55 protein-coding genes (1 of these 55 running past the window's edge) are annotated in these 57671 nt (G+C 37.9%); 26 read left to right on the plus strand and 29 right to left on the minus strand.

The window, feature by feature from the left end:
- Window positions 1-11 precede the first annotated feature (11 nt).
- The 5 genes from O0V13_RS03425 to O0V13_RS03445 all read right to left on the minus strand — a co-directional run bounded on the left by O0V13_RS03425 (window position 12) and on the right by O0V13_RS03445 (window position 3797).
- The gene (locus tag O0V13_RS03425; RefSeq protein ID WP_268033593.1) at window positions 12-476 is read right to left on the minus strand and encodes a heme-binding domain-containing protein; all 465 of its coding nucleotides are present in this window, start codon (window positions 474-476) and stop codon (window positions 12-14) included.
- Window positions 477-872, minus strand: coding sequence for a heme-binding domain-containing protein (locus tag O0V13_RS03430; protein ID WP_268033594.1), 396 nt, complete (start codon window positions 870-872; stop codon window positions 477-479). It abuts the gene before it with no gap.
- 123 nt (window positions 873-995) lie between these two features.
- Window positions 996-1280 carry a hypothetical protein gene (locus tag O0V13_RS03435; RefSeq protein ID WP_268033595.1) on the minus strand — a complete coding sequence of 95 codons (285 nt, stop codon included), beginning with the start codon at window positions 1278-1280 and terminating at the stop codon, window positions 996-998.
- A 194-nt stretch (window positions 1281-1474) separates the two neighbouring features.
- Window positions 1475-2614, minus strand: coding sequence for an AEC family transporter (locus O0V13_RS03440; RefSeq protein WP_268033596.1), 1140 nt, complete (start codon window positions 2612-2614; stop codon window positions 1475-1477).
- 13 nt (window positions 2615-2627) lie between these two features.
- Window positions 2628-3797 (minus strand): pyridoxal phosphate-dependent aminotransferase, encoded by a 1170-nt coding sequence (locus O0V13_RS03445; protein WP_268033597.1) that lies wholly within the window; start codon window positions 3795-3797, stop codon window positions 2628-2630.
- 438 nt (window positions 3798-4235) lie between these two features.
- On the opposite strand from O0V13_RS03445, the gene O0V13_RS03450 reads away from it, so the two are divergent.
- The 3 genes from O0V13_RS03450 to O0V13_RS03460 all read left to right on the plus strand — a co-directional run bounded on the left by O0V13_RS03450 (window position 4236) and on the right by O0V13_RS03460 (window position 7605).
- Complete coding sequence (locus O0V13_RS03450; protein ID WP_268033598.1) at window positions 4236-4787, plus strand: LemA family protein; 552 nt, start codon at window positions 4236-4238, stop codon at window positions 4785-4787.
- Window positions 4787-6520, plus strand: a complete 1734-nt coding sequence (locus tag O0V13_RS03455; RefSeq protein ID WP_268033599.1) for a DUF2207 domain-containing protein — start codon at window positions 4787-4789, stop codon at window positions 6518-6520. Before O0V13_RS03450 ends, O0V13_RS03455 begins: the two co-directional genes overlap by 1 nt.
- An 80-nt stretch (window positions 6521-6600) precedes the next feature.
- Window positions 6601-7605, plus strand: a complete 1005-nt coding sequence (locus O0V13_RS03460) for an amidohydrolase family protein (protein ID WP_268033600.1) — start codon at window positions 6601-6603, stop codon at window positions 7603-7605.
- Between the two features lie 67 nt (window positions 7606-7672).
- Here O0V13_RS03460 and O0V13_RS03465 read toward each other — a convergent pair whose 3' ends face one another.
- Complete coding sequence (locus O0V13_RS03465) at window positions 7673-8050, minus strand: hypothetical protein (RefSeq protein ID WP_268033601.1); 378 nt, start codon at window positions 8048-8050, stop codon at window positions 7673-7675.
- A 335-nt stretch (window positions 8051-8385) separates the two neighbouring features.
- Between O0V13_RS03465 and O0V13_RS03470 the strand changes: the two genes are divergently transcribed.
- From O0V13_RS03470 to O0V13_RS03495, 6 genes are all read left to right on the plus strand, one after another.
- Window positions 8386-9645, plus strand: coding sequence for an LVIVD repeat-containing protein (locus tag O0V13_RS03470; RefSeq protein ID WP_268033602.1), 1260 nt, complete (start codon window positions 8386-8388; stop codon window positions 9643-9645).
- Window positions 9646-9654: 9 nt separating this feature from the next.
- Window positions 9655-10287: a hypothetical protein gene (locus O0V13_RS03475; protein ID WP_268033603.1), complete on the plus strand. Its 633-nt coding sequence runs from the start codon at window positions 9655-9657 to the stop codon at window positions 10285-10287.
- A gap of 110 nt (window positions 10288-10397) precedes the next feature.
- On the plus strand, window positions 10398-11300 hold the full coding sequence (locus O0V13_RS03480; protein ID WP_268033604.1) for a bile acid:sodium symporter family protein: 903 nt from the start codon (window positions 10398-10400) through the stop codon (window positions 11298-11300).
- A complete protein-coding gene (locus tag O0V13_RS03485; RefSeq protein WP_268033605.1) occupies window positions 11297-12298 on the plus strand; it encodes a 1-acyl-sn-glycerol-3-phosphate acyltransferase in 1002 nt (333 codons plus the stop codon). Before O0V13_RS03480 ends, O0V13_RS03485 begins: the two co-directional genes overlap by 4 nt.
- 73 nt (window positions 12299-12371) lie before the next feature.
- Window positions 12372-13466 (plus strand): 4-hydroxyphenylpyruvate dioxygenase, encoded by a 1095-nt coding sequence (gene hppD, locus O0V13_RS03490; protein WP_268033606.1) that lies wholly within the window; start codon window positions 12372-12374, stop codon window positions 13464-13466.
- A gap of 62 nt (window positions 13467-13528) precedes the next feature.
- A complete protein-coding gene (locus tag O0V13_RS03495; RefSeq protein ID WP_268033607.1) occupies window positions 13529-14119 on the plus strand; it encodes a DUF502 domain-containing protein in 591 nt (196 codons plus the stop codon).
- Between the two features lie 6 nt (window positions 14120-14125).
- Here O0V13_RS03495 and O0V13_RS03500 read toward each other — a convergent pair whose 3' ends face one another.
- Window positions 14126-15940 carry a glycoside hydrolase family 2 protein gene (locus O0V13_RS03500; protein WP_268033608.1) on the minus strand — a complete coding sequence of 605 codons (1815 nt, stop codon included), beginning with the start codon at window positions 15938-15940 and terminating at the stop codon, window positions 14126-14128.
- 10 nt (window positions 15941-15950) lie between these two features.
- On the minus strand, window positions 15951-16745 hold the full coding sequence (locus O0V13_RS03505; RefSeq protein WP_268033609.1) for a hypothetical protein: 795 nt from the start codon (window positions 16743-16745) through the stop codon (window positions 15951-15953).
- 174 nt (window positions 16746-16919) lie between these two features.
- Here O0V13_RS03505 and O0V13_RS03510 point away from each other — a divergent pair, with 174 nt between their 5' ends.
- Window positions 16920-18650: a phospho-sugar mutase gene (locus tag O0V13_RS03510; protein ID WP_268033610.1), complete on the plus strand. Its 1731-nt coding sequence runs from the start codon at window positions 16920-16922 to the stop codon at window positions 18648-18650.
- Window positions 18651-18707: 57 nt separating this feature from the next.
- Here the strand turns inward: O0V13_RS03510 and O0V13_RS03515 are convergent, their stop codons facing one another.
- The gene (locus O0V13_RS03515) at window positions 18708-19652 is read right to left on the minus strand and encodes a succinylglutamate desuccinylase/aspartoacylase family protein (protein WP_268033611.1); all 945 of its coding nucleotides are present in this window, start codon (window positions 19650-19652) and stop codon (window positions 18708-18710) included.
- Between the two features lie 68 nt (window positions 19653-19720).
- On the opposite strand from O0V13_RS03515, the gene murB reads away from it, so the two are divergent.
- Window positions 19721-20734: a UDP-N-acetylmuramate dehydrogenase gene (gene murB, locus O0V13_RS03520; RefSeq protein ID WP_268033612.1), complete on the plus strand. Its 1014-nt coding sequence runs from the start codon at window positions 19721-19723 to the stop codon at window positions 20732-20734.
- Here murB and O0V13_RS03525 read toward each other — a convergent pair.
- Window positions 20731-21213: a deoxycytidylate deaminase gene (locus O0V13_RS03525; RefSeq protein ID WP_268033613.1), complete on the minus strand. Its 483-nt coding sequence runs from the start codon at window positions 21211-21213 to the stop codon at window positions 20731-20733. The genes murB and O0V13_RS03525 overlap by 4 nt on opposite strands.
- A gap of 148 nt (window positions 21214-21361) precedes the next feature.
- Here O0V13_RS03525 and O0V13_RS03530 point away from each other — a divergent pair, with 148 nt between their 5' ends.
- The 3 genes from O0V13_RS03530 to O0V13_RS03540 all read left to right on the plus strand — a co-directional run bounded on the left by O0V13_RS03530 (window position 21362) and on the right by O0V13_RS03540 (window position 23072).
- Entirely contained in the window at window positions 21362-21928 is a 567-nt protein-coding gene (locus O0V13_RS03530; protein WP_268033614.1) for a DUF4136 domain-containing protein, read from the plus strand.
- Window positions 21929-22239: 311 nt separating this feature from the next.
- On the plus strand, window positions 22240-22596 hold the full coding sequence (locus tag O0V13_RS03535) for a response regulator (RefSeq protein ID WP_268033615.1): 357 nt from the start codon (window positions 22240-22242) through the stop codon (window positions 22594-22596).
- Between the two features lie 284 nt (window positions 22597-22880).
- Window positions 22881-23072 (plus strand): hypothetical protein, encoded by a 192-nt coding sequence (locus tag O0V13_RS03540; protein WP_268033616.1) that lies wholly within the window; start codon window positions 22881-22883, stop codon window positions 23070-23072.
- Between the two features lie 281 nt (window positions 23073-23353).
- Here the strand turns inward: O0V13_RS03540 and O0V13_RS03545 are convergent, their stop codons facing one another.
- The 3 genes from O0V13_RS03545 to O0V13_RS03555 all read right to left on the minus strand — a co-directional run bounded on the left by O0V13_RS03545 (window position 23354) and on the right by O0V13_RS03555 (window position 27565).
- Window positions 23354-24451 carry a glycerate kinase family protein gene (locus tag O0V13_RS03545; RefSeq protein ID WP_268033617.1) on the minus strand — a complete coding sequence of 366 codons (1098 nt, stop codon included), beginning with the start codon at window positions 24449-24451 and terminating at the stop codon, window positions 23354-23356.
- A complete protein-coding gene (locus O0V13_RS03550) occupies window positions 24448-25800 on the minus strand; it encodes an alanine/glycine:cation symporter family protein (protein WP_268033618.1) in 1353 nt (450 codons plus the stop codon). The genes O0V13_RS03545 and O0V13_RS03550 overlap by 4 nt, the downstream gene beginning before the upstream one ends.
- 154 nt (window positions 25801-25954) lie before the next feature.
- Window positions 25955-27565 (minus strand): beta-N-acetylhexosaminidase, encoded by a 1611-nt coding sequence (locus tag O0V13_RS03555; RefSeq protein WP_268033619.1) that lies wholly within the window; start codon window positions 27563-27565, stop codon window positions 25955-25957.
- Between the two features lie 186 nt (window positions 27566-27751).
- On the opposite strand from O0V13_RS03555, the gene O0V13_RS03560 reads away from it, so the two are divergent.
- Complete coding sequence (locus tag O0V13_RS03560; RefSeq protein ID WP_268033620.1) at window positions 27752-29206, plus strand: Gfo/Idh/MocA family protein; 1455 nt, start codon at window positions 27752-27754, stop codon at window positions 29204-29206.
- Window positions 29207-29264: 58 nt separating this feature from the next.
- On the opposite strand, the gene O0V13_RS03565 is transcribed toward O0V13_RS03560, so the two are convergent.
- The 5 genes from O0V13_RS03565 to O0V13_RS03585 form a co-directional block, all read right to left on the minus strand.
- Window positions 29265-30890 carry an OmpA family protein gene (locus O0V13_RS03565; RefSeq protein WP_268033621.1) on the minus strand — a complete coding sequence of 542 codons (1626 nt, stop codon included), beginning with the start codon at window positions 30888-30890 and terminating at the stop codon, window positions 29265-29267.
- Between the two features lie 2 nt (window positions 30891-30892).
- The gene (locus O0V13_RS03570; protein ID WP_268033622.1) at window positions 30893-31864 is read right to left on the minus strand and encodes a deoxyhypusine synthase family protein; all 972 of its coding nucleotides are present in this window, start codon (window positions 31862-31864) and stop codon (window positions 30893-30895) included.
- A gap of 93 nt (window positions 31865-31957) precedes the next feature.
- Window positions 31958-32557, minus strand: a complete 600-nt coding sequence (locus O0V13_RS03575) for an OmpH family outer membrane protein (protein WP_268033623.1) — start codon at window positions 32555-32557, stop codon at window positions 31958-31960.
- Between the two features lie 96 nt (window positions 32558-32653).
- Window positions 32654-33556: a histone deacetylase family protein gene (locus tag O0V13_RS03580; protein ID WP_268033624.1), complete on the minus strand. Its 903-nt coding sequence runs from the start codon at window positions 33554-33556 to the stop codon at window positions 32654-32656.
- 56 nt (window positions 33557-33612) lie between these two features.
- Window positions 33613-34170, minus strand: coding sequence for a hypothetical protein (locus O0V13_RS03585; RefSeq protein WP_268033625.1), 558 nt, complete (start codon window positions 34168-34170; stop codon window positions 33613-33615).
- A gap of 88 nt (window positions 34171-34258) precedes the next feature.
- Here O0V13_RS03585 and O0V13_RS03590 point away from each other — a divergent pair, with 88 nt between their 5' ends.
- Complete coding sequence (locus tag O0V13_RS03590; protein ID WP_268033626.1) at window positions 34259-34699, plus strand: AlbA family DNA-binding domain-containing protein; 441 nt, start codon at window positions 34259-34261, stop codon at window positions 34697-34699.
- Here the strand turns inward: O0V13_RS03590 and O0V13_RS03595 are convergent.
- Complete coding sequence (locus tag O0V13_RS03595) at window positions 34691-35053, minus strand: phage holin family protein (protein ID WP_268033627.1); 363 nt, start codon at window positions 35051-35053, stop codon at window positions 34691-34693. The genes O0V13_RS03590 and O0V13_RS03595 overlap by 9 nt on opposite strands.
- Window positions 35054-35191: 138 nt before the next feature.
- Between O0V13_RS03595 and O0V13_RS03600 the strand changes: the two genes are divergently transcribed.
- Complete coding sequence (locus O0V13_RS03600; protein ID WP_268033628.1) at window positions 35192-35941, plus strand: acyl-CoA desaturase; 750 nt, start codon at window positions 35192-35194, stop codon at window positions 35939-35941.
- A gap of 154 nt (window positions 35942-36095) precedes the next feature.
- A complete protein-coding gene (locus O0V13_RS03605; RefSeq protein WP_073570348.1) occupies window positions 36096-36425 on the plus strand; it encodes a BlaI/MecI/CopY family transcriptional regulator in 330 nt (109 codons plus the stop codon).
- A 53-nt stretch (window positions 36426-36478) separates the two neighbouring features.
- Here O0V13_RS03605 and O0V13_RS03610 read toward each other — a convergent pair whose 3' ends face one another.
- Window positions 36479-39628: a S41 family peptidase gene (locus O0V13_RS03610; protein WP_268033888.1), complete on the minus strand. Its 3150-nt coding sequence runs from the start codon at window positions 39626-39628 to the stop codon at window positions 36479-36481.
- 251 nt (window positions 39629-39879) lie between these two features.
- On the opposite strand from O0V13_RS03610, the gene tyrS reads away from it, so the two are divergent.
- The 3 genes from tyrS to O0V13_RS03625 all read left to right on the plus strand — a co-directional run bounded on the left by tyrS (window position 39880) and on the right by O0V13_RS03625 (window position 43364).
- The gene (gene tyrS, locus O0V13_RS03615) at window positions 39880-41172 is read left to right on the plus strand and encodes a tyrosine--tRNA ligase (RefSeq protein ID WP_268033629.1); all 1293 of its coding nucleotides are present in this window, start codon (window positions 39880-39882) and stop codon (window positions 41170-41172) included.
- Between the two features lie 147 nt (window positions 41173-41319).
- On the plus strand, window positions 41320-42015 hold the full coding sequence (locus O0V13_RS03620; RefSeq protein WP_268033630.1) for a TetR/AcrR family transcriptional regulator: 696 nt from the start codon (window positions 41320-41322) through the stop codon (window positions 42013-42015).
- On the plus strand, window positions 42015-43364 hold the full coding sequence (locus tag O0V13_RS03625; protein WP_268033631.1) for an amidohydrolase family protein: 1350 nt from the start codon (window positions 42015-42017) through the stop codon (window positions 43362-43364). The genes O0V13_RS03620 and O0V13_RS03625 overlap by 1 nt, the downstream gene beginning before the upstream one ends.
- Before the next feature lie 100 nt (window positions 43365-43464).
- Here O0V13_RS03625 and O0V13_RS03630 read toward each other — a convergent pair whose 3' ends face one another.
- A complete protein-coding gene (locus O0V13_RS03630) occupies window positions 43465-45003 on the minus strand; it encodes a peptide MFS transporter (protein ID WP_268033632.1) in 1539 nt (512 codons plus the stop codon).
- 279 nt (window positions 45004-45282) lie between these two features.
- On the opposite strand from O0V13_RS03630, the gene pckA reads away from it, so the two are divergent.
- The 3 genes from pckA (at window position 45283) to O0V13_RS03645 (ending at window position 48229) form a co-directional block, all read left to right on the plus strand.
- Window positions 45283-46884: a phosphoenolpyruvate carboxykinase (ATP) gene (gene pckA, locus O0V13_RS03635; protein WP_268033633.1), complete on the plus strand. Its 1602-nt coding sequence runs from the start codon at window positions 45283-45285 to the stop codon at window positions 46882-46884.
- Window positions 46885-47105: 221 nt separating this feature from the next.
- On the plus strand, window positions 47106-47543 hold the full coding sequence (locus O0V13_RS03640; protein WP_073570836.1) for a peptidylprolyl isomerase: 438 nt from the start codon (window positions 47106-47108) through the stop codon (window positions 47541-47543).
- Window positions 47544-47629: 86 nt separating this feature from the next.
- On the plus strand, window positions 47630-48229 hold the full coding sequence (locus O0V13_RS03645) for a hypothetical protein (protein WP_268033634.1): 600 nt from the start codon (window positions 47630-47632) through the stop codon (window positions 48227-48229).
- Between the two features lies 1 nt (window position 48230).
- Here O0V13_RS03645 and O0V13_RS03650 read toward each other — a convergent pair whose 3' ends face one another.
- From O0V13_RS03650 to O0V13_RS03670, 5 genes are all read right to left on the minus strand, one after another.
- A complete protein-coding gene (locus O0V13_RS03650; RefSeq protein WP_268033635.1) occupies window positions 48231-48977 on the minus strand; it encodes a TrmH family RNA methyltransferase in 747 nt (248 codons plus the stop codon).
- A complete protein-coding gene (locus O0V13_RS03655) occupies window positions 48949-51567 on the minus strand; it encodes a DNA gyrase/topoisomerase IV subunit A (protein ID WP_268033636.1) in 2619 nt (872 codons plus the stop codon). The genes O0V13_RS03650 and O0V13_RS03655 overlap by 29 nt, the downstream gene beginning before the upstream one ends.
- A 311-nt stretch (window positions 51568-51878) precedes the next feature.
- The gene (locus O0V13_RS03660) at window positions 51879-52508 is read right to left on the minus strand and encodes a SatD family protein (RefSeq protein WP_268033637.1); all 630 of its coding nucleotides are present in this window, start codon (window positions 52506-52508) and stop codon (window positions 51879-51881) included.
- Between the two features lie 104 nt (window positions 52509-52612).
- Window positions 52613-54505 (minus strand): DNA topoisomerase IV subunit B, encoded by a 1893-nt coding sequence (locus O0V13_RS03665; protein ID WP_268033638.1) that lies wholly within the window; start codon window positions 54503-54505, stop codon window positions 52613-52615.
- A gap of 10 nt (window positions 54506-54515) precedes the next feature.
- Window positions 54516-55010 (minus strand): DNA topoisomerase IV, encoded by a 495-nt coding sequence (locus tag O0V13_RS03670; protein ID WP_268033639.1) that lies wholly within the window; start codon window positions 55008-55010, stop codon window positions 54516-54518.
- 236 nt (window positions 55011-55246) lie between these two features.
- Here O0V13_RS03670 and O0V13_RS03675 point away from each other — a divergent pair, with 236 nt between their 5' ends.
- Complete coding sequence (locus O0V13_RS03675; RefSeq protein ID WP_268033640.1) at window positions 55247-55630, plus strand: hypothetical protein; 384 nt, start codon at window positions 55247-55249, stop codon at window positions 55628-55630.
- Here the strand turns inward: O0V13_RS03675 and O0V13_RS03680 are convergent.
- Both O0V13_RS03680 and O0V13_RS03685 read right to left on the minus strand, forming a co-directional pair.
- The gene (locus tag O0V13_RS03680) at window positions 55611-56543 is read right to left on the minus strand and encodes an ROK family protein (protein WP_268033641.1); all 933 of its coding nucleotides are present in this window, start codon (window positions 56541-56543) and stop codon (window positions 55611-55613) included. The two genes, O0V13_RS03675 and O0V13_RS03680, sit on opposite strands and share 20 nt — an antisense overlap.
- Window positions 56544-56588: 45 nt before the next feature.
- The gene (locus O0V13_RS03685) at window positions 56589-57077 is read right to left on the minus strand and encodes a YkgJ family cysteine cluster protein (protein WP_268033642.1); all 489 of its coding nucleotides are present in this window, start codon (window positions 57075-57077) and stop codon (window positions 56589-56591) included.
- Window positions 57078-57160: 83 nt separating this feature from the next.
- On the opposite strand from O0V13_RS03685, the gene O0V13_RS03690 reads away from it, so the two are divergent.
- Window positions 57161-57520 carry an arsenate reductase family protein gene (locus O0V13_RS03690; protein ID WP_268033643.1) on the plus strand — a complete coding sequence of 120 codons (360 nt, stop codon included), beginning with the start codon at window positions 57161-57163 and terminating at the stop codon, window positions 57518-57520.
- Here the strand turns inward: O0V13_RS03690 and O0V13_RS03695 are convergent.
- Window positions 57517-57671 carry the final stretch of a CvfB family protein gene (locus O0V13_RS03695; RefSeq protein ID WP_268033644.1) on the minus strand. The gene runs 673 nt beyond the window's last position, so 155 of the gene's 828 nt are visible here — the last part of the coding sequence; its start codon lies beyond the right edge, outside the window; its stop codon occupies window positions 57517-57519. The two genes, O0V13_RS03690 and O0V13_RS03695, sit on opposite strands and share 4 nt — an antisense overlap.

Consider the following 57671-nt stretch of genomic DNA (forward strand, 5'->3'; position numbering starts at 1 on the left):
TGAAATTAGATTTATTCCTCCTCAACAACTATATCCATAGCGGCTTCTGCCCATTCCATTATTTTTTGTCTCTCTTCCGCTGACAATTTTGCCTCCGAATGCAAGTTTAGGTAAATAGGAAGTGGCATGTGTTCTTCCTCGACTTCAGAATAAATATCATCCAAAATGGCCAACTTATCCATCATATCAATATCGGTCCAGTTTGAAAAATTAACTTCTTCCCTGCCTTCACGAGTATCTTTTGCAACAAGCCAAGAAGCCGGAGCAACAAAGGAATACCAAGGATATTTAGTTTCATTGCTATGACAATCATAGCAGGCAGTTTTAAGTAAAGCCGCCATCTCCCCGTCAACCAACCCAGAACCCAACAGGTCTTTCGGGTTATTTTCAGTTACCTCAGGAAGTTGATTAGGTACAAATTGGATCACAAGGAAAACTATTCCTATCCCCAATAATCCATATTGCCATATTTTCATTTACTCTCCGCCTTTCTTTTTACCGGCACTCCAATCCAAAAGAATTGCCAATTCTTCTTCTGACAATTTTCCTTCTGGTTTATTTTCTAAGAATTTTTTTGGAGGCATTTCACCTTCTTCCAAAACTTCATTTATTTTTGACATAGCTGCTAATTGTTTTGCCTTCTTTTCAGCTTCAAAAGCATCCCAATCCAATTTCTTTTTACCTTTTTCATTTTTGGATTCGGCATTGTGACATCCGTAGCATTTTTGCTCCACGACTGCCTTTACTTTAGCAGGCATTTTTGGAGCATCCAGGTCTAATATAGGGTGAGTTTCTACTTCTGGTTTTTGAATCGCTTGAAAAAATAATACACCGACTAACGCGGCAACTGGGAGTAAAGAGAGTTTTTTCATAGTCAATAGGGTCAATAAAAGATTGTTTTGGTTTTACTACGTCAAATAGAACCAATTAGATTAAATCTTCAAGAAAAATTTAATAAAAAATGATAATCGGTGTTTTTAAGCAATAAAATATGGTTACCCTTTTTCCTGAGCAGCCTTTAAAGCATCAATTTTATTGTCTTGATAGAATTTATCACGGTATTCTTGAAATTCTTCTTCTAAGTTAGAAACCAAGTTTAAATTAGAATCCACTGCCACGAAAATATCCACCAATTTCGCCTCAAGCATCTCTATTCCTAAATTGATATTATCTGCCTCAATTTTAGAAATCTTCTTCATCACAGAAGTCTGACTATTCCTCAAATCCTCCAATTCACGAAGGATTTTATCCATCATTTCCACCTTTTCTATCTTATCCATACTATGATTATTTTGGTTTAAATAATTGATTTTCAATTAGAATATACGATAAAAATTTAGGACAGTTAAAAGGGTCAACTTTAAAGCAACTTTATGCATAACCCAAAACGCGATTTGAATTGAGCCGATTTATTTAAAAAATAAGGCTTCCCAAATTGAGAAGCCTTCGATTTTTTCTTAGAAATAACTATCAATTACCCCCTTTCTTGAGAAGGAGAATCCTTGAAATCATGACTCTTTAGAAAGCTAAAATCCATTTCCTGGTCTTTGATCCATGAGAAAATTCTTGGAATAAGAGGTAGCAATAATAAAATGCTCCCGAGGATGAAAACTGGACTAGGTTTGGAAAACGTCTCTCCTGCACTGAAAATTCCCAAAATCAATAGTGTACTGAATGGTAAGGATACAGCTAGAATATTAATACCCAATCCTAAATCAAATGTGTGGGTGTTAGTCTCCCTGTGAGACTCCAATTGATGAACTGCCGACATATGTGCAAATGGCCAGAAGGATGCACTAGAAAGTGGGAAAACTATAGCCACCAAAATAGCCGCAGTAGAGGGTAAATCAACCAAACTGATTACTAATCCAGAAATCAATAAGGATAAACCTGCCCTAAATAATAAGAGGGAGAAAATGGATTGAATTTGTTTCCATTTTAATATCACTGACATTCCAATGAATAACAAAACCAAAGGAGTCATGATGTTTTTCAGCATGGTGATGGATTCTCCCAAAAAGTTTGGAAGACTAGCCATGTTTAGACCGAAAGCCAATAAAATTAAAGCAGCTATGATAACCATATTAATAGGTTCTTTAATCATAGCTAGGAGCAATTGCTTGATTTTGTCGCCATTGGACTGTTCTCCCATTTTCTGCACCTTATAATACCAAGTCATTGCTAACAAATAGGCAATCAACAAAACGTAGACTTTGTTCCCTACATCCGCCAAAGCTCCCCAGGCAAGTGCATCGTCTCCCAAATACTCAATCAAGAATGGGAAACATGATAACCCAGGGGCCAAAGAAGGGAATAGCATCATCCATGTCCTATGCTGAGGACTGTGACGATCTATTCCCATAAAGGGTAGAGTAAAATAGCTGGCAGCCAACATAAAGCCATTCCAACAAAGTATAGCAAGAGGAAGTAACAAAAGGTCACTGTCCAATTCAACTCCCATCAATGCCACAAAGATCATGGCAGGTAGAGCCAAATCGAGAATTACTACTTTCATTCCCTTTCTATGTTCATCCTTATTGAGTTTACTGCGCAGCAGATAACCTAAAAGGATCATCAATAATAAAGAAAGGGTCTTTTGAATGGCAATCGGCATAAAATCAGGGTAATCAGGCTTTGGTTACTTTTTTGAATGTATCGACGAAGTAGGCGAGTTCCTCATGAGTCCCCATGCTGACTCTACACCAAGATTGATCATACATTTGGTAGGTTCGGATCCCTACTCCTTCTTCATACATAGATTTCATAAATTCTCTACCGTCCATAGCGATGGGGAAAATCATGAAACTGGTGTAGGAAGGAATCGGGTTGTAACCCAACTTTTTGATCTCATCTTCCACATACTCGCGGCATTCAGTGTTTTGAGATTTGCATTGAGATAGGAAAGTTTTCTCCTGCATACTTGCGATAGCACCTTTCAAGGAGGTCACACACAATCCCATGGTGCTTCTCACTTTATTAGTGATAGTTTCAATTCTCTCTGGAGTAGCTACGATATAACCAATTCTCAATCCAGCCATTCCATGGATTTTACTGAAAGTCCGAGCAACTATCACATCTTTTCCTTCACTGACTAAGCCAACCATGGTTTGAGACTCAGGCTTATCTAGGAACTCCAAATAAGCTTCATCGACAAACACCGGGACTTTGGCTGAAACTTCAGAGCAGAATTTCTTCAATTCTCCAGCATCAGTGATAGATCCTGTTGGGTTATTTGGATTGCATACATAAACCAAATTGGTATTGGAATCCACTGCAGCAGCCATGGCTTTCAAGTCATGAGCATAATCCTTTGTCAAAGGAACTGCCTTCCAGTTGCCTCCCATAGCCTGGGCTGTGTTCATAATGGACATATAAGCCGGATCACCTGCTACGATGTTTCCTCCTTGTTGGAACTGAACAATTGCAGTCTTTTCCAGCAAATCTGTGGACCCAGGTCCTAGCATGATGTTTTCAGGTTTTACTCCCTCTTTTTCTGCAATCATGTCAATCAAAATGGCAGCATCACCATGCCCATAACGATTTCCCAGGCTTACAGAATCGGCGATCGCCTTGATAACCTTCGGAGAAGGACCATAAGGGTTTTCATTTGCATTAAGTCTGGCCATCATGCGACTTTCGTCCAAAGGAACATGAGGGACCAATTCCTTAATTACACTTCCTGGAGCATGGGAAACTAAAGAAGCTCCTTTAAATGCTAAAGCAGGTGCACTTGCCAAACCTCCTACGGCCAACATGCTTGCTCTTAGCCAATCTCTACGGTTCATGGATTTGTTCATGAGTAAATGGGTTGAGTTTATTCTGAAATGGGGTAATGATTCAATCGTTTTCCAGCAAAAACACGTCAATTATTCGTTACTGGAAGGTATTTTGGGCGAGTCTCTGGGTTTACATCCAGAAAAGTTAATTTTGAAAAATATATCAGGGTAACTTTAAACCCTGTTTTTCATTTTTAAACAGAAATGTAGTAATAATGAATATATTTGAAAACCACTTTTTATCTTTTTAGCAAAAATATTTTATGAATGGATGTTTTTAATACCCTTGTTTCGAGTTAAGTAAAAATTGATAATTTGAAAAATTCAATAAGAAATACCTGCATATGAGGTAATTATTAAATGAAAAACACTTTTCTATCCTTGCCTATTTTAGAAATAGAGTATTCGTAACATGGAATTCCTGAAAAAGCAGTATTTTAAAGCATAAATTTTAAAACTATGATCGGATACATTATTGGATTAATCGTAATCCTTTTAGCTTTTTATGGAGTCGGAATTTATAATCGACTTGTCAAACTGAAGAATTTGGTAGAAGAAGCTTGGAGTGGAATAGATGTGCAATTAAAAAAGCGCTATAATCTAATTCCCAACCTTGTGGAAACAGTCAAAGGCTATGCAACTCATGAAAAAGAGACTTTCGAAAACGTAACGAAGGCAAGAGCTGCTGCACAATCAGCGTCTACAGTAGAAGAACAGCAGAATGCAGAAAATCAACTCAATAAAGCATTGGTTAATTTGTATGCAGTGGCTGAACAATATCCTGAATTAAAAAGTAACGTCAATTTCCTCAAACTTCAGGACGAACTCTCTTCTATCGAGCAAGACATCGAAAAATCAAGACGATATTATAATGGCACTGTACGGGACAAAAACACCTTGGTAGAATCATTTCCAAGTAACCTATTTGCTAATATGTTTGGATTCTCTAAAAGTCCATTCTTTGAATTGGATAATGAAGCAGAACGAACAGTTCCTCAAGTCAAGTTCTAATGAAATATCTTTTAGCTTTTTTTATATTTTTTTCATCTTTCACTTTAGGTTTTTCTCAAAGCGAATGGCTTGAAAGTTTCCATTCAGAAATTGATATAAAACCCAATGGAAACCTACTAGTCAAAGAACAAATAGAATATCATACAGAAATCACTGGCAAAAGAGGGATAGTCAGAAGATTACCTCTTATCCGAAAAGATAGAAATCTAACTTCTTTCGAAAATGACTTTGACATTCTAGAAGTCAATAGAGATGGGAGTAGTTCTGAATATCATACAGAAAGATCAAATGGATACCTGTTGATTTATGTAGGCGAATCCGATGTATTTTTAGATCAAGGAAATACCTATTCGTATGAATTGGTCTATGAAATACCCTATCAAATCGGATTTTTTGAGGGGTATGATGAATTGTATTGGAATGTTAATGGAACCGATTGGGATTTCCCTATTCAAAAGATCAGTGCACAAATTGATTTACCTATGGGGGCATCAATAATACAAAATGCATGTTACACTGGCCCCTATGGAAGTACTGAAAGTAATTGTAGCTCAACAGTCAATGAAAAAGGAATTTACTTTGAGAGCCTAGATGCAAGAGCAGGCGATAACCTAAGTATAGCGGTTGGTTTTACACCAAATATCGTTTCCAAACCTCCCCCACCAGGCTGGCTTCAAAGGTATGGCGGTCAATTACTGGCAGGAATCATTGGAGGGGTCTTACTATTTTACTACCTATTTACATGGATCAAATGGGGAATTGATCCACCAAAACCCACTGTCATCCCTTTATTTTCTCCACCAGAAAACCTTTCTCCTGCATCTGTAGCTATGATTAGCAAAGGGTATTATTGGCAGGATATTGCAACAGCAGCAATTGTCAATTTAGCTACCAAAGGCTTTATCAGCATTAAAGATGAAACCAGTAGTTCTTTTTTCGGAGTATTTAAGCATAATGAATACATCTTGGTTAAGGAAAAAAATGAATTGGATTCATTGCCAAAAGAAGAAAGGAAGCTAATGGAAAAGCTATTCAAAAGTAGTGAATCCATTACGATCGATGGAAAATATGATTCTGACATCGCAAGCGCCATGTCACAGTTTCAAACAAACATCAATTCTCAATGGAAGTCATTGATTTGGAAAGGCTTCAATGGAATTCTATGGATTTTCCCCATCCTTTTGATCTTTTTATACTTTGTGCTAGCTCTAAGTTTCCAAGATTACTTTGTCTTTGAAGGTAAAACAGCTTTGTTGGTGTTATTTATGATAGGTAATATCATCGCCTTTTTAATTTATCAATGGCTTATTCGCAGACCTGCAGAGCGAAAATTAAAACTCAGAGCGGAAATCCAGGGTTTTAAAATGTATCTCGGTGCTGCAGAAGAAAGACAATTGCAGCATTTCAATCCACCGGGAATGACTCCGGAAATTTTCGAGAAATACCTACCCTATGCCATTGCTTTGGATGTAGAAGGAATTTGGGGAGATAAGTTTGACAACTTCCTGAAAAGGTCCACTTTGGCACCATCTGAATATCATCCTCATTGGTACAACCGTCCGATCACATCTATGGGAAGTTTTGGACATAGCCTCAATTCTAGCCTATCAAATACACTGAGTAGTACTTCTACCAAACCTCAAAGTAGTAGCGGAGGTAGCTGGAGTAGCGGTAGTGGTGGCGGAGGATTTTCTGGCGGCGGCGGTGGCGGCGGCGGAGGTGGAAGTTGGTAATCCACTAAAAGAAATTTTTATTTTGTCAAAGTGACACATTTGATTAGATTTAGGAATCAAACCCAATAATCTATTCAAATATGAAGCAATTAATCAAAAAGGCTAGTCTGTTAACAACAGTTCTTTTAGCAGGCATATCGACCTTAAGCTTTGCTCAAGAAAAGAAAGTCCACCCTCCTATCATAGACGTTCATGTACATGCTATGAAAGTCAATCCGGGATTTGCCAGAGATATGTGTCCTTGGTTCTTAAGCAGTATGCCTGGAAGTGGACCCAAGCAAGATCCACCGTCTTTTATTAATACAGATTGTGCAACTCCCCTTAAAGCGGCAACTTCTGATGAAGATTTTCAAAATCAGTTAATGGAAACCGCCGAGAGGCTCAATATCACATTTGTAGCAAGTGGAGATGCTGAGATTCTTCATAAATGGAAAGCTGCGGCACCCGAAAGAGTGATGCCATCTATAGGCGTAGCACCAGGCATGTCCGTAGAAGCGTTCCGAGATTCGCTATCAAATGATTTTTATGTCGTAATGGGAGAAATCGCTCCTCAATATCAGGGAATGTCCCCTAGCGACATGTCATTGGATGAGTATTTTGGAGTAGCAGAAGAACTTGGAATTCCTGTGGGCATCCACATGGGAACCGGTGGAAATGGAATGGCTAATATTTCAAGTCCCAAATATCGAGCTTCCATGGGAAATCCTTTTCTATTAGAAGACATGCTTGCAAGACATCCCCAGCTTAAAATTTGGGTCATGCATGCCGGATATCCTATGATTGATGAAATGATCGCCTTGATGGGGGCCAATGCCTATGTCTATGTGGATTTGGCAGGATTCATTTGGTCTTATCCATTGGCGGAAATTCATATGTATTTGGAAAGATTGGTACAGGCTGGCTTTGGAAAGAGAATTCTTTATGGAACAGACTTGATGATGTGGCCAAAACTATTGGAAACATCCATAGGCGTGATCGAAAATGCGAACTATCTATCTGAAGATCAGAAAAGAGATATATTCTTCAATAATGCAGTTAGGTTTTTTAATCTGGACCCTAATGATTTTGAAGGAATCGAAAAATAATAAACTACCCTAGCTACTAATCAGAAATCCTTTGGAAGTGTTTTCCAAAGGATTTTTTTATTTCTATCTATTTATCTTCAAACTGGCAGGTACTGGACTCAGGTAGGTAAATCAATTGAAGATTTTCTAAATCACTAATTGAAAAATTAGGATCTTCAATTTCCTCTCCTTGGCAATTAAAAAAAACGGGAACCCAATAGCATGAAGGACAGCAATTTCCCACATACAAGTAGGTATTCCCTTCAAAAGTTCCACTTCTGATATAGCTATACTGCCTACCAAAATCTGAATTTTCAATCCCTTCGATAGTCGATTTTATCCAGGCATTTTCTTCTGTCGGATTAGAGGATCCACAGATCAAAATAGGATCCACATCTTCTTTGCAGGAAGCTAAAATGACACCAATTAGAAATAGAAAAAAAGTATTTTTTAGTAAATTTTTCATTTATAAATAGAATTAAAGTTTCAACTCAAGCATTCAATCAATTTCAAAAAATCAACAATGATTTCATCGACAATTTCATAAAAGCAAGCCATTCCGTTTTTCACTTTACGGTCAAACCATATGGATTGCTACAGACCAAATCTTCAAGGCAGAAAAATATAATTCCGAGAGAAATAAATAAAATGCTAACCTATCCCCTTAAAGACCTCATTTTCCAAATCATTCACTTAATTTTTTTTTATTTTAAAAACTATAATTTTTTCTACTTGTAGCATTTAACTTAAACCTTTCGTAGCTGTTTAATAAAAGGACTTTTTAAAAAAATTACGGTCATCATGAAACCACTTATTCGTAAAAACCAATTTCTCCTGATAATTGTATGCGCTTTATTCTTCGGCGCATGTCAAGACGAAGTCACTTCAACTTATACCTATCGCACCATGTATCCTGTTTATTTGGAAATGAGTGACATTAGGGCCCGAGTTTATTCCACAGTTGAAGCTCAACCCTTAGAAAGCCCGGGGAAAATATACATTTATGGTGATTACCTTTTAGTCAACGAGCCTACCAAAGGGATTCATATTTTAGATAATTCAAATCCCAAAAATCCAGTGAATCTAAGCTTTATTCCAATTCCAGGAAGTATGGATTTGGCGGTAAACAACGGCTTTCTTTATGCTGATAATTACGTCGATTTGCTTGTATTCAATATTCAGAATCCGAATAATATCCAGCTTGTAGAGCGCGTCGAAGACGTTTTTGCACAATTATATGGTCATGATACTGGTCAAATTATCACATTCAAGGATACTGTCATCACCAGTGAGGACCCATATTATGGGGGCTGGGGCTGTCCAAACTGCATGGCATTCAACGATGCTCTTTCCTTTTCTTCCAATTATTCAGCAGCTTCCCAAAGCTATGGAACGGGCGGTTCCATGGCACGATTCACCTTAATGAATGGACATTTGTATACCATAGATAATCTCTCTTTGAGAGTATTTGATGTGAGAAAAGCCCAAGAACCAAACTACCTTAAAGAAATGGAAGTTGGCTGGGGGATTGAAACAATCTTTCCCTTCCAAGGAAAGCTCTTTTTAGGATCCAATAGAGGAATGTATATATACGATGCCTCTACCCCTAGTACGCCTGAATTATTGTCTGTTTTTGAGCATATTCTTTCATGCGATCCAGTTGTTGTTAATGAAAAATTTGCATTTGTAACCTTAAGAAATGGTAATGTATGTTGGAATGGAGCCAATGAACTACAGGTGATTAATATTGAAAATCCTTCTACTCCATATTTAATGAAGTCCTATGAAATGCTTAATCCTCATGGTTTAGGTTTGGCAGGTGACTACCTTTATGTGACCGAAGGAGAACATGGGTTGAAAAGTTTCAATGTAAGTGATGTTCTAAAAATCGATGAAAACCAATTGGAATTTTTGACTAATCAGAAATCAGTTGACTTGATTCCTGGTCCCAAATCTTTGATTGTAATAGGGCCTGATGGGATTTGTCAATATGATTATTCCCAACCTGATGCTCTTGAAAAATTAAGCTGCATTCAAGTCGAGCAACCCATAGCCTTTTAATAGCCTAATATGATTTCAGGACGCATATTGATCCTTTTATTAGGGGTATTTATTTTGACATTTGAGACTTTTGGACAAGATCATCCTTATTTCATGCAAACCGAGGCAGGGATTTTATTGGGAGATTCAGAATACGAAAGCAATGAAATTTTTGATAGAAAAGGCTTTACTTTTCACACTTTTCATGGAGTACATTTGACTTCCAAACATGTCCTTGGATTTTCCTTAGGAGTGGATAGATATAAAAATTTCACCGTCGTACCGATTGCAGTGGGATGGAGAGGTTTTCTTGGAAAAAAAGAAAATAGCAAACTGTTCTTAGCGATGGATTTGGGTGCTGGAGGTCCTGTATCTCAGGAAGCTTTTGAAAGCGAATGGCAGGAATACAGATATAATGCCGGTTTAATGTTTAATCCATCTGTGGGATTCAGGTTTCCTTCTAAAAAAGGCAAAACAGCCCTTTCAATTACATTGGGTTATAAGCGACAGGATTTTTCCTTCATTTATGGTGAAAAATCGAGAGCAATAACTCAAACTGGCGTTTCTTCATCAGGATCTGTTGTACCTCGAGGTTACAATTCCTATTCTAAAACCAAATACCTCTATCATAATCTTAGCCTGAGAATGGGGATCATGTTATAGGCAAGGGCAAAATGAACAGCTCCCCAATTGCATCTCTTAAAAAAGTAACTTTCCTAATTGCATATCCCATATATTTTTGAATTCAGCGAAATTTTAGGAATTTGCCAGCCATGAATTCGCCCAACGAACTGGATTCAATCCAGCTAAATTTTTCACAAAACGACCTTCTTCTACTTAATCTTGCCCTAGCTCTTATCATGTATGGAGTTGCTTTAGATTTAAGATTTGAGGATTTTAAATACCTGGCAAAAAACCCAAAAGCTTTCTTTTTGGGAGTTTTCTCCCAATTTATACTTCTTCCTTTTTTGACCTGGGCCTTGATCTCGATCATTCAACCTCCTCCAAGTGTGGCTCTTGGAATGTTTTTGGTAGCTGCTTGTCCAGGAGGAAATGTATCAAATTTCCTAAGTAGCTATGCGAAAGGAAATGCGGCACTATCAGTCAGTCTTACAGGGTTTTCGACGCTATTTTCCATCATTAGCACACCTCTCAACTTTGCATTGTGGGCTGGATTATATGGACCTACTTCCACTCTCCTTCAGGAAATCAGTCTAGACATAGCAAATGTCTTCATGACTGTTGGACTCATTTTGGGAATCCCATTGATATTGGGAATCCTAACAAGAACATTTGCCACAAAATGGGCCGAACGATTTAAGAAAATCCTACAGCCATTGAGTTTGGTCATCTTTGCAGCATTCATTGTATTGGCTTTTGCAGGAAACTTTGATATTTTTCTTCAATATATAGGGAAAATTTTTCTTTGGGTTTTTGCACATAATCTAGTGGCCTTAGGAGCTGGTTTTCTGACAGCTAAAAGCTTCAAACTTCCTTTGCCAGATGTCAAAACACTGACTATCGAAACAGGAATTCAAAATTCAGGATTGGGGCTCGTTTTGATTTTTACTTACTTTGAAGGCTTGGGAGGAATGGCTGTCATTACAGCCTTATGGGGGATTTGGCATCTAATATCTGGAATCACCATTGCCAGTATATGGAAATCTAAAACATGAAAAACCTGATTAATTTTATTCTGAGATTTCTGGTCAAAATTGCTTTGCATGGATATTTCAGAAAAATCATTGTTACCGGTAAAAAGAATATTCCATCAGGAGTCCCTGTCATCTTGGTAGCCAATCACCAAAATGCACTAATTGACCCTTTACTCTTAGCTACTCACACCAAGTTAAATCCTTGGTTTCTGACTAGGGCAGCAGTATTTAAAAATCCTTTTGCTGCCAAGATCCTTCATTTGATCAGGATGCTTCCTGTATATCGGGTAAGGGATGGTTTTTCCACTATTCAGCAAAACCAAAAAACTTTTGAAGCAACTTATGAAGTTCTTAAAAAAAATGGGGCTGTGATCATCTTTGCTGAAGGAAGTCATAGCGTAGTGAGGAATGTCAGAACCTTGAGTAAAGGTTTTACCAGAATGGCTTTTGGGTTGAAAGAAAAATACCCAGCCTGTGAACCTGTTATCTTACCGGTTGCTTTGGAATATAGTGCCCACAAGCACTCAGGAAGTTTGGTTCGCATTACTTTTGGAAAAGCTATCCCGGTCGATATGCCCGCTTCAAAATCCGGACTTTTAACCAAGACAGTGGAAAAAACACTTAAAAGCATGGTTGTTGAGATTCCTGATGAGCATTATGAGGAGAATTTAAATTCCATTTTGGAAGCTGGAGTAGATGTAACTTCTAAAGAAGCTGTCGATACCTTTTTGAAAGAAGGCATAGTTACTAAAGAGGTTTCCGATCCATCAGGAGTTAAAAACAAATTGATGAAAATTTTCAATTTTCCATTGTATTGGATTTGGCTTTGGATCAGTCCCAAAATTCAAGACCGGGTTTTCGAGTCTACTTTTAAATTCCTTATCGGTTTTTTCTTAGGGCCTATCTGGTTTTTGATGCTGTTTTTATTGGCCTTGAGTTCTCCTTTAGGTTCTTGGGCTTTGGCTTTTTTAATCATGTCCTTTATAACTATTCTTTGGAACAAAAGTCCTCAAGAATAAAGTAAAACCACCAAATATTATTTGGGGATTGTTTAACTTTGAGAGTAACGAACAAACCCAAAAATAACAAATCATGAGTGAAGACTTTCTACCCATCAATGGGACGGATTATGTAGAGTTGTATGTTGGAAATGCAAAACAGGCAGCACTTTTTTATCAATATGCCTTTGGTTTTGAATTGATTGCCTATTCAGGTCCAGAAACTGGAGTAAGAGATAGAGCTTCCTACGTACTCAAGCAAGATAAAATCAGATTAGTACTGACTTCTGCCCTTCAAGAGGACCACTATATCGCTGACCATGTGAAGCGACACGGAGATGGAGTCAAAGTATTGGCCCTTTGGGTCGATGATGCTGAGAAGTCCTGGTATGAAACCACTTCCAGAGGAGCGGAATCTGTCGATGAACCCAAAGTACTGAAAGACCAATTTGGTGAAGTAAAAGTAGCTTCTATCAAAACGTATGGTGAAACGATCCACACCTTTGTAGAGAGAAAAAATTATTCAGGAGTTTTCCTTCCAGGTTACATTTCCAGAAAAAGCACCTATCAATCCGAGTCCATCGGACTTAAATACATTGACCACTGCGTTGGAAATGTCGAGTTGGGCGAAATGAACCATTGGGTTGATTTCTACGAGAAAGTGATGGGATTCAAGCTATTGATTACGTTTGATGACAAGGATATTTCTACTGAATATTCTGCCTTGATGTCCAAAGTCGTATCCAACGGAAATGGGTATATCAAATTCCCGATCAATGAACCTGCCGAAGGCAAGAAAAAATCTCAAATCGAGGAATACCTTGAATTCTATAACGGTCCAGGAGTACAGCATATGGCCATTGCCACTGACGATATAATTCACACTGTCGGAGAATTAAGAAGAAGAGGAATTGAATTTCTAGAAGTTCCTCAAACTTACTATGATGATCTTTTGGATAGAGTTGGGAAAATAGATGAAGATCTCCAGCCACTCAAAGATTTGAATATTCTGGTGGATCGAGATGACGAGGGGTATTTGCTTCAGATTTTTACCAAACCGCTACAGGATAGGCCTACACTCTTCATTGAAATTATCCAGAGAAAAGGAGCTACATCTTTTGGAAAGGGAAATTTCAAAGCCCTATTTGAGGCAATAGAACGAGAACAGGAGCTAAGAGGCAACTTATAAAGCTCAAAGCCGACCCCAGTGTCGGCTTTTTTTATTTATCTTTTGGAAAAGATCCGAAAGCCATGAAGCATTTTCTAAATATTATTTCAGCATTGATTAAGGGAGGCATCTTTTTTTTGCTCCCTATTATTTTATTGATCGTTCTTTTGGAGCGAGCAATTCATATGATCCAACCCCTATCCCATCAGATTCAATCTTTCCTTGGAATAGAAAACAACCGTATTTTCACACCTTTTTTGGTTTCTCTCTTATTGGTTTTATTTATCTGTCTCATAGCGGGATACATTGCACAACGAGGCTTGGGAAAAAGAATGATTGAATGGATTGAAGATCATATTCTTGTCCTTTTCCCAGGATACAAATTGATGAAAACCACATTTGAGCAAAGAGCTGGAATTGCTCAAAACCATAATTTCCCAGTCGTATTGGTTCCTATAGATGGATGGATGATGGCTTTTTTGGTAGAAGAATTAGAAGAAGACAAAGTGTTGGTTTTTGTACCAGGATCCCCGGAGACTTGGAGCGGAAATTTGATCATTTTTGATAAGGCCAAAATCAAAAAAACCGACCTAACCCAGCACGAGGTGCATAAGATTGGTCGGTCTTTGGGAATTTCAAGTTTCGAAACCCTGAAAGGGAAAATTAAAATTTAATTCCTATCATCTGTAAAGTTCTTGATGCAGTTTTTTCAAAGCATCAAAATCAAATTTATATACTTGTCTGTCATAGGTCATCATGCCATTGACTTCTACTTCCACATCGGTGGTTTGAGTATAAACTGCCGCAGCTAAACCCATTGGAATCAACTTTCTCAAGTCTTCCATCAACAAGTTATAGCGAGCAAAAAGCTCCTGCTTATTAGCAAAACTTTGATAACCCCAGTTGTCTTTTTCCTGCCAGGTGTGATCTTCTACAGGGAGACCTAATCCACCAAATTCACCCAAAACCATAATCTTATTGGCTCCAAAAACCGATGGATCGGGCATCACAGGGTCTGGGTAATTGTGCAAATCCATGATGTCTCCGACGATGTCCTGACCTTTCATTTCAAAGTTTCCACCACTTGCAGAGTTGATTAGTCTAGAATCATCTTCTAATCTTGTCAAATTGACAATCTCTGTAGTTTTAAATTGGCCCCAAGCCTCATTGAAAGGAACCCAAACAACTATTGAAGGGAAGAATTTGAACTCACGAATGATTTCTTTCCATTCAGTTTTAAAAATCTCCTCAGACTCTTTGGTCCGGTCTTTATACATGTCCTGGCGATAAACACCTGGTCTAACCTCCCAACGATTTCCCATATCGCCACTTGGCATATCTTGCCAAACTAGCATCCCTTCCTTATCGGCATGGTAATACCATCTAGCTGGCTCGACTTTCACATGCTTTCTGATCATGTTGAAGCCCATCTCTTTGGTTTTCACAATATCAAATAGCAAGGCTTCATCCGTTGGAGCAGTATAAAGTCCATCAGGCCACCAACCTTGATCCAAAGGACCATATTGGAAAAGCGGATTACCATTTAGGAAAATTCTTTGGAAACCATCTGCATCTTTACCCATTCTCACATCTCTGTAGGCAGCATAGGAATCAACTTCCTCCAAAACTTTCTTCCCATTGATCAATTTTACGGTTACATCATATAAAACTGGATTGTCTGGAGACCAAGCTTGCAAAGTTGAAAGTTTTACGGGAGCAGGCTTATTCGCTTTTGCCTTGAATGAACCAGCAGCAACTCCATCTAAACTTAAACTCACCTCTACTTCTACTCCATCTGTAGCACCCTCTATCTCAGGATAAAAAACCTGAACTCCATTTTCCCAATCAGTATTTGAGTAAATCGATGCTAGATAAGTTTGAGGAACTTGCTCAATCCATACCGTTTGCCAGATACCGGTGACTGGAGTATACCAGATCCCATGTGGCTTTTGGATTTGCTTTCCTCTTGGTTGAGGTCCTCCATCACTTGGATCCCATACACGAACTCTTATAGTTTGCTTCTTTCCAGAAACTAATTGATCTGTGATATCATAAGAGAATCCGTCAAAACCACCTTGATGAACACCAACAGAAGTTCCGTTGACCCAAACTTCAGATTCCCAATCAACTGCTCCAAAATGAAGGATAACACGGTTTTTACCAGGTTTTGAACTCAATTCAAACTCCTTTTCATACCAAAGCTCCATATCAGGTCCTACTTTTTTTTGAACACCTGATAGATAAGATTCTACAGGAAAAGGAACCGTAATTGATCCGGCAAAACCAATTTCGGGAATACTTCCTTTTGGTAGAATTGTGTAATTCCATTGACCATTTAGATTCTGCCAATTTTCGCGTACTAATTGAGGTCTTGGGTATTCTTGAAGTGGCGCCTCAGGATTCATATCCTGAGTCCAAGGTGTAACCAATTTTGCTTCTTGGCCATACACCGCTGTCCCTGCCAACATCAACAGGGAAAAAACTAGTTTTCTCATAATAATAGGTTTAATGAAAATCAAACCAAAGTACAATAGGGTCTTTGACTAAATCCCTATTTTGGGAGCCTTTTTCCTTGAATGAATTAGGACTAATCGGCTCCGAAGGTCGACTTGGGTTTGGTAAAGAATAGAAAAGAAAATTTAAATTAATATTTGAGGAAGTCCCTGTTTCTTCTTGATCAGAAATAATTCTAAAATTCGATTGAGGAGTTTCAGTCATTACCCCAACCTCAACTTCTTCAAATTCCAGATTCAAAGTACTAAAACCTTCCACTTCTAAAACTCCGTTTTTATCATTTTTAGGTTCAAATGAGTATTCACCTAGTTCATGGATCGAGTTCTTCCAATTAACATACTTGATACCATCATCTTGAAAATCAAATCCCAAACCAAGAAATTCCTGATTTTTCAATTTATCTCCCAAAGCCTCCAATTTCAATCTTCCATCTCCGAAAACTGTCCAAATCAAAGAAATGGATTCTGGACTGTAAAAGGACCTAATTTGAATAGATCCGTCCTTCATTCTCTTCCAGGTAAAGTTTTTGAATGAGCTTTCAAGTCCCTCAATCTTGGGGATTTGAGAAAAAGGGAGTACATGCATCCCAACTTTTACCTTTTCCAGGTTTCCATTGGCTTTCTCAAATACAAAGATTTTATGGTCGACACGAATTTGAAAATCCACCGTTGATTCTCTCACACTTATAGGACCTGAAGAGAAAAGATCTGTTTCATTTATTGGAATTAAATCCAATAGGAATGTCAAGAGAATAAACTTAAGAGCAACTTGTACTAGTTGAATCATTTATTTTTGGGCAATTGAATCCACTAATATTCAATTTTATCTATCCATTTAAAAATCAGAGGGTAAAAAAGGCTTCCAAAAGAATGTGGTTTTTTGATGAAGATGAAATTCACCTTAAGAGTGGCAAATAACTACATTTTCCATATCTTAGAATCAAGCTTAATTTTTATTCCTATGAATTCAATAGACCCCACTATCATGGTGAGAGCCCAGGCATGGCTCGATGGAAATGTAGATCAAGATACGAAAGATGCCATTCAGAAATTAAAAGATGAAAACCCTGGAGAACTTGTAGATTCCTTTTACCAAGATTTGGAATTTGGAACAGGAGGACTGAGAGGATTGATGGGAGTCGGTACCAATAGGATGAATATCTATACTGTTGGAATGGCTACTCAGGGTTTAGCAAATTACCTTTTAAAGTGTTTTCCAGGTCAGGATATTTCTGTGGCTATCACGCATGATAGTAGAATCAACAATACTGTTTTTGCAACAGCTACCACGGATGTATTGACTGCTAATGGAATCCGAGTTTATTATTTCCGAGAAATGCGTCCAACCCCAATGCTTTCTTTTGCAGTTAGGCATTTTGGATGTAAAAGTGGTGTAATGATCACAGCTTCTCACAATCCAAAAGAATACAACGGATACAAAGCTTATTGGGAAGATGGTGCCCAAGTAGTAGCTCCACATGATAAAAATATCATTCAGGAAGTGAAGAAAATCACTTCTTTTGACTTGGTCAATTGGGATAAAAATGATGATTTGGTAACTTATATAGAGGAAGACTTCGATCAAATCTATTTGGAAAAAGTAAAAGGCCTAAGTCTTTCTCCAGATGCTATCCAAGCAAATAAAGACATGAGCATTGTCTTCTCTCCGATTCATGGTGCTTCTGGAAAAATGGTTCCAGCTGCTTTGAAGGCCTTTGGATTTGAAAATGTTCATGTGGTAAAAGAGCAAGCAGAACCAGACGGAACATTCCCAACTGTAATCTATCCTAACCCAGAAGAAGCTGAGGCTTTGACCATGTCAGTTGAGTTAGGAAAGAAAGTAAATGCAGACCTTATTCTTGCCTGTGACCCCGATGGTGACCGATATGCTGCTGTTGTCCCAAATGAAAAAGGTGAATTTGAGTTATTGAATGGAAACCAAACTGGTACGCTCCTTACTTACTATCTATTGAATAAGTGGAAAGAAGCAGGAAAACTTGATGGGAAACAATTCATGGTCAATACCATTGTTACAACCGAGTTGATCAATCGACTTGCTGAAGGTTTTGGAGTGAAATGTTTCAACGTCTTGACTGGATTTAAAAATATCGCAGCCATCATCAGAGAACTCGAAGGAAAAGAAACCTTTATCGGAGGTGGAGAAGAGTCCTATGGATACCTAGTGGGTGATTTTGTAAGAGATAAAGACGGTGTCAGTGCATGTGCAATGGTGGCTGAAGCCATTGCCTACTATAAAACTCAAGGTAAATCTGTTTTTGATGTTTTAGCTGAAGTCTATAGCGAATTCGGATTCTATAAAGAAGCTTTGATTTCTGTTACCAAAAAAGGGAAAGACGGTGCCGAGCAAATTCAAGCATTGATGATGGATTTTAGACAAAACCCACCAAGAGCTATGAATGGAGTCCCTGTTGAGCGTATTTTGGATGTAAAAGAAGGTACAGAGAAAAATGTAAAAACCGGAAACGTAGACAAATTACCATTGGATTCATCCAACGTCATGCAATTCTATCTTGAAGATGGCAGTAAAATCTCTGCAAGACCATCTGGTACAGAGCCAAAAATCAAGTACTACTTCTCGGTAAGCACACCTTTGGAAAATACATCCGATTATAGAAAAGTAGAGGCTGAATTGGTTGAAAGAATCGAAGGACTTAAAAGATACTTCTCCTAATTTCAAACTGAATAAAATATGAAAGCAACACTCAAAAGGTGTTGCTTTTTATTTCAATTAATCTTTTCCCAAATGAATCAAAGCTTCTCCTACATTGATGACGGGCAGATTATTGATGCCAATGATATACCCATTGGAAGGAGCTTTGACAGGAATTTTCACTTGTCCATAAGGATCAGAAATTCTCGCCAGTACCTGCCCTTTTTTAACTTGATCTCCCAATTTAACTGAGGAATTAAATATACCTGATGCTCTGGCCCTTACCCAATCACTTTGTTTCAAAATGACGGTCTCCTTTTTTTCCGTGCTTTCAGATATCATCCCCAAATAATGAAGCAATCTTTTTGTTCCAGCCACTCCTTCATCTGTCGAAAGTTCATCAATTCTCATCGACTCTCCACCTTCAAAAACTAAAATATGTTTCCTCGCTTTAAAGGCAGCTTTTCTAAATGATTTATCGATCATCTTAGAATTGACTACAAAATGAGTCCCAAATGCATTAGCCAATTCGACTGCTTTTTTATCCGCAAAATCTACACGTATCTGAGGTTGATTGGTCAACATTCGCCCACCGGTATGAAAGTCAATTCCATAATCAATATTCGGAATAATTTCTTCATTGATAATGTAAGCGATCCTACCGGCTAAAGAACCTTTTTTTGATCCAGGAAAACTTCGATTCAAGTCCCTTCCATCGGGAAAAGTTCTACTATTGGATAGAAAACCATAAATATTCACCAAAGGCATGATGATCACAGTTCCTTTCAAAAGCTCTAATCCATGATCTAATTCCTCCAAAACACGTCTAGCAGTAACAATTCCATTGATTTCATCCCCATGAACACCACCACTAACCAATACCACCGGTCCGGGCTCTTTGGAAGATCGAATGAATATTGGCAAGTCGATTAAAGTATGAGTCGGAAGCTTAGCAATAGGAATTTCAATATTGACTGCCTGCCCTGGTCGGATCTTTGTTCCGTTAATTTGAATTTCTCTCATAGAATCGAAAGGGAATTTATATTTCTTATTCGGGCAAATCTTACTTATTTCGCATCGACTAATTGGCTATGAAGATACAAGAAAACATTTCCTTAAAACCTTATAATACTTTTGGCATTGATAAAAATGCAAGATTTTTTACTGTTGCCGAATCAGTTGAAAATTTTAAAGAAGCACTCATTTTTTCAAAGGAGAAGAAAATTCCTGCAATCATTCTTGGTGGCGGAAGCAATATTCTTTTGACAAAAGATCAAGATGCCCTCATAATTAAGAATGAAATCAAGGGAATAAAAGTCACCAAGGAGTCCGAAAATGAAGTTTTTGTAGAGGTTGGTGCTGGAGAAAACTGGCATGAATGGGTCTTATACTCAATTTCTCAAGGTTGGTCTGGAATAGAAAACCTTTCCTTGATCCCTGGGACAGTTGGCGCATCTCCCATGCAAAATATTGGTGCATATGGGGTTGAGATCAAGGATGTTTTTCATTCTTTGAAAGCTTTGAATCGAGAAACACTGAAGCTTGAAGATTTTGATTTTGAAACCTGTAATTTCGGTTACAGGGAAAGTGTTTTTAAAAATAAACTCAAAGGAAAATATATCATTTGCGAGGTTACTTATAGATTATCCAAGCAACCTGAATTCAATATATCGTATGGGGCAATTCAAGAAACGTTAAAGGCTCATGGAATTGAGGAGCTCAGTACCAAAGCGATTTCTGATGCGGTGATTGAGATCAGACAATCAAAACTACCAGATCCAGCCCAAATTGGTAATTCAGGCTCATTTTTTAAGAACCCCACTGTACCTGCAGAACAATTTGAGAAATTAAAAGAATTATACCCCACACTACCGGGATACCCTAATGAAAATGGCGTCAAATTAGCTGCAGGCTGGTTAATTGAGCAAACCGGATGGAAAGGGTATAAAGAAGGATCAATTGGAGTTCATGACAAACAAGCATTGGTCTTAGTAAATCATGGTGGTGGTGATGGAGCTCAAGTGGCAAAGCTTTCTGAGAAAATACAAAAATCAGTTTTTGAGAAATTCAATGTGAAGCTAAGCCCTGAAGTCAATTTCCTCTAAATCAGATGATCATTTACTTCGACTTCTTTCAAATACCTATCAACCTGAACCCCAAATTTCCTTAAGAAATCAACTCCTTCGTCCGATCCTATTCCTTTGTATTCAGCATAGGAAAAGAGATAAACAACTTTGGTAATTCCCATCGAAAAGATGATTCGAGCACAAGCTAGGCATGGAGCTAGTGTCACATATAATGTCGAACCTTCAACTGAAGTATTATTCTTCACAGCATAGAGAATTGCATTTTGCTCAGCATGGAGAGCAAGAGAACAACTTCCTTTGCTATCTCGAGCACATCCATGATCAGGAAATTCCACATCACAATTGTGAGTTCCAGCTGGGGGACCATTATAACCTATGGAAATGATTCTAGTTTCTTTTGTCAGCACTGCACCAACATGCTTTTTGATACAATGTGAACGCTTGGCAAGATTAACTGCCAACTCCATAAAAATATCGTCAAAATCAGGTTTACTCATCTATTCAAATTTTGTTCAAAAATAGCACATGCAATTCAGCATGAAATAGAAAACTCAAAATATCCTACCAAAACACAACGTTTAATATGAAATTCAACCTTGTAAATCCTTATTCGTTTTATAAGGTATTGCCCCATTTATAATAAATATGAACAAATTCACCCTCCCCTTTCTATTCTTCGCCTCATTGATTTTGTTTTCTTGTAGCTCCATAGAGATTTTTAAAGAAAACACAGAAATACCAGCAGCTAAACCTTATAATTCATTTGTGATTATCAATCAAGAGGTGAACATGAGGGGTTTTTCAGCACAGTACCTTGATGAAAGGGTCCAAGAGAAGCTTAAAGCTTATTTGGAAAGCCAAGGAATGGTTTATGATAAAATGGAGCCTGACCTAGTGATTCGATATACTTCTAATGAGGATCAAAGGCAGAGAGAAGTAAATAATTACAATAATCCTTATCCATATTGGGGATATCGAGTTTGGGACCCCTTTATGTACAATCCTTACATGAACAATTATGGTAGAAGAACCGATAATTACGAATTGCTTCAAGTCATTGTTGATTTCATTGATCCTAAAAAGGACAAATTCTTAATGACATTAACAGGAGTTACAGAAGTATCCAGCCCAAAATCAAAGGAGAAGAAAGTACTGAAAGCCACTGAAAAAATTCTGGAGAGATTTAGCTCAGAGTTAAATACTAGTCAATAAAGGGTAATCCAATCATTTTGTCATCGTTTTTGCATCAAACTGTTAGAGGTAAAATCCTCTCATTTAGCTTCTTCAAATTTTAAGGGTCATTTATTTCAGATTAAACTCCCCTTTGAAAAATGTTACTAATCTAAGTTTATTAACAGATCAGTTTTATACCATTAAATCTATTGTACTGATACCTAAGGAAGAGTCTCAATAAAATGACAGTATCGAATTGTACTTTATTGGCAAAATATTTGCGAAGTATCAAAACTATACTACTTTTGTAGTAGCTTAAATGTATTTCAGTAGCAAATATTTGCATTTTGATGTTAACCATTGTACTCATTGACGATGATCCGATCAGCACATTTGTGACGGAGAAACTAATAACGAAAAACGTTAAGGAGCCATGTCAATTCTATAAATATCAAAGTGCCAAGACAGCACTCAATGAAATTTACGATATAAGACCTAATTATCTTTTTTTGGATTTAAACATGCCTGAAATGACAGGTTGGGATTTTTTAGATCATTTTGATTCCCAAAAGAATGAGGCTGAAATCTACATATTGAGTAGCTCTGTTGATGAAAGGGACATAAACAAGGCAAGCAAATACCAAGTCGTAAAGGATTACCTATCTAAGCCTTTAATAAAAAAATACATTAAAAATATATTCAATTGACCTGATTTTCGGTTTTTTTTTTGTCAAAAATGGTTTCATTTGATTCCATAACTAGAGCTTTTCCATTGACCCAATCTGTTTTGGCGACAGTTAGATAAATAATTTTAAAATCACTGAAATTTCTTCAGAAACAAACGCTATAAAGACCTGATTCTCTAACTTTTACAAAAGAACAATTTCAAAGAGTAAAAAAATGAAAAAAAATTAGCCTTCAGTGTATTGAGCAAATTGAAATTTTATTTTAATTCGTATCGTTCAACCGTAATACCCCTTATAATAACACTATGGAGGATTTTGAAGAAGATTTCGACGAATTTGACGACTTCGAAGATGAAAATGAATTCGATTCAGACTTCGAAGACGAGTATGATCTCGATGAAGACAATGAATTTGTAGATGACAACATCATGGACTTCGACGAAGAGGATGAATTTGATGAGGATTTCGAGGATGACTTTGACGACGATTTAGGTTAAATATTTCATTTGCTTAGTATTCAAAGTTGGTATTTTCCTGCTTTGAAAGTATCTTCGGGCATTCTAAAAAGTCACACATCAAATTAACTATGATTCTACTAGATATTTTCAGCTCTCCTATTGCTTCTGGTGCTCAATTATTTCTTCTAATTGTATGTATACTCATAGGCCTAGGCGCAGGTATTTCTGCAATTGATGTGAGAAGCACTTTCTCAAAGAGCAAAAAAAGTAACCATTGATCCAAAATCATAAAGATTAAAGGAGGCCAGAAGCCTCCTTTATTACTTTAAATTCAGTTTTTTCATAGTCTGTTTTAATCCCTTTAATGCCTGATTTCTAATGTCTGGCTTTTTAAAATTCAAATCGGGAAGCTGAATAAATTGAGTGAAGCCAGCACTCTCCCCTTCTTCTCCCGAACTCAGCAACACAGTCCTTTTCTGATATTTATTAGCCAGTTGTAATAATTCATAACATGCTTTTCCTTCTTTTGATTGGTTGTCGAATTTACCTTCTGCAGTAATAATCAAATCAGAAGATAGGATTAAATCTTGAATCTGAATTTTTTCAAAAAAGTAAGGCGCTCCAAATTCTATTTCTACAGGAAAAAAAGCAGATAAACCAACAGGAATTCCTCCTGCTGCCCCATATCCTTCTTGATCCACAAATTGTTTTTTTGCTTTATGAAATAGGATGTCGATACTGGATTTTGCGTGGGATTCAAATTGATTAAACTCATGCTCTTTTAGTCCTTTTTGAGGACCAAAAACAGGAATAGCTCCATTCCTTCCAAAAAATGGATTTTTGACATCACATAATAAGCGAAAATTAATATCAGGAAATGGAACGGGTAATTGAATGTGCTTAAATTCAAGCATCATCGAATCTGAGAAAGGGTTAATTTCTCTACCTTTTTGATTCAAAAAATGAAAACCTAAACCTTGTAAGATTCCAAGTCCCAAGTCTACGGTGGCACTTCCTCCCAAGCCTATCACAATGTTTTTGGCTCCTATTTGAATTGCCTTTTTGATCAAAAGACCTGTTCCATATGTGGATGTGTTTTTTGGTGACTTTAACTCTTCTTCTAAATCCCCCAAACCGGAAACAGTAGATACATCAAGCAAAGCTGTTTTTTCTTTATCATCGAAATAGAAGAATCCAGCCTTACTCCTACCAACAGAGTCCAAACTCCATGAATTAATCTGAGGAAATGCAAAATACTCTCCCAATAAAAAACAAGTTCCATCACCACCATCTGCAATGGGAACTACCTGTGTTTCAATTCCTGGAAATTTTTCCTGAATAAAAGATTGAATAATTGCTCCAGCTTCAATAGCTGTTAATGTTCCTTTTAAAGCATTTGGAGCAATTAATACTTTCATCTTTCAGCTTTGATTCTTGCAAAATATTCCTTAGCTGCTCCTTTTACTTTCGGTGCCAAATAGATAGTGGAAATCATCGTTGGAATAGCCATAATAGCATACATCCCATCTACAAAACTAACCACTACATCAAGTGAAATCACTGCTCCAATTGCAATTGTAATTAGATAGAAATAATTATAATAATCCGCCTTATCTGCACCAAATAAGTAATTGAAGCATTTATGTCCATAATAAGAGTAAGTAAACATCGTGGAGAGAGCAAAAATCAACACAGCAGTCATCAACAAATACCTACCAATCCCAGGAAGAGCCAAGTCAAAGGCATGTAAGGTCAATCTAACTCCATCGGCTTCTGTACTTTGCCAAACCCCTGTTAACATAATGACTAAAGCTGTCAAGGTACAAACAACAACCGTGTCTATAAATGGGCCAAGCATGGCTATTAAACCTTCACGAATAGGCTCTCTATTTTTGGAAGCACCATGAACCATTGGAGCTGTACCGATACCTGCCTCATTTGAAAATGCAGCTCTCCTAGCTCCGATTATAATAACTGAGCCTACTGCCCCACCTGCCATTGCTTCCCCAGTAAAAGCATCAGTAATAATTTTCAACAACATATCTGGAACATCACCGATATATTTTCCGACTATAATCAAGACAGTTAGAAAATAAAGTGCAACCATAAATGGAACCAATCTGGAAGCAACACTTGCAATTCTTTTGATTCCACCTAGAATCACAAATGCTACCAAAATCATCATGACAATCCCAATGATCCATCGGAGTGTGACTGTATTTTCTATTCCAGCTGGTTCTAACATAACAGCTCTAAAAACAGCTGAAAGTTGATTTGCCTGGAAAATAGCTAGTAATCCCATTACCCCGGCGACACAAAATATAATGGATAAAAACTTCCATTTCTTTCCCATCCCTTCTTCAATCACATACATAGGACCACCCTGAACCACACCTGCAGAATCGGTACCACGAAACATGATAGCCAAGCTACAACTGTAAAATTTAGTAGCCATACCCACAAATGCAGAAACCCACATCCAAAATATTGCTCCTGGTCCACCCATATTAATAGCAATAGCAACACCAGAGATATTCCCTAAACCAACAGTGGCGGCAATGGCTGCAGATAAAGCCTGAAAAGATGTGATTTGTCCAGGCGCTAAGTCATCATCATATTTCCCTCTTAATAGACTGATCGAATGACCGATTTTTCTAAATGGTATAAAACCCGAATGAAAAAGTAATATCATTCCACCACCCATTAATAAAATCAACATTGGGGTTCCCCAAATCCAATTTGCAAAGGAAATAATTATGTCTCCCATAAAATATTTAAAGGTTTAAAACCTGCTTTTCAATTTAAATTAATGTCCATAATAGCCTCAATTTCCCCAAAAATCAAAGTTTCTTGAAGCTTTCTAAAATAAGAAAGCCCAAGTTGAGATTTTCCAACTTGGGCTAAATCATTGACTTGATATATTACCAATTGACTTTCGGTGATTTATAAAAGTCTATTCCTTCGATATCCCATCTCTTTCCTTGAACAGGAATTCTACTAGCAAAGCTCTCCCAAGATCTTCTACTTGTAGGAGTCCATGCAACCTCGGCAATTGCTGCTAAACGTGGGAAAACCAAATATTCAATATCCGCTCTATTAGTGACTGTCTCTGTCCATAAAGGAGCCTCTACCCCTAAAATATCGGATTTAGAAATCCCTTCAGTATAAGTGGCGGGGTCCCAATTATAAGCATCATCCAATTCAATAAATGCAGCCCAATGTAAACCGATACGGCTCGTAGAATCATATTGCATATCCAAATAGGCTCTTTTTGCTGGGGACATCAAGACTTTGTTCCCTTGACTTTTTGCCATTTGGGCATTGTTTGCTTTATCCCAAAACTGGGCGACATTTCCAGGTAATAATGTAGTGGTTGCGATCTCATCCCATCCAATGCTGGTTTTCCCATAACCTTTCACGATTTCTTGAACTCTCTCAACAAAATAAATATAATCGTCTTTTTTCGTGACATGAGACTCATCTCCTCCAATATGGAAGTAAGGACCTGGTGTCAAAGCGGTCAATTCTCTCACAACATCTTCAATCAGTTGATACGTAGCCTCCAAATCAGAATCAAGGGTACTGAACCCAACTTCAATACCTGTATATAACTCTGCCGCTTGCCTGTCAATATTTGATCCTGATAATAGATCTTCAGCTTTTTCGACAGATTTCACAATAGTCTCAGTATCTCCATCAGGCAAATTAATACCTGGATTTAACTCCCCGTAAGAAGCCAAAATCGCATTGGTATGTCCAGGCATATCCACCTCAGGAACAACTGTAATATACCTCTCAGCCGCATATGCTACTATTTCTGCATATTGCTCTTGAGTATAAAAGCCTCCTTCACCACCACCAACTTCTGTACTTCCACCGGTTTCAGTCAATTTTGGCCAGGATTTAATTTCGATTCTCCATCCTTGGTCATCGGTTAAATGCAAATGAAGATAGTTCAATTTCAACTCTGCCATTTGATCAATATAATGCTTGACGTCTTCTACCGGAAAAAAGTGTCTTGCAACATCTAACATAGATCCACGATATGCAAAATCAGGACTGTCAGTAATAATCCCTGCTGGGACAATCCATTTTTCAGAAACTTTTTTCCTTTCTTCTATAGAAGGAGGGAATGCTTGGATCAAAGTTTGAACGCCATAAAATAAACCAGCTTCTGATTCAGATTTTATAGTGATTTGAGAATCAGTAATGGACAATTCATATCCTTCAGAACCTGATCCATCTCCAAGCAACTCCAATTTTATAGCAGCCTCGTCTGTTCCGACTTGAATAGGAAAGCCTGTAGAAGGTCTTAATTTTTCCGCTAAATATTCTCCTATAAAAATTAGATCACTTTCTGGTCCAACCATTTGAATGGAAGTGGTAGAGGTTAATTCAAATGTTCCAGACGAATTGGAAACACTGACAGGCAGTGGAATAAGTCCTGAATCAGTTAATTTAGAAGAATCATTTTGGCACGAAAGAAGGGACAAAGAAATCCCTATTGCCATCAAAGCAATACTATTTTTCATATTAGGAAATTGGATTAAGGTAAACTTAATAGAAAATTTTAAGAATCTGATTCCGCTAAAAAAATATATTTGAGGAAGAGCAATTTTGATATTCGTGGAATAAATACATGATTTTATCAAATTCAACACTAAAAACTTCACAGAAAATCATAATTTGAGTTTTTGCAAAAGATTAATCAATAAACCATGAAAGAAAATAAAGGATCTGGTAATTCCAGAAGAGATTTTTTGAAAAGCAGCTCCCTTGCAATGGCGGGGTTTTATATAGTTCCTAGACACGTATTAGGAGGTCCGGGTTATATAGCTCCCAGTGACAAGCTTAGAGTTGCCAGTGTCGGTGTTGGTGGAATGGGAGGCGGTGACGTAAGAGGTATTTATGCATCAGGAAAAGTTGACATGATCGCACTTTGTGATGTGGACGATACCAGGGCGAAAGGAAGTCGTGAAGCCCATCCAAAAGCAGCATATTATAAGGATTACAGAGTCATGTTAGAAAAGGAAGCAAATAATATAGATGCTGTATCCGTTTCTACTCCAGACCACATGCACGCAGTTATCGCAATGATGGCTATGAAAATGGGGAAACATGTCTATGTGCAGAAACCACTTTCACACGACATCTACGAAGCTAGAATGCTCACCGAAGCAGCTGAAAAATATAAAGTAGTAACCCAAATGGGTAACCAAGGATCTTCCGGAGATGGAGTTAGAAAATTGGTAGAATGGTACAATGCAGGACTAATTGGAGAAGCAACCAAAGTATATTCTTGGACCAATAGACCAGTTTGGCCACAAGGTATTCCTTGGCCATCAACACCTATCACTCCTCCAGCTGATTTAGACTGGGACCTATGGCTAGGAACTGCTCCATACAAGGATTACGTTGGAAATCTCGTTCCATTCAATTGGAGAGGTTGGTGGGATTATGGAACTGGGGCTTTGGGAGATATGGCATGCCATATCATGGAGCCACCATTCAGAGTTCTTGGACTGGGATATCCGAAATCTGCTGAATGCTCAGTGGGTTCTGTATATACTGGAGAATTTACTCGCGGTTATTTCCCAGATAGCTGCCCACCTTCTTCTCATATCACATTGAGATTTGACAGACCCGGCAAGGATGACTTGGAGTTCCACTGGATGGATGGTGGTATTCAGCCAACTCGTCCAGAAGAACTTGCACCTAATGAAATCATGGGCGATGGTGGAAATGGTGTCATCATCGAGGGGACCAAAGGTAAAATGATGTGTGGCACCTACGGTAGAGACCCTCAATTACTTCCAACTTCCAGAACCAAGGAAGTGAGTGTTCCAATGACGGAATATAGAGTTCCTGACGGTGATGGTGGTCACTATAAAAACTGGGTTGAGGCATGTATTGGAGGATATGGATCTGAAGAATATAAGCATCTTAGTTCACCATTTAGTGTGGCAGGTCCTTTGACCGAATCAGTTTTGATGGGTAACCTTGCCATTAGATCTTATGATTATCGAGTTCCAAGAACTGGAAGTGACAATCAGTTTGATTATCCTGGACGAGGAATCAAATTGATGTGGGATGGCCCAAATATGAAGATCACTAATTTTGATCCTGCCAACCAATTTGTAAAAAGAGAATATAGAGGAGACTATTCTCTATAATTTATAATATCCCAAAAATTAAAAGAGCCCTAATCGTTTTACAATTAGGGCTCCTTTTTTAGTTCTCTATTGTTAGATCCACTCTCCTGTTTTTTGCTCGACCAACTTCAGTAGCATTCGAAGCCACAGGTCTTGTACCTCCCCATCCAGAGATTCTAAGCCGTTCAAATTCAATTCCTTTTTCGACCAAGTAATCTCTCACTGCTCCTGCACGCTCCAATGATAATGCCTTATTCAGGCCTGGGTCTCCCGCACTATCAGTATGACCATTAATACGAACTTTAAAACCACCGTTTTTGGTTAAAAAACCAACAATTTCATCCAAATATCCGAAAGTCTCATCACCTTCTAATTCAGAGGTTCCTCTTTTAAAATTTACTTTATCCAAAGTAAGACTGGAGCCTGTTTCAATTTTTGCCAACAAAATTACATTAGGCTCTTCAGAAAGTATTTGAGATGTGGATATGGTTTTTGGAAAGAAAGAAATTGCTTCAAATTTAAGTTCAGAAATACCATTTTCCTTCAATTTAGAAACCCGAATAGAATCAGAATCCATTTCTACCCAATTTCCCTGAGATAATCCAAATAGAGTGTAATCAAGAATCCTCGTTTTATTCTTTTGATCAACCAACAGCCATTCTAAAGGCTCCTCTTCAACTACTAATTCTTTTTGCTGAATTTTGACTTCAGGAACCCCTACACTGTTACCTGGAAAAATAGGAGTAATCTCCTGAACTTTCACTTGTTTCTCCTCCTTTGCTTGACTGATAGCTACTGCTTTTGGAGCCTCAAATTCTTCTGGGATTATTAATGGTTCAGGATTTTTAAAAGTCAATAAATCAGAAAAGCCATCACTATTTTGAATACTGGACCAAACTACCTCATCGCCATTGATAAAAGTTACCGTACTTTCTGATCCGGGAGAACTGATTTGCTCCCACTTTTTGGGTTGACTCCAGTTCAAAAGAGACTCGTCCAGAGCCTTTGAGATGAAGATATCTTTTCCCTGAGCTCCTTCTTGCATATTGGACGCAAAATATAAGAGCTTGGTTTCTGGATTGAAAAATGGACTAATTTCTTGGCCTGGAGTATTAATCACATTCCCCAAATGAGTAGGGCTCGACCATTGAATTATTGATTCTTTTTTGATCAAATAAATATCTTCGTTCCCTCTACTGTCTTCTCTTTTGGCTGAAAGAAAAATCAATTCTCCCCCTTTGGAAATTCGTCCAGTCACATTTCCTGATAGGTCTTCGACACCATCTACATTTATTCTTCTGAGGAAATTCCAATCAGTACCAAACTTCGAATATTGGTAAATACCGTTTTTCTCAGAATCTCTATGGTAAACCAAAAGGGTTAGCAGATCTTCCAAGCCAATGGGAAAATCATACCCTGATGTACTCAAATCTGGACGATGGATAGCCTCTGACCATTCACCATCTTCATTTTTCTTAGTCATCCAGATATCACCTGGATCTGTGACTCCTCCTACATTTCCGGGGTGAAATGCTCTTGTAAATAGTAATGTTCCATCTCCAATCCAAACTGGGTTTTGATCATCCTGCGGGCTATTTGCCCCTGAAAGGACCTGTATTTCTTGTGCTTGTACTCGATTAAAAACACAAAAAGCAAGCAGTAATGTACTGCCTGCTTTAAGTATTTTAGAATTTAAATTTCTCATAATTATTGACCCAAAACGATGGCAAATACCAGCGGGGCCACAATTGTCGCATCTGATTCAATAATAAATTTTGGAGTTTCTAATCCAAGTTTACCCCAGGTGATTTTTTCATTTGGAACAGCGCCAGAGTAAGACCCATAAGATGTAGTCGAATCTGAAATCTGACAGAAGTAGCCCCAAAGAGGTACATTATCACGCTGAAGGTCCTGATGCAACATTGGAACCACGCAGATAGGGAAATCTCCTGCAATTCCCCCGCCAATTTGGAAAAATCCAACTTTACTTTCTTCAGTTGCATTGTTTGTGTACCATTCTGCAAGGAACATCATGTACTCAATTCCACTTCTCACAGTGTGAACATTTTTCACATCTCCAGAGATAACGTGTCCAGCAAACATATTACCCAAAGTAGAATCTTCCCATCCTGGAACGATGATTGGAAGGTTTTTCTTAGCAGCTTCTAGCAACCAGCTATTTTTTGGATCGATTTGGTAGGAATCCTCTAACTTGCCTGACAATAGAATTTTATAGAAGAACTCATGTGGGAAAAATGCTTCTCCAGCTTGATCAGCTTTTACCCATTCATCCAAAATGACATCTTCAATTCTTCTCATCGCCTCCATTTCTGGAATACAGGTATCGGTCACACGATTCATATGACGATCCAATAGATCTTGCTCCTGCTCAGGAGAAAGTTCTCTATAATTTGGAATTCGCTCATAATAATCATTGGCTACCAAGTTGAAAACATCCTCTTCCAAGTTGGCACCTGTACAAGTGATGATTTGAACTTTATCCTGACGGATCATTTCTGCCAAAGAAATCCCCAATTCTGCTGTGGACATTGCTCCGGCAAGAGTGACCATCATTTTTCCACCTTCTTCCAGATGAGTTTTATATCCTTCTGCTGCATCGATCAAAGATGCTGCATTGAAATGACGATAATGATGCTTTAAAAATTCTGTGATTTTCATTTGAGTTTTTTCAATTTGCCTTCAAAAATACCCAAAAATAGGGTACAAAAAAACCCGGACTCAGCCGGGTTTTTAATCTCGTTTTTCTTGAAATTATTTCGCAGTATCTGCTGGAGCTTGACCGTATTCTTTGTTCAAACCATCGATTACAGATTTAGTCACATCCAAAGACTCTTTTCCATACCATACAGAACCACCTCTAGTGTAGCTAAGAACCAAATCCAATCCTTCAGCCTCGGCATAACCTTTTAAATAATTTTGAACTTTTTCGTAGACCTCATTGTAAAGATTAGCCTCATCTACAGAAAGTTCCTGCATCAAGTTATCTCTATAGGTAACTAAGTTTTGTTCTTTTTTCATCAATTCCTCCTGCTTGGCTCTTTGCTGATTTGGAGTCATGTTTCCACCAGACTGCTGGAAATTTGATACTTCCTGCTCAAATCCTCTAGCTCTGCTTTGAAGGTCACCTTCAAATTTCTTCCCTTTATCAGTTAGCTCTTCAGATTTTTTGATGAAATAGTCATATTTATTAATTACACTATCTGTATACACATAGGCAATTTTGTAGTCTCCAGAACTTGCAGCAGTTTCAGAGGTTGCTGCAGATTGGTTTTCTGCGGTTTTTTGATCACAAGCGTAAAAAAGTACAGATGCAAGACCTAGTACTCCGATGAATTTTAATCCCTTTTTCACTTTGAATTGATTATTGTTTACAAGGGCGCAAATATAAAGAAAGAATTGATTTTCCAAGGGAAGAGCCCCATATACAGCATTAAAATAGGTTAAGGTTTAGTAAAATATTTCTTGAGCCAACCTATAAACCTGAGAGTGGGCTTCGATTATATGACTGATTTTCTTACTGTAGCCTCCTCCCATAGAGCAAATCATTGGCAATCCCAATTCATGAACTAAGGAAAGAACAATATGATCACGCTTTTTAACACCATCCATTGTCAAAGCCAACCTTCCCAATTTATCTGAGGCTAATACATCAACTCCAGATTGATACATAATAAAATCTGGTTCAAACTTATTTAAAATCTTATCCAAAGAAGATCTCAAAGTATTTAGATACTCTTTATCAGAAGTACCGTCCTCAAGGCCTACATCTAAATCTGATTTCTCTTTTCTATGAGGATAATTTTTCGCCCCATGCATGCTAAAGGTAAAAACCGAAGAATCTCCCTCAAATATCTCCGCAGTACCATTGCCTTGATGAACATCCAAATCTATAATTAGAATATTTTCTGCAAGGCCCTTTTTTTGCAAATACTTAGCCGCAATTGCTTGATCATTCAATAAGCAAAACCCCTCTCCCCGATTAGAATACGCATGATGGGTCCCTCCTGCTATATTCATAGCAATTTTATGTTCAAGAGCGTATTTAGTGGCTTCTACAGATCCACCTGCGATCAAAATCTCTCTTTCAACTAATGCCCTACTTAAAGGAAAACCTGTAGCCCTTTCTTCAGAACGACTTAGACTCAGTTTATCTAATTTCTGCCAATAGTCTGAATCATGAGCTTCTAAAATCAAGTCCTCTGACACGGGCATTGGTGAGAAAAAATTACTCTCATTTACAGTCCCCTCATACATTAATTGCTGTGGAAGCAATTCATATTTTTCCATGGGAAAACGATGTCCAGGAGGTAAAGGGTGACAATATTCGGGGGACCAGGCAATATGAAGCATAAAAAAACGCTTGTATATTCAACAAGCGTTCAAAGGTATTGTTCTGAAAGATTTTATCAAACGTCCTCCTCTTCTGATTGAAAAGAAAACAATGTTTCATCCAAGGCAATGGTATCATCATTAAACTCTTTGATGAACTTACCAATTACAGAATCAGTAATCACATCAATATTAAGAGCTGCATCTACACCGATTCCATAATCATGGTGAGTATCAACATCGATAAATTCTTGAACCTTCACAGTTTCTTCCTCTTCGATCTCCATGATCATTTCAGTGATGAACCAGCCAATTTCTTCCTGCTCACTATTTAATGGTAGCAAATTCCCATTTTCGTCTTCTTCATATTGGATACCGTTGAAATTGGGAAACTTTTTTGCAGCTTCATGCTCAGCCAATTCGTATACCTCACTAGAATGATGTAATCTCAAGGTATAAAGAGCAGCATCATAGATTACTTCTTTACCCTCATACATTCCAATGAAGTAAAAATTCACAAATTCATCAGAATTCTCATCGTCAGGAATTAATTTATATGGCTTTCCAGAAGCACTAAGTTCCTTCTTAAGCTTTGCGATCTCAGTTGGATCAAATCCTGGATTAGTTAGTGACATAGAATTAAAAATTAGGGATAATTAGATTTCACTTGGGAAAGATAACTTTCGGAAGTGATTTACCAAGGAATATACAAGCAAAATATAAATGAGTAAAGAAAACTTAGAAAAGTTTGATGAAGAATTTATAAATTCTCTACTTAGGTCAAAAGAAGGTATCTATTTGGAATTCAAGCAAAAGGCACCTTCCAACGAGAAAATAGCTAAAACTATTTCATCATTGGCAAATACAGAAGGAGGTATTTTAATTATTGGAATTTCTGACCAACGAAGGATTATAGGAATAGATCCGGAAGAAGAAATTTTTATGATAGATACCGCCTTAAAGACATATTGCAATCCATTACCAAATATTAAAATAGAGGTGATAACTTGGATAGACCCAAATCCGAAACCCTATGAAAAAGAAGAAAAGAACCTATTAAAGGTACATATTTCTAGGTCCATAGTCCCCATCAAAGCCAAAACTAAAAATGGAGAATGGAAAATATTTAAAAGAGAAGGAGACCATACAATCACACTAATTTGAATTCAAATTGTTTCCAAAAAGTGAATTAATAATACTCAAAACAATAGCAAACAATAAGGCCCACCAGAATCCATCTACTTGAAAACCAGGGATGATTTTATCTGCAAGTAATATAACTAATGCATTAATCACCAACAGAAACAACCCAAATGTCATCAATGTCAAAGGGAGTGTCAATACAATCATTAAAGGTTTGATTGTAAGATTAATCAGAATCAAAATTGCTGCTAATAAAAAGCCTGTCACCCAGCTATCAATATGAATTCCTGAGAGAAAAAATTCAGCAATTAAGACTGAAATACCCCCTAAAATAATCTTCACCAAAAACGAAGATGCTTTGTCCTGCTTTGCCATAATTCGAAATATTTATTCCAAAATAATCGATAAATGATTTAAATCATGAAGGAACAGGGAAGCAACTTTAGACTTTGGCTTTAAAATTGGTATTTCAGGCCGTATATTTGCAAAAAATTAACCAAACACAAGTACCGAGTGATTATCATCATCTTCTTCCTTTTGCACTGGTATTTTTCCCTGTTTTGCCAGAGCTTCTTTCTGCATAGATATGCAGCGCACCAAATGTTTGTTATGACAAAATTCTGGGAAAGGTTCTTTTACCTATTCACCTGGATGTGGCAAGGTAGTTCCTATCTGTCTCCTAGAGCCTATGCTATCTTACATAGAATGCATCATGCTTACAGTGATACTCCAAAAGATCCACATAGCCCCCATCATACGGAAAACTTATTTACAATGATGTGGAAAACAAAAAACATCTACAACGATTACTTCAGTTTCAAATTAAAGCCAGAAGAACGCTTCTCTAAAGATATTCCAGACTGGAATAAATTCGACAGGTTTGCAGACAATATGGGAGTAAGAGTAGCTTGGGGTGTCTTATACGTTTTGATTTATGTATTATGTATTTCTGTTTTTGAACTACCCGGAACGCATTGGTGGATGTACTTCCTACTTCCTATTCATTTTCTTATGGGACCAGTTCATGGAGCTATTGTGAATTGGAGCGGACATAAATATGGATATGCAAACTTTGACAATAATGATAAGTCAAAAAACAGTTTGTTATTAGATTTATTAATGCTTGGTGAATTATTCCAAAATAATCACCATAAATTACCAAATAGACCAAATTTTGCTGTTAAATGGTATGAGTTTGATCCAACTTATCCAATAGTTAAATTATTACACGCATCGGGAATTATAAAATTAAAAACTACATAAATAAAAACGGGGCTAAACTAAGCCCCGTTTTTATTTCTCTAATATTCAATCAATTAAATTTTTTATAACTAAAACACATAATATATTATTAATTATTTTTTGGATATAAGGAACTAAAGCAATAATTTTCTAATAAATTAAAACTTAACACCTTATGAAACCATTAACCAGAGCTGAAGAAGAGATCATGCAAATTCTCTGGGACATTGAGAGAGGTTTTGTCAAAGACATCCTAACTCCAATGCCAGAGCCTAAGCCCGCTTACAACACCGTTTCTACTATTGTAAGAATTTTGGAAAGAAAAGGATTTGTGAGCCATAAGTCTTATGGTAAAAGTCATGAATACTTCCCTATCGTGTCAAAAGATGAATATCGAACATTCATCATCAAGAAGATGCTCGAAGGATACTTTGATAGTTCTTTCGCTAAAATGTCTCAATTCTTCAAGAATGATGAGTCTTTAAACAATAAGACCTATCAATAAGATTATTGAGAAAAACGAAAAAAAAATGCCGGGCCTGAAACCGGCATTTTTTGTTACTCCACTTCCAGCAATAATTCCTGAATAGCTTTTTCCAATTGTTGATCTATTCCTCGATCAATTTGTCCTGGCATATTTTTTACCTCATACTGTGGTCGAGTCTCGTTATTTTCTAACCACTCCCCTGCTTTATTTTTCGCAGAAATCGGAACAGCTCCCCATCTTACTCCATTTGGTAAACCTTCCCATCCAGCAAATGAACAAGTCCCAGGTGTCGGCATCCCTACCGTCTTTCCAATTCCTAAGTCTGTATATCCGCATGCGAAGCAATGTCCATCAGAATAATTTGCCTCATTAAACATGGCTAAGGTTGGTTTAGTCCATCTAGCAGTAGGCTCATAACCCACTTCCCTTGAAGCGGTAGCATAAGTCAAAAACTTATCACCCGTGAAAAACATAGCCAAATCAGCAACCAAATCTCCTCCTCCATTGAATCGGGTATCAACTATGACCGCATCTGTGTCATGATATTTACCCATCATTTCCTCATAGACATTCCGATAAGGGCCATCACTCATTCCTGGGATATGAACATAACCCAATTTCCCACCACTTTTCTCTGCAACTTCCTCCTGGTTCTTTTTCACCCATCTTTTATACAATAATCGACCTTCTTCTCCCAAACTAATGGGCTTCACTGTCAATTGTTGTGTATTTCCACCAGATGCATCAGAAACTTCAAGCAAAGTGAATTTATCGGACTTTCTGTTCAACAATTTGGCAAAGTCAACATCTGGACTAATCACTTCTCCATCGATTTTTTGAATAATCATTCCAGGAGAAATATTAAGATTAGATTTATCTAGAGGTCCTCCAGAAATGACTTCTGTGATTTTTAATCCATTTCCTTTGTGATTGTAATCCCAAAATACTCCCAAAGAAGCAGTTTCATCTGCCATTGGAATAGATCTGGAATAACGAGCACCAGCATGCGAAACATTCAATTCACCGATCATCTCAGAGATCATTTCAGCAAATTCATAATTATTACCAATATGAGGTAAGTACTTCTGATAGTCTATTCTGGACTGCTCCCAGTCTACTCCATGCATATCTGGTGTGTAGAAAATCCCTTGGGTTCTCTGCCAAACGTGATCAAATAAGTGAGCCAACTCAGCATCCTTATCAAATGTCATTTCGCCATTGATCTTGATGGATTCACGCTTCATGGATTCAGGATTGATTTTGGAAATACTTCCATCACTTAGCATATAAAGGTTCTTTTGATCTTTATCCCAGATCAAACTAGCATATCCGGCATTTAAAGCGATCTCCTGTTTGGTTTCTTTGGTTCTCAGGTTTGTACTCCACAAGTTCATTCCTTTCTCAAAACGAGCCAAATAGAGAAGCTTCTCTCCATCTTTACTCAAAACGGCATCACCTAAATTGCTTGAGTGAATCGTTAACCTCGCTTTTCTATCTTCTATTCCATCCCAATCAAATTCGAGAGGCGTTACTTCCTTCTTATCCGAATCAGATTTGCTATCCTCATCTTTCTTTTCTTCTTTTTTACCCACTTTCTCAAGCTCCTTCTTCAACTTGTAATCTTCATCGGAAAGGTTGAATTGATCCCAAGCTTCTTGGTCAAAGAAAAGCATATAGACATCATCTTCACTTCTGCCTGAAGTCGCATAACTTCTTAATCCGTCACGATTGGAAAACCAAAGCATTTGCTTTCCATCATTTACCCAAGTGGCACGATCATCACTATATCCACTTTGAGTGATTTTTTTGAAAGGCTCTTTTCCAGAAGCATCCAACAACACAACTTCAGAATTGGCCATAGTAGGTCTATAGGAAGCCAACAACCATTTGCTATCTGGGCTCCAAGTAAAATACTGGTCCCCGTCACTCATGTGGAACAATTGCTCTGGAGTCATCAAAGTTACTTCCGCTTTGGAAGCCAAATCCACCACTTTCAAAGTTCTTCTTCCTTCGATAAAAGCTAATTTTTTGCCATCTGGAGATAACTTAGGCAAATAAGCATCCTCTGAAACTGCCAATAGAGGCTCTTCTTTCAAAAGTGTAGATGCAAAGAAAAATGGCTCCTCAGCCCGGACTTTGGTGGATTTAAAAATCTGCCATTTCCCATCTCTTTCTGAAGAGTAAATGACTGATTTGCCATCAGGAGCAAATTCAACAAATCGTTCCTGTTCAGGTGTATTGGTAATTCGTTTAGTCAAAGATCCATCAACTGAAGTAACAAACACCTCTCCGCGGGCTATGAATGCGATTTCTTTTCCGTCAGGTGAAATACTCATTTCTCTAACTCCTCCGTTGATAGAAATGTAATTATCAGTATTGGAAATGTCCTGAGTTTTAATTGAGACGGAAAGCTTTCTTGGGTTATCTCCTTTTCTCAAAGTATAAAGTTCTCCATCATAGCTAAAAGACATCAACCCATTATCTGAAATACTCAAAAAGCGAACTGGAAACTTCTCAAGATTTGTCAATGCCTGAATTTTAGATGGGTCAGTCAAATCCATGGAAAAAACATTGAATGTGCCATTTTGCTCACTCAAATAGAAAAGCTCGGCTTCATCTGGAGAAAACACCGGATTTCTATCTTCTCCATAAAATGTACTGAGGATTTGGTGAGAATTTGTCGATGCATCATACATCCAAATATCTCTGGCTACACCTGATTGATGGTGTTTTCTCCACTCATTTTCTCCTCCTTTTTTATCATGATAAATCATTTTCTGACCATCCTTGCTAGTCTGAACATATTCAGCTGGAATTGTCCAGACCTGCTCTACTCTACCACCAGATACAGGAACCTGATACAATTCAGGAAGGTATCCAGTTGGATATTGCCTGTGCTCAGCCAAATCCATTCGAACAGCTCCGAAAATCACTTCTTTCCCATCAGATGAAAAATCAAATGGTTGTTCGTCGTTTGAATGGAACGTTAAGCGATCAGCAGGACCACCTGCTGCATCCATCAAGAAAATGTCAAAGTTTCCATAGCGATCTGAGGCAAAAGCAATCTTTTGTCCATCAGGACTCCAAACAGGCTTGTAATCATGCGCCTCATGAAAAGTAATTTGATTTGCTTCCCCACCAGTACTTGCCACAGTGTACAGATCTCCTCTGTAAGTGAAAACAATAGTGCTACCATCAGGTGAGATGGCCGGATATCTCATCCATTGAGGAGCATTTTGAGCTTGTAGCAGTAATGGTGAAAACCAAGCCAACAAAAAGCCCCCGATCAATTGTAGATTTCTCATAAGTTTTGGGTTAAACCATGAAAGTAATCATTTTTAAAATGCCTGTAACCAATTTTAGATTGACTCAAAAAATCAAGGAAGAGTGGTAATCCTTTAGAAACCTTTTTAGAATTACTTCCATCCTTCCAAGGACAAACCTATATTTGCGGCTTGTAAAAATTATCAAGATGAATCCATTTATTGAAGAATTGCGCTGGAGAGGAATGCTCCAGGATATGACCCCAGAAATTGAAGAACACCTCAATAAAGGAATGGCTTCTGCTTATTTGGGTTTTGACCCTACTGCGGATTCACTTCATATTGGACATTTGGTGGGTGTGATGACCCTACTTCATTTTCAAAGAGCTGGTCACAAACCATTTGCTTTGGTAGGTGGTGCAACTGGAATGATCGGTGACCCTTCTTTCAAATCAGCCGAAAGAAACTTGTTGGACAAGGCAACTTTAGATCATAATGTGGCCTCCATCCAAAACCAATTAGCCAAATTCCTGGACTTTGCACAAGGAAATGAAAACAAGGCAGAATTGGTCAATAATTATGACTGGATGGCCCAGTTTTCCTTCTTGGAATTTATCAGAGATGTAGGAAAGCACATCACTGTAAACTATATGATGGCAAAAGATTCAGTAAAAAGAAGATTGGAGGACGGAAACGGACTTTCATTTACTGAATTTTCTTACCAATTGATCCAAGGGTATGATTTCTTTCATCTTTGGAAAAACAATAATTGCAGCATCCAACTAGGAGGATCTGATCAATGGGGAAACATCGTAACCGGAACCGAGTTGATCAGAAGGATGGGTGGAGGAAGCGCATACGCTTTGACTGTACCATTGATCACCAAAGCTGATGGAACCAAATTCGGTAAAACCGAAGGTGGCTCTGTTTGGTTGGATCCAGAGAAAACATCTCCATACGCTTTCTACCAGTTTTGGTTAAACGTTTCCGATGAGGACGCTTCCAAATACATCAGAATCTTTACCACATTGGATAAAGAGACTATTGAGAATTTGGAAAAAGAGCATGCTGAAGCACCACACCAAAGAGCTTTGCAAAAAGAAATTGCCAAGCAGGTAACCATCATGGTTCACAGTGCCGAAGATTATGAAATGGCTGTCAAAGCTTCTGATATCCTTTTTGGAAAGTCTTCGACAGAGGATTTGGCATCTTTGGACGAAAGAACATTCCTACAAGTATTTGATGGAGTTCCTCAGGTGAAAATCTCTGCTGCAGATTACCAGGATTTAGAAAACACGCTGGATCTATTTGGTGAAATTACTCAAGGAGTGATCTTCGGATCAAAAGGAGAAGCCAGGAAAATGATTCAAGGTGGCGGAGTAAGTGTGAACAAGGAAAAACTAGGTGATCCAAATGCTCCTGTATCATTTGCCTTACTTCAGGAAAAATATCTATTGGTACAAAAAGGGAAGAAAAACTACTTCATTGTAGAAATCATCTAACCGGATGATACCCAATCAAAAAGGCCTCTAAAATAAAATAGAGGCCTTTTTTTATTCCTTTTTCTAAAAAATTGACCCGCGTTTAACTCGTCTTTTTGACCCAAGTTTAATATCTTTACAGAGCTTTTTTAATTTAAAAACTTCAGTATGGCGGGCGAAAAAAACAAAGAGAAACTTATCCTAGATTCAGCAATTTCTCTTTTTACAACCAAAGGATTTCAGGCAACTCGAATGGAGGATGTTGCAAAAAATGCAGGCATCAGTAAAGGTCTTAGCTACTTTTATTATAAGAACAAGGAAGACTTGTTTATGGCTTTGACCAAAAAGGCTTTTGATCAACTGAAAGACGAATTCCGTGAAGTGTATAGAAATCGAGGAAAGTCAGGTTTACAATTAATGAGTGACCTGGTTATCCGTATTTCAGCTTTCGCAAAAACCAATCAGATTCTATATGATTCCATTATTTCCTTTTTGGACTTGATGAAACAATACAATTCAGAGGAGGGGCGTGAAAGCATTGATCCAAAGATTTTAGAAAGTGTCCATTTCCAAAAGTTATTGGAAATCCATCATGAGCCGGCCAAATTGGGAATAGCCATGATTAGCCAAGGGATCAAAGACGGAAGTATTCGTCCAGAACTACAACCAGAGATTACCTTTTTCACCATTTGGAGTATGATGATCGGTTTCGAAAAAATGCGTGGTCCGATCGAGTATGAAGGAAAAGAAATCAAAATCAATCCAGAAAGTTGGGAGCCGGGATTTATCAAATTGATGCAAGAAATGTTGAGAGGTACGATTCAGGCAAGTAAACCAACTACTGTACAGACCAGTCTGTTTTGATGAAAAAGTATTTAATAGCAGGCTTAAGTATTCTCTCCTTCAGCTGTCAAAAGCAGATTGAAACTTATGATTTAAAAATCTCTTCAGTTGGCATTATTGATATTCAGCATAATCAAGTTATCCCTGATCAAACCATCCTGATCAATGATGATCGAATCATCAAAGTCATTGCTACAGATAAAACAGGCTCTTTTGAAGGAAAGCAGGAAATTGATGGAACTGATCTTTTTATCATGCCTGGTCTATGGGATAATCATGTCCATTTTGGAGGTGCAGAATACATTGATGAAAATGAGCAATTACTCCCACTCTATCTCAGTTTAGGCGTCACTTCTGTGAGAGATGCTGCAGGGGATATTAGCTTGGATGTTTTAAAATGGAGAACTGAAATACAATCGGGTCAGAGATTGGGGCCAGAACTCTATACCTCTGGTCCTAAACTGGAAGGAAAGGGATCCATTTGGGCTGGTGATTTGGAAATTGAAACGGAAGAAGAATTAGAATTGGCTCTGGATTCCCTACAGCAGCTTCAAGTAGATTTTATCAAAATCACGGATAATGCACTTCAACCAGATCTCTTTTTAAAAGCTGTCAAGGAATCATCTTCTCGAGGCTGGAGTGTCTCAGCGCATATCCCTGACCAACTGGAGTTATTCGACCTAGCTGATGCCGGACTGACCACCATTGAGCATTTGGGATATATCACCCGTATCAAGGCGGATTCCGAAGCTGAAACCCTTAAAAACCTTGAAAAATTGAGAGATCTAGGAACAGGGATTGTTCCTACTCTTTTGATCAGTGACAATATCGCTTACTGGGAACCAGGGAAATTTGAACAGGATACCATGTTGGATTACCTAGGTCCAAAGCTGAAAGAAAGCTATTCATGGAGAATAGAGAGACTAAAGAATGATAGTCCTGAATCCCGTCAAAATCGGGTTGAAAGTTTTGAAACGACTACAGAAATGCTTCCTCTGATCCAACAATCAGGAATGAAAATCTATGCTGGAACTGATGCCGGATATTTGAATTCTTATGACTACCCAGGATGGGCTATTCATTTGGAATTAGAGAAAATGGTTCAGTATGGATTGACTCCACAACAGGCATTAACAGCTTCTGTGATTAATGGTCCCTCCTATTTCAAATTGGATTCTTATGGATCTGTTTCGGCAGGAAAAATTGCGAACCTTTTAATCCTTAAGGCAAATCCATTGGAAGACATTAAGAATACCAGAGCTATTGAATCTGTTATTTTTAAAGGAGATGTATTTGATCGAAATACTCTAAATCTAATCCAAAAAGAGATCAAAGATTGGGTCGATGAAAAAGAAAAGTCGATTCAATAATTGTAAAAATTGAAATAAAAAAGCCCCCAATAAGTGTCTAACTTTTTGGGGGCACATCAAATTCTATTAGCCGGCTTTTTCAATTAGCCGGCTTTTTCAATTAATGGACATTGCCCATTAGCTTCTTTATAAATGGTGAGGCTAAAAGCACTAAAGCTCCAGCTCCCAAGGCATATTTTGCAATCAATAAGAATCCGTCAGTATAAATTGATAAGGTATCAAAACCTCCGATATTCTTTTCGGTACTTTCAATCGCCAACTGTTTTCCAATAAATCCTACTACTTGGAAAGCGAAAGCAGAAGATAGGAACCAAACCCCCATCATAAAGGCCACAATTCGCTTTGGAGATAGATCTGTAATCTTGGAAAGCCCCACTGGAGACATAAACAACTCCCCAATAGACAGTAAGAAGTACATCAATAACAAATAAGTGAACGGTACCAATCCAGACTCATTTGCAGAGTTTCCACTTATTGCCAATACATAAAAGCTGATACCCGCTATCACTAAACCCAAGCCAAATTTGTAAGGAGTTCTTGGGTTCAGATTCTTTTTAGAAAGGTTAGTCCAAAGCATTGAAATCGGAATTGCCAAAATAATGATCCACATGGAGTTCAGGGAATTCGTCTGGGAAGCAGACATAATACCTTCCAAATCCACATTTCTTGACGCAAACAAAGTAATTACACTTCCTGAAAGCTCATGGAAGCCCCAGAAAATCGTCATAAAGAAGGTGATCAACACAGCTACAAAAAGCTTTTTCCTTTCGTCAGCTGTCGCCTGAAACATGATATATCCCAAATAAGATAAGATACCAACACCAACCAATTTGAATATGACATTCACGATATTTTGATCACCGAAGAAGGTTCCTTCAGCTCCCAAGGCTTTGTAAGAAGAAAGCAAGAAAGCCACAGCAGGCACAGCCAAAACAGAAATAATAGGGATCATATATCTGATCTTAACTCCCAACAGCTTTTCATCTATAGAGCTATTAACAGGAGGCAATCCCCTTTCTCCAAAAACTCCATTTTTGATACCGCTCCAAAAGAAAATCAAACCTGAAAGCATACCGAATCCTGCCAAAGCAAAACCATAATGCCAGCCATAAGTAGCTGCCAACCAGCCACAAAGAAGTGGAGCAATCCATCCGCCAATATTGATCCCCATATAAAAGATGGTAAAGCCTGAATCTTTACGAGAATCTCCATCTGGGTAAAGTGTTCCTACAAAAGTTGAAATATTCGGTTTGAAATAGCCATTACCCACGATGATGAAGGATAGGGCAAGAAAAAAGGCCACATCGTTTTCTATCGCTAAAACAAAATGGCCTATTGACATCAGGATACCACCCAAGAAAATGGAGTTTCTCATTCCCAGAACCTTATCTGAGATCCTACCTCCAATGACTGTAGATGCATAAACTAGGGATCCATAAGATGCATAAACTGCTGCAGTGGCATAATCTCTATCCGCTAATGCTTCGAATATGACATCCACCATATAGAGTGTGAGCAATGCCCGCATTCCATAAAAACTGAATCTCTCCCACAGCTCTGCAAAGAACAAATAAAATAATCCCTTAGGATGTCCAAAAATAGTTGGCTCGTCCTGTACGGGGTTGACTGTATTTTCCAATTAATCTCTGATTTAGGTGTATATAATTTCACAATGATAAAAGAAAATGACAGGTTCTTCAAAAAGCTTTCTTTTAAATGGCTTTTAAAAGCTTCAAAAAACAGGAATATTGAGGGAAAAATATGAGGAAAATCAGCTATTAAAATGGTATCCCAAATAAAAGATGGAATTTTCTTCGTAATCGATTGAAAAGCGAAATTTTAAACATTTTTTGTTTTCTATTGGAACCTTTTACCTAATTTTGGGCAGACAATTTTCAGTTTGTAAACCCAAATATTTATGCAGGATTTAGCTCTGGATATCCAGACCTCTCCTTTGAGTTACCTCGACTTGGAAACAAGTGGAAAAATTCATTTCAACCTTCCTCCGGCAGAGTTGGTTGAGCATGCTTTAGCCAGAAAAGAAGGAAGCCTTACCTCAACAGGAGCCTTGATGGCAGATACAGGTAAGTTTACCGGTAGATCTCCAAAAGACCGCTACATCGTGAAAGATGAAAAAACATCCGATGCAGTTTGGTGGGGAGATATCAACATCCCCTTTGATGGTGAAAAGTTTGATCAGCTTCTAGAAAAAATGAAAGCCTTCTTACAGGATAAAGATCTATTCGTAAGAGATGCTTTTGCTGGAGCAGATCCTGAACACCGACTAAACATTCGAGTGATCAACACCTTGGCTTGGCATAATTTATTTTGCCACAACATGTTCTTAAGACCTGAACAAGAAGAGTTAAGTCAATTTATTCAGGACTTTACCATCATTTGCGCTCCCGATTTCAAAGCGGACCCAGTGACTGATGGTACCAAAAACTCGAATTTCGCAATTCTGAATCTTTCCAAAAGAATGATCCTGATTGGCGGAACTGGCTATGCAGGTGAAATGAAAAAGGGTATTTTTTCAGTCTTGAACTTTATCCTGCCTCATGAGAAAAATGTTCTATCCATGCATTGCTCTGCCAATGTGGGAAAAGACGACGATACAGCGATTTTCTTCGGTCTTTCCGGAACTGGAAAAACAACCCTTTCTGCAGATCCTAATAGAAATTTGATTGGTGATGATGAACATGGATGGACTGAAACCGGTGTGTTCAACTTTGAAGGAGGATGCTATGCGAAAGTCATTGATTTGACCCGTGAAAAAGAACCAGAGATTTGGGATGCGATCCGATTTGGATCTGTGGTAGAAAATACGTGCTTTAAGCCTGGAACTAGAGAAGTGGATTATGAGAATGGATCAGTTACTGAAAACACCAGAACTGCCTACCCTATCCATTATATTCCAAATGCTCAGTTGCCATCAATGGCAGGAATTCCAAAAAACATTTTCTTCCTCACCGCTGATGCTTTTGGAGTTATTCCGCCTATTTCAAAATTAAATAAGAGTCAGGCCATGTATCATTTCATTTCAGGTTACACTGCTAAAGTTGCAGGAACTGAAATGGGTATCACTGAACCCAAATTGACCTTTTCCGCTTGTTTTGGAGCCGCTTTTCTACCACTTCACCCAACTGAGTATGCTACTCTTTTTGGTGAAAAAATGGAGAAGTATGATACCAATGTATGGCTGATCAATACCGGCTGGACTGGTGGTCCATATGGGATTGGTTCCAGAATGAAACTTGCCTATACCAGAGCTATGATTACGGCAGCATTGGAAGGAAAATTAGATGAGGTAGAGCTCAAGACTCATCAAATATTTGGAGTTCAGGTTCCACAGACCTGTCCGTCTGTTCCAGCTGAAGTACTTAATCCTCGTAGCACTTGGTCTGACCCCTCAGCATATGATAAACAGGCTCATGAATTGGCGCTTGCTTTTGTGAAAAACTTCAAACAATTTGAATCTTATGCATCTGAAGAAATATTGAAAGGGGCACCAAATCCCTAAAAAATACTAACCCAAAATTAACCTAGGCCTACTTTTTTTGAAGTAGGCTTTTTTAATAAAAATCATAAGACCCTTATTTCTAGTCCATAAGCACAAATTACTGGTTCCGGGAGAAAAAATATATCCAATAATATCATCAGAAAGAAATAGTTACAGGACAAAAAATTCCTAGAAAAGTATAATTTTGCCATCCTTATAAATATAGATTAAGTGCATAGCCTATGAAAACTGCAGAAATTATTACCGAAAAGGGAACCATGAAAGTGGAGTTTTATGAAAATGATGCTCCGAATACCGTCAAAAACTTTGTAGATCTTTCCAAAAAAGGATTTTATGATGGACTTACTTTCCACAGAGTGATTCCAAACTTTGTGATTCAAGGCGGTTGCCCAATCGGAAATGGCGCAGGTGGACCTGGATATAAAATTGATTGTGAGTTGACTGGTGGAAACCAATATCACGATCGTGGAGTACTTTCAATGGCTCATGCAGGTAGAAATACCGGAGGTTCTCAATTTTTCATCTGTCATAGCAGAGACAATACTGCACACTTGGATAGAAATCATACTTGCTTTGGAAAAGTCGTAGAAGGACTAGAAGTCATTGACGCAATAAGAGCAGGTGATGTAATCGAAAAGATTGTAATTAGCGAAGACTAAAATTAGGCCCCTCTCGAAGGGGCTTTTTTTTTAACAATTCTTGGAATAGTTATTGCGTTTTGGGCTTTCCCACTAAGTATGTAGCTATGAAAAGAATTTATTTATTGTTTATACTTTTCCCACTTTTACCCATTCTGGGGAATGCTCAGCATTACGGCAACTCACTAGGAATCCGTCTTGGAAATAATGATTTAGGCAGAACAGTTGGACTAACATTCCAACAGAGAATTTCTAAAAGAGGGACTTTAGAAGGGATTCTTCAGTCAGATTTTTCAACAAATACTACGGCTCACTTACTTTACGAATTCCATCGTCCTCTCCTTTCAAAAAGGCTAAATTACTACTACGGTGCAGGAATTTCCTTTGGAAGCGAAGAAAGCTTTATAAAGGACGAAACCCGAAAGGAAATCATCCAAACCTATGGAAATAGAACCATGGGAACTGATTTCATACTTGGATTGGAATTGACACTACTCAAAACTGTGATTGCATTTGATTACAAGCCCAATATCAACATTGTTGGAAGAGAAGAGTTTTTCCGTGGTCAAGCAGGCGTTTCAGTACGAATGGTCTTATTGGATAGAAAAACACAAAAGAAGCGTCAAAGACAGCGTAGAAGAGCTAATAATCAAAAGGACCAAGTGCCTTTCGATCAAAAACTTAAATCAATTTTTGAAAAGAAATAGCTTATTTGTTCTTTGAATCCCAATACATCTTTTCATGAAGCTTAGAACGCTTCACAATTTGTCTGTACCACTTTAGTCTCAATTGCTGCTTTTCTTCATCAGTAAGGTAAAAACCTTTAGGAAGGCTTTCTTTAGCTTTTCTCACCAGATCATAAAGAAAAATGGAAGCAGATACAGATATATTAAAGCTTTCTGTAAAACCCAACATTGGAATATGTACTAATCCATCTGCTTGATCTCTCACATCCTCGCTTACACCTTCATGTTCATTCCCAAAGACCAAAGCGGTTTTCTGATTAGGATCTAAATCATAAATTGAAACTGAATCTGCATTTGGACTGGTAGCCAGAATTTTATACCCTTTAGATTTAAGAGAATTGAAACAATCTTTCACTGCATTACCAGCAGGAGAAAAATACTTATGGATATCAACCCACTCGGAAGCTCCACGGGTTACATAAGGATTTATTTTGTATTGATTGGTCTTTTCAACCACATGAATATCCTGAAGCCCAAAGCAATCACAGGTTCTCAATACCGCACTGGCATTGTGTGGTTTGTAGATATCTTCTAAAACCACAGTAAAATGGCGGGTTCTATCTTCCAGAACCCGTTCCATCACTGATTTTTTGTGATCCGTTATGTACTGGCCTAAATAATCCAGTAATCCCTGATCTATTGGGCCATTTTCATAATTCATAATCAATGGTCTTGGGCTTTCAAAAGAGTCCCAACTGTTCTTCATCATCGTTCTTCGGCGAAAGGTCGATGGTGCTACCTACTTCCAGATCTTCATCATCGGAAGCCTCACTCCCGTCTCCCTCTCCTTTTTCTTCGGTGGGTGCTTTCTCCGGAACAATCAGACTAACCTCTTTGACATCATAGGTACTCAATTTATTTCCCATGGCCTTCCAGCCTTTGACATCAATAATCATGTCCAGATCGTATTCCAAAGTTTCTTCCTCCTTTCCTTTCAAAACGCGGGCCATTACCTGTGGCTGTTTTTCAGAAGAAATCAATTTCAAATAAGAAGAGCGGTGGTCTGTTATAAAGTTAAATTTCTTGTTGAGTGAAGTCGTTTCAATCATAAACCGCTTCACGTAATATGTTTTACTTCCTCCATCATAGTAGACGGCCGAAAGTACATTCTCAGGCTCAAATTTCTCAATCAAAAGGACATCTTTAGGCTCATAGCGATTGGTCAATTCAAAATTGGTCAACTCGTAATCGCCGGATTTATAGCAAACCAAAATCTTATCTTCACCTAGGAAATTTCCAATCAGATTTCCTCTTTGATCAGTATTCAATCTACCTACTACAGGGTCATAATAAATATCTAATCCACCCAAGGTAGAAACACCTTCCATTTTCAACTGGATTTTCCTTACTGGGTATCTGGTTAAGATATTACCCCCTGCTCCTCTTCCTTTGATCTCAATACTAGCAAACTCGAAATCAAAAACCTTAACTCTGGCCTTAGCTCCCTGAGTTAGGTAAACAGTAATGATCTCTGCCTCTCCATTTGGATTGGCAGTCAGATAAAGCGTCTTAGAGCCTTTAGTTCCCTTAGTCAGATCATATTCTTTATCTCGAGTAACACCTCCCGGCTGGAATCTTTTCACCATGGCTCTACCGGAAGTTCCATCCAGATAAATCATATTGAAAGTCAGTCTTTCATCTGTCTTTCTATAGATCCCTACATGAAGGATGTCTTTCCCCATGAAGTTTTTGTCCTGTATTTTGGAAACCATCATTTTACCATCCTTCCGAATCACGATGATATCATCCAAGTCCGAACAATCACAAACAAATTCTTCTTTCTTTAGACCAAAACCGACAAAACCGTCTTTTCTGTTGACATAAAGCTTGGCATTGTTTGCGGCTACTACAGAAGCTTGGATTGTATCGAAAGCCCTAATTTCAGTCTTTCTTTCTCTTCCTTTGCCATATTTAGCTAGCAAATTCTGATAGTACTTGATCGCGTATTCAGTCAAATGCTTCAGGTTGTAATTCACTTCCTTTAACTCCTCCTGAAGCTTTCTCATCAATTCATCAGCTTTGAAAGCATCGAATTTGGAAATCCTTTTGATTCGGATCTCTGTCAATCGAATCAAATCATCCTGAACAATCTCACGATAAAAATCTGGCTTATAGGGCTCCAGTCCTTGATCAATCGCCTCTAAAACAGCATCCCAGGTGGTACATTCTTCAATATCTCGGTAGATCCTGTTTTCGATAAAGATTTTCTCCAAAGAAGAGAATAGCAACTTCTCCATCAACTCCGCTTTACGGATTTCAAGCTCTCTTTTCAGAAGAGCTTTTGTCTGCTTGGTATTGTATTCCAAAATCCTATTGACCGAAAGGAAAACAGGCTTGTCTTCAATAATTACACAAGCATTCGGGGAAATAGAAACTTCGCAATCCGTAAATGCATAGAGCGCATCAATCGTCACATCAGGGGAAGTTCCAGGAGCCAAATGAACCTGGATCTCTACGTCCTTCGCAGTATTGTCTACTACTTTTTTGATTTTAATCTTTCCTTTATCATTTGCTTTCAGGATAGAATCAATTAAAGAATCGGTAGTCGTACCATAAGGTATCTCTTTAATTAAAAGCGTTTTAGAGTCTTCTTCTTCAATTCTTGCTCGAACCTTTACCTTTCCACCTCTTACTCCTTCATTGTATTCGCTGAAATCAGCCAAACCGCCAGTCAAGAAGTCTGGAAGAACATTGGTTTTATTTCCTTTTAGGATCTCGATAGACCCTTCGATAAGTTCGATGAAATTGTGAGGGAGAATTTTAGTGGAAAGACCTACAGCGATTCCTTCAACACCTTGAGCAAGCAATAGTGGAAACTTAACAGGAAGTGTAACAGGCTCTCTTTTTCTACCATCATAGGAAAGTTGCCACTCTGTAGTCTGTGGATTAAAAACTACTTCTAGTGCAAACTTGGAAAGTCTGGCTTCAATGTATCGAGCTGCTGCCGCACTATCCCCTGTTCTGATATCACCCCAGTTACCTTGAGTTTCGATCAGAAGGTCCTTTTGTCCCAAATTGACAATGGCATCACCAATAGATGCGTCACCATGAGGGTGATACTGCATAGACTGACCGATGATGTTGGCTACTTTGTTGAATCTGCCATCATCCATCTCCTTCATCGCATGAAGGATACGGCGCTGAACCGGCTTCAATCCATCCTCAATTGCAGGAACTGCACGCTCTAAAATTACATAAGAAGCATAATCCAAAAACCAATCTTTGTACATCCCGGTTACTGGAACCGAAGTGTGTAAACTGTCGTCAGATTCTTCAGGTTTGTTAGTTTCTTCGCTCATTTAATTCATCCAAATTTTATAGAGGTGAACTGTCAAAATAACCACCCCCTACTGAAACCATATTTCCAATGAGAAAATAATCGTTTTATATTTTGTTTTCATCAGTTTTTATCCGAGTTCCTATTTTTAGTGCTCCGAATAAAACCAATCCATGGTACACCCCACTTAGCAAACATATATAGAGAAATATCCGCTCTATTACCCCATTCCACATAGGTCTTTTAGTACCGGAATTTCCCAAATAATAGTTTCTGATTTTCCGAAAAAGAAAGTAGGTTATCAGTTCTGAAATGACATAAAACAGAATAAAATCAACTCTCATTCTTTACAATTATTTCCAAAAGTCTTTTTCTCTTTTCGTATGATACAAATCCCAAAGATTTAAATCTCCTCCAAATCAAAGATTTATCCTTATCCAATTCTTCCGCCACTCTTTTGTAATCTTTACCCTGAAAATACCCGGAAATCACTTCATGATCCTTCCATTTCCAATCCTCCTGTTTCTCCAGAAGCAATCCCAAAGACAAACTTACTTTTTCTTTGTCATGAATGTCTCCAGTCAAAACTATTCTCTCCTCCTTTACTTTCAGTTCAGTCAATGAATTTCTGACTTCTGAAAGTCCCTGCCCTAACATTCCAAAAGCAATCTCAGAATTAATAGGAGTAGATATTTCTCCAAATCCCAAACTATACCGAATCAAAATTGGGTATTCCAATTTCCATTTTTCTTCTTCAATCCGGACGATTATCTGAATGGATTTTTTCAAATCTTCCACTATCCCTTGGAATTCATCCCCCAAGGTGATTGTAAGTGGAGATTTTAATTGGTCTTTGTATTCCAGATTGATTTTCCCAATTAGTTTTGAGAATTCCTTTTGCAGGGAGATTGAGTCTGATTCGCTACTTCCGACAATATCCCCCATTAAAATCCAGTAATCCATTTTCTTTTCACCTTGCTGAAGCAGTAATTTATTGTATTAATTATGCAATTCCAATATTTTTGCATTTTTTATGCAATAATTTATTTATTGCAAATTTTACACAATTAAGCAGCCTCTTCTTCAGGTTCTTCAGATTTTGGGTCTTCCAAAGCCAAATCCTTCTCAACTTTCAAATTGTCGATTATGAAGTTTTGGCGATTAGGAGTATTTTTCCCCATGTAGAAAGTCAAAAGCTCTGAAATTTTTGTTTCCTTATTCAAAATGATTGGCTCCAAACGAATATCATCCCCGATAAACCCACCAAATTCTTCAGGCGAAATCTCTCCTAATCCTTTGAAACGCGTGATTTCAGGCTTATTCCCCAATTTATGAATTGCTCTTTGTCTCTCTTCGTCGGAATAGCAATAAATGGTTTCTTTCTTATTCCTTACTCGGAAAAGCGGTGTTTCCAAAATGAATAAGTGACCATTTTTCACCAAATCAGGAAAGAATTGAAGGAAATAAGTCATGATCAACAATCGGATGTGCATGCCATCCACATCAGCATCCGTTGCAATTACGATTTTTCTATACCTCAAACCTTCTATTCCGTCTTCAATATTCAAGGCATGTTGTAGGAGATTGAATTCTTCATTTTCATAAACCACCTTTTTGGTCATCCCGAAGCAGTTCAAAGGCTTGCCTCTTAACGAGAAAACTGCCTGAGTCTGAACATCCCTGGATTTGGTGATAGATCCTGAAGCGGAGTCCCCTTCAGTGATAAACAACATGGTGTTGTTTTTAACTTCCTCATTTGCCTTGTTATCATCGTAATGAACTCGACAATCACGCAACTTCTTATTATGCAAGTTGGCCTTTTTGGCTCTTTCATTAGCCAATTTTTTGATGCCAGAGATTTCTTTTCTCTCTCTTTCAGATTGAAGGATTCTCTTTAATAATGCATCAGCAACTGCAGGATTTTTATGTAGATAATTATCAAGCTCTGTCTTGACGAAATCGTTCACAAAAGTCCTTAAGGTAGGACCATCTGGTCCAACAGAATGCGAACCCAGTTTGGTTTTGGTTTGAGATTCAAAAACCGGCTCCTGAACTCTAACTGCAATAGAGGCTACGATACTCTGACGAATATCAGAAGCATCATAATCCTTTTTGAAAAACTCACGGATAGTCTTTACGATAGCCTCCCTGAAAGCAGCCAAGTGAGTACCACCTTGTGTCGTGTATTGACCGTTTACAAAGGAATAATATTCTTCACCATATTGATTGGAGTGAGTGATCGCCAATTCGATATCGTTTCCTTTCAAATGGATTATAGGGTATCGGATACTTTCTTCTTCCACTTTGTTGGAAAGAAGGTCATATAATCCTTTATCTGAGAAATACTTTTTCCCATTGTAATTGATTGTCAATCCAGCATTCAGATAGGCATAGTTCCATATCTGGTTTTCAAGATATTCAGGAATAAAGTGATAATTCTTAAAAATGCTAGCATCAGGAGTAAAGATAACCTTAGTCCCGTTTCGATCAGAACTTTTATCAATAGGTCTATCTTCCTTCAGAACACCTTTTTCAAACTCAGCAATTTTGGTTTCACCATCACGGAACGCCTGAACTTTAAAGTAATCTGAAAGCGCATTGACTGCTTTGGTACCGACACCGTTCAAACCAACCGATTTTTGGAAAGCACCTGAGTCGTATTTACCACCGGTATTGATTTTGGAGACGCAATCGATGACTTTTCCTAAAGGAATACCACGACCATAATCACGTACTTCAACTTTATGCTCAGAAATCTTGACATCGATCGTTCGTCCATACCCCATCATGTGTTCATCGATGGAGTTATCCAAAACTTCCTTTACTAAAACATAAATCCCATCATCCTGGGCACTACCGTCGCCCAATTTACCGATATACATACCCGGTCTCAACCGAATGTGTTCTCGCCAATCAAGGGACTTGATACTATCCTCTGTATATTTTACGTTTTCTGCCATAATTCAATACTTAAGAGCCTTTCTGCAGTTGTTTGGCTTTGCCTGCAAAAAGCAAAAAGAGTGCGATAATCCAGATAACCAATAAAACTGGAATCAGATAAAAGAAGAAACTAAAATTATCTGGAGTAATTTCTTGCTGATTATTAATCGAATGGATGTATAAAACAACCACTGCCAAACTGAAATTGATCACCCCTCCAAAGGAATAAAACCAAGCCAATAGATAATCTCTGTAGTTGTCCCCTACCGGGAAAACTCGATGTAACCTTTTGCTAGTCTTAGTCTCTAACAATTTTGGAGGAAGAATTGTAAATGCATTTAATAGAACAAATGCCGCGATCATGGCATAGAAGAAAAAATTCTTCTCAATGGTTGATACGGTTTCTCCGCTTTCTCCCAATCTATAAGTGAGCTGATCGGTCATAGCTGCATAGAAATACAGTAGGAAAAAGAGGAATATGAGGATACTTACGAAGTAGAAGAACTTCCCGAATCTGTAATACATATGAAATGGGTAATTGAATGTGCTAATATACAGGATTTGATCAAACAGATGGGCAGCAATTCAAGCTGGTACTCCGACAATATTTGTCTCAAATTTGAAAATCCGTGAACCTAAGCCAATTAGCCTTTCCTGCAAATTAGCACTGATTTTTCTCCCAAAGAGATAAAATTAGGTTTTTCATACTTAGAAAAAGAAAGCTCAGTACATTTGCAGCCGAATAAAGAATCCATTTCTCCATGAAGTATTTAAGCATTGCCACCTTTTTATTGATTATGATCGGAACTTCCTGTTCTTCCAAATTAGATACAGGAGCAATCAATATTGAAAATTGGAAAGGTGATCGATACGGATGCAAAGGACTTCGTCTTCAGGATTTAGAGGAATTTGAAAAAATCAAAAACACCTTCCTAGGTGCAGACAACCAAGCTTTAATCAAGACTTTTGGAAGACCAGATCGCGTTGAATTGGTAGATAAAAGCCAAAGTTTCTTTTTCTACTATTTCGAGCCGAGTGATAATTGTGATGGTGTAAAACCAGAAAAAGAACCCCTTAAGGTTCTTTTTCGAATGAATGCTATTTCTAAAGTATCTGAGGTAACTGTTACAACCCTGAACCCATAAAACAAAGAGCAGCCGCTCCAAGGGTTCCTGCATTGTTTTCCAAAGTCGCCTTTTTCAATACTAAGTCTTTATTGTAATAGATAGTCAAATACTGTCTGATTGTACGCTCGATCTCAGGAAGCATAAATTCCAAACCTGCTGAAATACCCCCACCGAAATAGACTTCAGTTACATCCAGAATTCGGATGGTAGAAACGATAGCCTCTCCCAACATCAATCCAACCTCCTTGAAAACCATCAAGGAAACTTCATTTCCTTCTTTTGCAGTGTCGACCAAGAGATGTGTTCCTAGTTCAGCACCGGCAAGTCTACCAGCTTTATCAGGATATGCGGCGATCATTCGCTCAAGGATATCCAAAATTCCTTTACGTCCGATCAAAGTCTCCAATCTTGCACTTCCTTTGGAAAGCATATGTCCCATTTCCATTGCATTTCCTCGTGAGCCTTTGAAAACTTCTCCATCAAGGACCAAGGCACTTCCGATTCCGGTACCCATGGTGATGAAAAGGAAATTGTCGGAAGGATCATCTTTACCAAAATAGAATTCTCCAATGGCAGCAGCAGCAGCGTCATTTTCCAAAAAGAATTCTTTATCTGGATAGGCATTTTTTAAGCCTTCCTTCAAATTGAAATTATTTAATCCTGGAATTGCGGGAATTTCCAATGGAGTAGTACGATCCTTACTGATTAAGCCCGGTAAACCGATGCCTACTTTCTCTACTTCTGGGTATTTTTCGAAATATTTAGCTAATCCAGCGATAAAAGCAGGCCCAAATCCATCCTGATGATCTCTAAATGGCGTTGTATCTTCTTTCTGAAAATCAACAATTTGTCCGTCTTTATCAACTAGACCAATCTTCAGATGGGTTCCTCCTACATCCACTCCTAAAAAGTGCGTCACTGCTTTATCCATTTTGTTATTTATAGGTTTGAGTTCCAAAAAAGCCAAAAAATTGCTTTACTTCCTATAATCTTTAGCAATCTGCTGGAAAATTTTGAAAACTGCGGGACAAACCAACGTATTTTTAAGTGTTAGGCCCAAAATCCCATGCATATTTTTTCTGTTGGTATGAGGGTATTCACGACAAGCTTTAGGTCGGTCCTCATAAACCAAACATTTATTGTCAGTTCCTAAAAAAGGACAAGGCGAAGAATTCAAAACATAATCCCCGTCATCGTCCCTGTAGAGATATTCATCGATAAATGCACTGCTTTTCTGTCTAAAAACCTTAGCAAGCCGATCAATATCTACTTGCAAAAAAATGGGACTTGTTGTTTTACAACAGTTGGCGCACTCCAAACAATCTATTTCCTCAAAGGCCTCCTCATGAAGGTTTTCAAAATCTTCATCGAGCTTTTTAGGCTTTACTTTTCGAAGCCTATCCTTCAATTTCTTGTTAGCGGGAAAATCAGATTTACTTTCCCTTTGGAATAATTCTAAATCCAAAATGCGTTAATAAATTTTATAACAAACTGTATTTCAAATGTTTGACAAATTAGGTATATTAAGTAAGCTAAACCCAATAACCTATGAAAACTCATCATTCAGAGCTCTATTTCTATCATAATTCGGCTCAACCGATCAACAAACAAACAAGAGCTTATGCTCACTCTGTTGCAAAATTCATTCATGAAATCGATCTCGTATCCCAAAAAATGACTGCTACTCAATGGAATCAGATTTTGCTACTTCTTGATCTCCGTCCAAAAGATTTACTAAATCGTGCCCATCCCGATTACCAGCGTTTGATTGCCGGTAAAAACTGGGATCATGAAAGCTGGCTGAATATTTTGGTGAAATATCCTTACTTAATAAAAGCACCTATAGCTCTTTATAGAAGAAAGGCAATACTTTGTCGTACTCCCAGTGATATTCTGAAACTCAATTAAGGTAAGGCAATTCCGTCTTCTAAAATCTGGATTTCTCGGGCTTTGTATAACTGACCTATACATTGTTTAAAGTGCTTTTTACTCATAGAAAGCACTTTTTTGATTTCTTCAGGGTCAGATTTATCGTGAAGGGGCAAAAACTTTTTTTCCT

Origin of the sequence: Algoriphagus sp. PAP.12 (genome assembly GCF_026652115.1) — a bacterium.
In the GTDB taxonomy this organism is placed as follows: domain Bacteria; phylum Bacteroidota; class Bacteroidia; order Cytophagales; family Cyclobacteriaceae; genus Algoriphagus.

Coding starts and splice junctions, on each gene's coding strand:
- O0V13_RS03425 (WP_268033593.1), bottom strand. CDS start 476: ATGAAAATATGGCAATATGGATTATTGGGGATAGGAATAGTTTTCCTT.
- O0V13_RS03430 (WP_268033594.1), bottom strand. CDS start 872: ATGAAAAAACTCTCTTTACTCCCAGTTGCCGCGTTAGTCGGTGTATTA.
- O0V13_RS03435 (WP_268033595.1), bottom strand. CDS start 1,280: ATGGATAAGATAGAAAAGGTGGAAATGATGGATAAAATCCTTCGTGAA.
- O0V13_RS03440 (WP_268033596.1), bottom strand. CDS start 2,614: ATGCCGATTGCCATTCAAAAGACCCTTTCTTTATTATTGATGATCCTT.
- O0V13_RS03445 (WP_268033597.1), bottom strand. CDS start 3,797: ATGAACAAATCCATGAACCGTAGAGATTGGCTAAGAGCAAGCATGTTG.
- O0V13_RS03450 (WP_268033598.1), top strand. CDS start 4,236: ATGATCGGATACATTATTGGATTAATCGTAATCCTTTTAGCTTTTTAT.
- O0V13_RS03455 (WP_268033599.1), top strand. CDS start 4,787: ATGAAATATCTTTTAGCTTTTTTTATATTTTTTTCATCTTTCACTTTA.
- O0V13_RS03460 (WP_268033600.1), top strand. CDS start 6,601: ATGAAGCAATTAATCAAAAAGGCTAGTCTGTTAACAACAGTTCTTTTA.
- O0V13_RS03465 (WP_268033601.1), bottom strand. CDS start 8,050: ATGAAAAATTTACTAAAAAATACTTTTTTTCTATTTCTAATTGGTGTC.
- O0V13_RS03470 (WP_268033602.1), top strand. CDS start 8,386: ATGAAACCACTTATTCGTAAAAACCAATTTCTCCTGATAATTGTATGC.
- O0V13_RS03475 (WP_268033603.1), top strand. CDS start 9,655: ATGATTTCAGGACGCATATTGATCCTTTTATTAGGGGTATTTATTTTG.
- O0V13_RS03480 (WP_268033604.1), top strand. CDS start 10,398: ATGAATTCGCCCAACGAACTGGATTCAATCCAGCTAAATTTTTCACAA.
- O0V13_RS03485 (WP_268033605.1), top strand. CDS start 11,297: ATGAAAAACCTGATTAATTTTATTCTGAGATTTCTGGTCAAAATTGCT.
- hppD (WP_268033606.1), top strand. CDS start 12,372: ATGAGTGAAGACTTTCTACCCATCAATGGGACGGATTATGTAGAGTTG.
- O0V13_RS03495 (WP_268033607.1), top strand. CDS start 13,529: ATGAAGCATTTTCTAAATATTATTTCAGCATTGATTAAGGGAGGCATC.
- O0V13_RS03500 (WP_268033608.1), bottom strand. CDS start 15,940: ATGAGAAAACTAGTTTTTTCCCTGTTGATGTTGGCAGGGACAGCGGTG.
- O0V13_RS03505 (WP_268033609.1), bottom strand. CDS start 16,745: ATGATTCAACTAGTACAAGTTGCTCTTAAGTTTATTCTCTTGACATTC.
- O0V13_RS03510 (WP_268033610.1), top strand. CDS start 16,920: ATGAATTCAATAGACCCCACTATCATGGTGAGAGCCCAGGCATGGCTC.
- O0V13_RS03515 (WP_268033611.1), bottom strand. CDS start 19,652: ATGAGAGAAATTCAAATTAACGGAACAAAGATCCGACCAGGGCAGGCA.
- murB (WP_268033612.1), top strand. CDS start 19,721: ATGAAGATACAAGAAAACATTTCCTTAAAACCTTATAATACTTTTGGC.
- O0V13_RS03525 (WP_268033613.1), bottom strand. CDS start 21,213: ATGAGTAAACCTGATTTTGACGATATTTTTATGGAGTTGGCAGTTAAT.
- O0V13_RS03530 (WP_268033614.1), top strand. CDS start 21,362: ATGAACAAATTCACCCTCCCCTTTCTATTCTTCGCCTCATTGATTTTG.
- O0V13_RS03535 (WP_268033615.1), top strand. CDS start 22,240: ATGTTAACCATTGTACTCATTGACGATGATCCGATCAGCACATTTGTG.
- O0V13_RS03540 (WP_268033616.1), top strand. CDS start 22,881: ATGGAGGATTTTGAAGAAGATTTCGACGAATTTGACGACTTCGAAGAT.
- O0V13_RS03545 (WP_268033617.1), bottom strand. CDS start 24,451: ATGAAAGTATTAATTGCTCCAAATGCTTTAAAAGGAACATTAACAGCT.
- O0V13_RS03550 (WP_268033618.1), bottom strand. CDS start 25,800: ATGGGAGACATAATTATTTCCTTTGCAAATTGGATTTGGGGAACCCCA.
- O0V13_RS03555 (WP_268033619.1), bottom strand. CDS start 27,565: ATGAAAAATAGTATTGCTTTGATGGCAATAGGGATTTCTTTGTCCCTT.
- O0V13_RS03560 (WP_268033620.1), top strand. CDS start 27,752: ATGAAAGAAAATAAAGGATCTGGTAATTCCAGAAGAGATTTTTTGAAA.
- O0V13_RS03565 (WP_268033621.1), bottom strand. CDS start 30,890: ATGAGAAATTTAAATTCTAAAATACTTAAAGCAGGCAGTACATTACTG.
- O0V13_RS03570 (WP_268033622.1), bottom strand. CDS start 31,864: ATGAAAATCACAGAATTTTTAAAGCATCATTATCGTCATTTCAATGCA.
- O0V13_RS03580 (WP_268033624.1), bottom strand. CDS start 33,556: ATGCTTCATATTGCCTGGTCCCCCGAATATTGTCACCCTTTACCTCCT.
- O0V13_RS03585 (WP_268033625.1), bottom strand. CDS start 34,170: ATGTCACTAACTAATCCAGGATTTGATCCAACTGAGATCGCAAAGCTT.
- O0V13_RS03590 (WP_268033626.1), top strand. CDS start 34,259: ATGAGTAAAGAAAACTTAGAAAAGTTTGATGAAGAATTTATAAATTCT.
- O0V13_RS03595 (WP_268033627.1), bottom strand. CDS start 35,053: ATGGCAAAGCAGGACAAAGCATCTTCGTTTTTGGTGAAGATTATTTTA.
- O0V13_RS03605 (WP_073570348.1), top strand. CDS start 36,096: ATGAAACCATTAACCAGAGCTGAAGAAGAGATCATGCAAATTCTCTGG.
- O0V13_RS03610 (WP_268033888.1), bottom strand. CDS start 39,628: ATGAGATATCCGGCCATCTCACCTGATGGTAGCACTATTGTTTTCACT.
- tyrS (WP_268033629.1), top strand. CDS start 39,880: ATGAATCCATTTATTGAAGAATTGCGCTGGAGAGGAATGCTCCAGGAT.
- O0V13_RS03620 (WP_268033630.1), top strand. CDS start 41,320: ATGGCGGGCGAAAAAAACAAAGAGAAACTTATCCTAGATTCAGCAATT.
- O0V13_RS03625 (WP_268033631.1), top strand. CDS start 42,015: ATGAAAAAGTATTTAATAGCAGGCTTAAGTATTCTCTCCTTCAGCTGT.
- pckA (WP_268033633.1), top strand. CDS start 45,283: ATGCAGGATTTAGCTCTGGATATCCAGACCTCTCCTTTGAGTTACCTC.
- O0V13_RS03640 (WP_073570836.1), top strand. CDS start 47,106: ATGAAAACTGCAGAAATTATTACCGAAAAGGGAACCATGAAAGTGGAG.
- O0V13_RS03645 (WP_268033634.1), top strand. CDS start 47,630: ATGAAAAGAATTTATTTATTGTTTATACTTTTCCCACTTTTACCCATT.
- O0V13_RS03650 (WP_268033635.1), bottom strand. CDS start 48,977: ATGATGAAGAACAGTTGGGACTCTTTTGAAAGCCCAAGACCATTGATT.
- O0V13_RS03655 (WP_268033636.1), bottom strand. CDS start 51,567: ATGAGCGAAGAAACTAACAAACCTGAAGAATCTGACGACAGTTTACAC.
- O0V13_RS03660 (WP_268033637.1), bottom strand. CDS start 52,508: ATGGATTACTGGATTTTAATGGGGGATATTGTCGGAAGTAGCGAATCA.
- O0V13_RS03665 (WP_268033638.1), bottom strand. CDS start 54,505: ATGGCAGAAAACGTAAAATATACAGAGGATAGTATCAAGTCCCTTGAT.
- O0V13_RS03670 (WP_268033639.1), bottom strand. CDS start 55,010: ATGTATTACAGATTCGGGAAGTTCTTCTACTTCGTAAGTATCCTCATA.
- O0V13_RS03675 (WP_268033640.1), top strand. CDS start 55,247: ATGAAGTATTTAAGCATTGCCACCTTTTTATTGATTATGATCGGAACT.
- O0V13_RS03680 (WP_268033641.1), bottom strand. CDS start 56,543: ATGGATAAAGCAGTGACGCACTTTTTAGGAGTGGATGTAGGAGGAACC.
- O0V13_RS03690 (WP_268033643.1), top strand. CDS start 57,161: ATGAAAACTCATCATTCAGAGCTCTATTTCTATCATAATTCGGCTCAA.